Raw genomic sequence first — 57671 nt, forward strand, 5'->3', positions numbered from 1 at the left:
CCCGACGCCGTCATCGGCCACTCCCAGGGCGAGATCGCCGCCGCCACCGTCGCCGGAGCCCTCACCCTCCAGGACGGCGCCCGCACCGTCGCCCTCCGCTCCCAGGCCATCACCGCCATCGCCGGAAACGGCGGCATGGTCTCCGTCGCCCAACCCGCCCAGGACATCGACCTCACCCCCTGGCAGGACCGGATCTCCGTCGCCGCCGTCAACGGCCCCTCCTCGGCGGTCGTCGCCGGGGACGCCGACGCCCTCGACGAACTCGTCGAACGCCTCACCACCGACGGCATCCGCGCCCGCCGCGTCCCCGTCGACTACGCCTCCCACTCCGCCCACGTCGAGCGGATCCAGGACGACCTGCTCACCGCCCTGGCCGACCTGCGCCCCCGGCCCCCGAAGGTCCCGTTCTGGTCCACCCTGGACAGCCGCTGGACCGACACCGCCGCCTTCGACGCCGCGTACTGGTACCGCAACCTGCGCCACCCGGTGCAGCTGGAGGCCGCCGTCCGCGCCCTGCTCGCCGAGGGCTTCACCACCTTCGTCGAGATCAGCCCCCACCCCGTCCTCACCCCCGGACTCCAGGAGACCCTGGACGAGGCGACCGCCCCCACCGTCGCCTGCGGCACGCTCCGCCGCGACCAGGGCGGGCTCGCCCGCTTCCTGGCCTCCGCCGCCGAACTCTGGGTGCGCGGCGTGGCGGTGGACCTCTCCGGCCGCTCGGCCGGCGCCCGCCCGGTCGACCTGCCCACCTACCCCTTCCAGCACGAGCGCTACTGGCTGGAGCCCTCCTCCGGCACCGGGGACGTCACCGCGGCCGGTCTCGGCGCCACCGACCACCCGCTGCTCGGCGCGGCCCTGCCGCTGGCCGAGGGCGACGGGGTGGTGCTCACCGGCCTGCTGTCGCTGCGCGGTCACCCGTGGCTGGCCGACCACGCCGTCTCCGGCACCGTCCTGCTGCCCGGTACGGCCTTCGTGGAGCTGGCCGTCCGCGCCGGTGACGAGGTCGGCTGCGGCCTGGTCGAGGACCTGGCCATCGAGGTCCCGCTGATCCTCCCCGAGCGCGGCGCCGTCGTCCTGCAGGCCGTGGTCGGCGCGGCCGACGAGTCCGGCCTGCGGCCGGTGGCCGTCTACGGCCGCCCCCAGGACGCCCCGCACGGCGAGCCGTGGACCCGGCACGCCGGCGGTCTGCTCGCCGCCGACGACGCCCAGGCCCCCGCGGAGAGCGGGCCCTGGCCGCCGGCCGGTGCCGCCCCCGTCGACCTGGACGGCTTCTACGACCGGCTGGAGCAGGCCGGTTACGGCTACGGCCCGGTGTTCCGGGGCCTGACCCGGGCCTGGCGGCTCGGCGAGCAGGTGCACACCGAGGTCCGGCTGCCGCGGCAGGCGCACGCCGACGCGGACCGCTTCGGCCTGCACCCCGCGCTGATGGACGCCGCCCTGCACGGCATGGGGCTGGCCCGCCGGGAGGGCGCGGCCGAGGGCAACGGCCTGCCGTTCGCCTGGAGCGGCGTCCGCCTGCACGGCACCGGCGCCACGGCGCTGCGGGTGACGGTCTCCCCCACCGGGCCGGACTCGGTGTCGCTGGCCCTGTTCGACGAGACCGGCGCCCCCGTCGCCTCGGTGGCCTCGCTGGCCGTCCGGACGATCTCCGCCGGTCAGCTGCGGGCCGCCCGGCGCGGGCAGCGGGACGCGCTCTTCCGGGTCGAGTGGACCCGGGTCGCGCCGGGCGACGGCGGGCGGGCGGTGCGCTGGGCAGTGCTCGGCGACGACCGGGCCGTCCCCGGGCTCCGGCTGGACGGCCTGGCCGGACTCGACCGCCTGGACTCCCTGGCCGGGGCCGCCTGCGGACCGGAGGTCCTGCTCCTGCCCGCCCCGCCGGCCGACGGCGGGTCCCCGGCGGACGCCCACCGGGTGACCGGTGAAGTCCTCGGCCTGCTCCAGGAGTTCCTCGCCGACGAGCGGTTCGCCGGGACGCGGCTGGCCGTGCTGACCGGGGGCGCGGTCGCCGCCGCCCCCGGCGACCCGGTGCCCGGCCTGGTCCACGCCCCGCTCTGGGGCCTGCTCCGCTCCGCGCAGGCGGAGCACCCCGACCGGTTCGTCCTGGTCGACCTCGACGGCACCGTCGACGCGGCCGCCGTCCTGCCCGCAGCGCTGGCCAGCGGCGAGCCGCAACTGGCCGTCCGAGAGGGCGAGTTGTTCGCCCCCCGGCTGGTCCGGGCCACCCCGACCGCCGACCTCCGTCCGCTCGACCCGGCCGGGACGGTGCTGGTCACCGGCGGCACCGGCACCCTCGGCACCCTGCTCGCCCGCCACCTCGTCACCGACCACGGCGCCCGCCACCTGCTGCTCACCAGCCGCAGCGGCCCCGACGCCCCCGGCGCCGCCGAGCTCACCACCGAACTCACCGCCCTCGGCGCCACCGTCACCGTCACCGCCTGCGACACCGCCGACCGCGACCGACTCGCCGCACTGCTCGCCGACATCCCCACCGACCACCCCCTCACCGCCGTCGTCCACACCGCCGGCGTCCTCGACGACGCCGTGGTCGAGACCCTGACGCCCGAGGCCCTCGCCCGGGTGCTGCGGCCCAAGCTCGACGCCGCCGCGCACCTGGACGAGCTGACCGCGGAGCTGGACCTGGCCGCCTTCGTCCTGTTCTCCTCCGCCGCCGCCACCTTCAGCAGCCCCGGCCAGGGCAACTACGCCGCCGCCAACGCCTACCTGGACTCGCTCGCGGCCCGCCGCCGGGCGGCCGGGCGGCCCGCGCAGTCGCTGGCCTGGGGCCTGTGGGCGCAGCCCAGCGGCATGACCGGCCACCTGGGCGAGGCCGAGCTGGAGCGGATGAGCCGGGGCGGCACGGTGCCGCTGTCCGAGCGGGACGGGCTCGCCCTGTTCGACGAGGCGCTGGCCGTTCCCGCCCCGCTGGTGGTGCCGGCCGCGCTCGACCTCGCGGTGCTGCGCGGGCGGACCCCGGTGCCGCACCTGCTGCGCGCGCTGGTCCGGCCGACCGGACGGCGCGCCGCCCGGTCCCGTACCGGGGAGGACGGCGGCCGGCTGGCCGAACGGCTGGCCGCGCTCTCCGGGGCGGACCGCCGCCGTGCCGCGCTCGACCTGGTCCGGGCCCAGATCGCCGGGGTGCTCGGGCACTCCTCGGCCGAGCAGGTCGATCCCGAACTCCCTTTCAGCAAGCTCGGGTTCGACTCGGTGACGGCCGTGGAGCTGCGCAACCGGCTCTACCAGGCCTCCGGTCTGCGGCTGCCCGCGACGGCGGTCTTCGACTACCCGACGGCCGGCGCGCTGGCCGAGCGGATGCGGGCGCTGCTGCTGCCCGAGGCGGAGGCCGACGGCGACACCGACGGCGGCACCGCCGAGGAGCAGGCCGCCGAGGAGGCCCGGGCGGCCGAGATCGACGGCATGGACATCACGGACCTGGTCGAACTGGCGCTGGGCACCTCGGTGGACCCCGCAGGCGTCTGAGGAAGAGGACAGCATGACTACCCCGCCGGAGCGGATCGTCGAGGCGCTGCGCGCCTCGATCAAGGACAACGAGCGGCTCAGGAAGCAGAACGAGCGGCTGTCGGCGATCGCCGACGAGCCGATCGCCGTCACCGGCATGGCCTGCCGGCTGCCCGGCGGGGTGCGCACGCCCGAGGACTTCTGGCGGCTGCTCACCGAGGGCGGCGACGGCATCGGGCCGTTCCCCGCCGACCGCGGCTGGGACCTCGGCGAGCAGAGCGCCACCGCCCAGGGCGGGTTCCTCTACGACGCCGCCGAGTTCGACCCCGGCTTCTTCGGTATCGGCCCGCGCGAGGCGCTCGCCATGGACCCGCAGCAGCGGCTGCTGCTGGAGACCTCCTGGGAGGCCGTCGAGCGGTCCGGCATCGACCCGCTCACCCTGCGCGGCAGCCGGACCGGCGTGTTCGCCGGCGTGATGTACCACGACTACGCCGCCCGGCTGGACGAGGTGCCCGACGAGGTCGCCGCCTACCTGGGCAACGGCAGCGCGGGCAGCGTCGCCACCGGCCGGGTCTCGTACGCGCTGGGCCTGGAGGGCCCGGCCGTCACCGTGGACACCGCCTGCTCCTCCTCGCTGGTGACGATCCACCTGGCGGTCCAGGAGCTGCGCCGCCGGGGCTGCGACCTGGCCCTGGCGGGCGGCGTCGCGGTGATGTCCACGCCCGGACTGTTCGTGGAGTTCACCCGGCAGAAGGGCCTGGCGGCGGACGGCCGGTGCAAGGCCTTCGCGGACGCGGCGGACGGCACCGGGTTCTCCGAGGGCGTCGGCATGCTGATGCTGGAGCGGCTCTCCGACGCCCGCCGCAACGGGCACCCGGTGCTGGCGGTGCTGCGCGCCAGCGCCGTCAACCAGGACGGCGCCTCCAACGGGCTCACCGCGCCCAACGGCCCGGCGCAGGAGCGGGTGATCCGCCAGGCCCTGCTCTCCGCCGGTCTCACCGCCGCCGACGTGGACGCCGTCGAGGCGCACGGCACCGGCACCACCCTGGGCGACCCGATCGAGGCCCAGGCACTACTCTCCGCCTACGGCCAGGAGCGTGAACTCCCGCTGCTGCTGGGCTCGGTGAAGTCCAACATCGGCCACACCCAGAGCGCGGCCGGGGTGGCCGGGGTGATCAAGACGGTGCTGGCGCTGCGGCACGGCGTCCTGCCCCGCACCCTGCACGTGGACCGGCCGTCCTCGCACGTGGACTGGTCGGCGGGCGCGGTGGAACTGCTCACCGAGGAGCGGGAGTGGCCGGAGACCGGCCGCCCGCGCCGGGCCGGCGTCTCCTCCTTCGGGATCAGCGGCACCAACGCCCACGTCATCGTCGAGCAGGCCCCGGAGGAGCAGCCCACCGAGCAGCCCGCCGAGGAGCAGGCCCCGTCGGCCGGCACCGGCGCCCCGTGGCTGCTGGCCGGCCGCACCGAGGCCGCCGTACGGGCCCAGGCCGGGCGCCTCGCCGAGCACCTGGACGCCCATCCCGCGCTCGCGGCCGTCGACGTCGCCCACTCGCTGGCCACCGGCCGCTCCGCCTTCCCCCACCGCGCGGTGGTGGTCGGCGCCGACCGGGCCGCGCTCGCCGCCTACGCCGCCGGGCAGGACCCGGCCGCCGTGGTGGCCGGCACGGCGGACGTGACCGGCAAGACCGTCTTCGTGTTCCCCGGGCAGGGCTCGCAGTGGGTCGGGATGGCCGTCGAACTCCTCGACAGCGAACCGGTGTTCGCCGCACGGATCACCGAATGCGCCGACGCCCTCGCCGAGTTCACCGACTGGAACCTGATCGACGTCCTGCGCGGCACCGAGGGCGCACCCGGCTACGACCGGGTCGACGTCGTCCAGCCCGCCCTCTGGGCCGTCATGGTCTCCCTCGCCACCCTCTGGCAGGCCCACGGCGTCCAGCCCGACGCCGTCATCGGCCACTCCCAGGGCGAGATCGCCGCCGCCACCGTCGCCGGAGCCCTCACCCTCCAGGACGGCGCCCGCACCGTCGCCCTGCGCTCCCAGGCCATCACCGCCATCGCCGGAAACGGCGGCATGGTCTCCGTCGCCCAACCCGCCCAGGACATCGACCTCACCCCCTGGCAGGACCGGATCTCCGTCGCGGCCGTCAACGGCCCCACCTCCACCGTCGTCGCCGGAGACGCCGACGCCCTCGACGAACTCGTCGAACGCCTCACCACCGACGGCATCCGCGCCCGCCGCGTCCCCGTCGACTACGCCTCCCACTCCGCCCACGTCGAGCGGATCCAGGACGACCTGCTCACCCTGCTCGCCCCCGTCACCCCACGCGGCGCCGACATCCCCTTCCACTCCACCGTCGACAGCCGCTGGCTGGACACCACGACGATGGACGCCGCCTACTGGTACCGCAACCTCCGCCGGACCGTCCGGCTGGAGGAGGCCGTCCGCGCCCTGCTCGCCGAGGGCTTCACCACCTTCGTCGAGATCAGCCCCCACCCCGTCCTCACCCCCGGACTCCAGGAGACCCTGGACGAGGCGACCGCCCCCACCGTCACCTGCGGCACGCTCCGCCGCGACCACGGCGGCCCGACCGCCTTCCTGGCCTCCGCCGCCCGGCTGCACGTCCGGGGCGTCCCGGTCGACTTCTCCCCCGCCCTCGCCGGGGCCCGCCGGGTCGACCTGCCCACCTACCCCTTCCAGCGCGGCCGCTACTGGCTGGAGGGGCCCCGCGAGGACGCCTCGGCCGGCGCCCTGTTCCGGACGGTCTGGCGGCCCGTCGGGGGCGCCTGCACCGGCCGCCCGGACGGCCCGATCGCCGTCCTCAACGCCGGGCCCGGCTCCACCGACGGGCTGGTCCCGTACGCCGACCTGGCCGCCCTCGCCGCCGCCGAGGCCGTCCCCGCCACCGTCCTCTACCACCTGCCCGCCGCGGCGGGCCCGGACGCCGGGCTGCCGACGGCCGTCCGCGCCGCCGTCAACGGGACCCTCGACCTGCTCCGCGCCTGGCTCGCCGAACCCCGGCTGGCCGCCTCCCGCCTCGTCCTGGCCACCCGCCGCGCCGCCGGCCCCGGCCTGGACGACCTCGCCCTGGCCCCGGTGTGGGGACTGGTCCGCTCCGCCCAGGCGGAGTACCCGGGCCAGTTCGCCCTGCTCGACCTGGACGACTCCGCCGCCTCCGCCGCGGCCGTCCCCGCCGCCCTGGCCACCGACGAGCCCCAGCTGGTGATCCGCGACGGCGTTCCGCACGCGGCCCGCCTGCTGCCCGTCCCCCACGAGCCGGCCCGCCCGATCGACCCGGCCGGAACGGTGCTGGTCACCGGCGGCACCGGCACCCTCGGCGCCCTGCTCACCCGCCACCTCGTCACCGACCACGGCGCCCGCCACCTGCTGCTCACCAGCCGCAGCGGACCCGACGCCCCCGGCGCCGCCGAGCTCACCACCGAACTCACCGAACTCGGCGCCACCGTCACCGTCACCGCCTGCGACACCGCCGACCGCGACCAACTCGCCGCACTGCTCGCCGACATCCCCACCGACCACCCCCTCACCGCCGTCATCCACACCGCCGGCGTCCTCGACGACGGCATCCTGGACTCGCTCACCCCCGAGCGGGTGGACACCGTGCTCCGCCCGAAGGTCGACGCCGCCGTCCACCTGCACGACCTGACGGCCGGCCACGACCTGGCCGCCTTCGTGCTGTTCTCCTCCGCCGCCGCCACCCTCGGCAGCGCGGGCCAGACCAGCTACGGCGCGGCCAACGCCTTCCTCGACGCGCTCGCCGAGCGCCGGTGCTCCCGGGGCCTGCCCGCGCAGTCGCTCGCCTGGGGCCTGTGGGCGCAGCCCAGCGGGATGACCGGCGGGCTGGCCGAGGCGGAGCTGTCCCGGATGGTCCGCGGCGGGGTGGCCCCGCTCTCCTCCGCCGAGGGCCTGGCCCTGTTCGACGCCGCGCTGGCGGCCGGGGACGCCACTCTGGTGACCGCCCGCCTTGACCTGCCCGCCATCCGCCGCCGGGCCGCTCCCGGGCCGCTGCCCGCACTGCTGCGCGACCTCGCGGCCGGTACGCCGGCCCGGCGCCAGGAGCCGGCCGGGGAGTTCCCCGAGGACACCGCGGGCCCGTCCGCCGCCGAGCGGCTGGCCGGGCGGCTGGCGGACGCCGGGGAGGTGGAGCGGGAGCGGATCCTGCTCGACCTGGTGCGCGGCGCGGTGGCCGGGGTGCTCGGCCACGCGGGGCCCGAACAGGTCGACCCGGGGCGGCGGTTCCTCGAACTCGGCTTCGACTCGCTGACGGCGCTGGCGCTGCGCAACCAGCTGGGCGCGGCCACCGGGCTCCGGCTGGCAACCAGTCTGATCTACGACCAGCCCTCCCCGGCGCTGCTCGCCGCCCACCTGCGCGAGCGCCTCGCCGAGCGGGCCGACGCCCACGCCGACGGCCGGACCGCCGGAGCGAGCGCCACCACAGGCGCCGAGCCGGACGGCCCGCTGGCGACGCTCTACTGGCAGGCCTGCGAGCAGGGTTCCTCGATGGCCGCGCTGGACCTGCTCAAGGCCGCGGCCGGCTGCCGGCCCTCGTTCCGGACCGCCGAGGAGGCCCCGGCCGCCGAGCCGGTCCGGCTGGCGCAGAGCCCGGACGGCCCGGTGCTGGTCTGCCTGCCGTCCTTCGGCCCGGTCTCCGGCCCGCACGAGTACGCCCGGTTCGCCGCCGCCTGCCGCGGCCGCCGCGAGGTCCTGGTGCTGCCCCAGCCGGGCTTCCTGGCCGGCGAGCTGCCGCCCGCCGACCTGGACGCGCTGGCCGGCCTGCACGCCGGGTCGGTGCTCCGGCACACCGGCGGCCGGCCGTTCGTCCTGGTCGGCCGCTCGGCCGGCGGCTGGATCGCGCACGCGGTCGCCGCCCGGCTGGAGCGGCTCGGGACGGGCCCGGCCGGGCTGGCCCTGGTCGACAGCTACGACCCGGACTACGACCAACTGCCGCTGCTGGAGCCGTCGATGTCCGCCGCGATGAAGGACCGCGAGTCGGCCTTCGCGCTCGCCGACGACACCCGGCTGGCCGCGATGGGCGCGTACCACCGGCTCTTCGCCGGCTGGCGCCCGGAGCGGATCGCCGTACCGACCCTGCTGGTGCGGGCGGCCGACCCGTGGACCGAGGAGATCCGGGAGTCGGCCGGCTGGCAGGCCGTCTGGTCGCTCCCGCACACCGCCCTGGACACCCCCGGCGACCACTTCTCGGTCCTGGAGGACCACTCCGACACCACCGCGCGCACCGTGCTGGCGTGGCTGGCCGACGCCGTCGAGCCCGCCCTCAGATCCCTCTGACGGCCGGCCGCTGATCCACCGTTCGAACCTCCTCAGGAGACAGCTCATGAAGATCGTCATCATCGGTGCAGGGCTCGGCGGCGTCGCCTCCGCCCTGGCGCTCACCCGCTCCGGCCACCAGGTCGAGCTCTACGAGCAGGCGGACGAGCTCCGCAAGGGCGGCTACGGGGTGATCCTGTGGCCGAACGCCACGGGCATCCTGACCCAGCTGGGCATCGACCACACCGACCTCGGCCACCGCCTCGACCGGGTGGACATCACCTCGGAGACCGGCCAGCCGCTGGTCAAGGTCGACCTCGACCGGATCGCGCGCGACTTCGGCTCGCCGAACAAGGTGATCCGCCGCAGCGAGCTGGTCGAGGTGCTGGCCGCCGCGCTGCCGCCGGGCGTGCTGCGGTTCGGCGCCCGCGCCACCGTCATCGACGAGCCCGCGCCGGGGACGGACGGGCCGGTCGCGATCACCTTCGAGGACGGCCGGCGGATCGAGGCCGACGTGCTGATCGGCGCGGACGGCCACCGCTCCTTCGTCCGCAAGCACCTCTTCGGCTTCTCGCCGGCCGAGCACACCGGCTGGGCGACCTGGCACGGCACCACCCCGCTGCCGGTGGAGCTGACCAACAGCAACCGGGTGCAGACCATGGCCGGCGAGCACGGCCTGTGCGTGATGCACCCGCTCGGCGAGTCCATGCTCTACTGGGCCTTCGAGACGCCGTGGGCGGACGGCGACGCGGTCCCGCCCGGCGCGCCCGGCTCCCCCGACGGCACCGGCCCGATCGGCGCCGACGGCCGGCCGCAGTCCGCGGTGGCCAACCTGCGGGCCCGGTTCGCCGGCTTCTCCTCCCCGCTGCCCGAGCTGCTGGAGTCGATCAGCGACGAGGACGTCCAGGTCTTCCCGCACATCCTGCACCAGGTCCCCAAGGTGTGGGGGCGCGGCCCGGTGACGCTGCTCGGCGACTCGGTGCACGCCGTCCCGCCGCGTACCGGCATGGGCGCCAACCAGGCGCTGGAGGACGCCTGGGTGATCGGGCGGGCGCTGTCCGGCCAGGGCTCCCCCGCCGAACTGCTGCGCCGCTACGAGAAGATCCGCCGCCGCCGGGTCAAGATGCTCTACCACTACGCCGCGGCGACCGGGAAGCAGGGCCAGTCGGTGCCCGGCCTCTTCAAGCGCTCCAAGGACGGCATCTCCTTCACCGGGTTCCAGCGCTTCCAGATCAAGGCCTTCAGCAACTACCTCAACGCCAAGCCGCACTGACGGCCCGTCAGTTCAACGCCACCCGTTCCCAGAGAGAGTGACACCCGCCATGAAGATCATCCGTCAGCACGCCTACGGCGGCCCCGAGGTGCTGGAGCTGGAGGACCTCGAACTGCCCGAGCCCGGCCCGGGCCAGGTGCTGCTGCGCACCCACGCCGCGGCCGTCACCTTCTTCGACATCCTCAACCGGCGCGGCGACCTCGCCAAGCGCGACTACTACCGGGCCGACGCCGCGCTCCCGCTGGAGCCCGGCTACCAGGGCTCCGGCTACGTCGAGGCGCTCGGCCCGGACGTGACCGGCGTGCGGGTCGGCGACCGGGTCGCCTGGGCCCTGGCGGCCGGCTCGTACGCGAGCCATGTCATCGCCCCCGCCGCGCAGTTGATCCCGGTGCCGGAGGACATCGACCTCGGCGAGGCGGCCGGCCTGCCGGTGCAGGGCCTGCTCGCGTACAAGCTGACCCACGAGGCGTACCCGCTGGCCGAGGGCGACTGGGCCCTGGTGCAGTCGGCGGCCGGCGGCGTGGGCACGCTGATCACCCAGTTCGCCCGGATGCGCGGCGCGCGGGTCATCGGCGTGGTCTCCGCCGAGGAGAAGGCCGTCGTCGCCAAGGAGGCCGGCGCCGAGGCGGTGATCGTCTCCGGCGGCACCGAGGACGTGGCCGCCGAGGTCAAGCGGATCACCGGCGGCGAGGGCGTCCGGGTGGTCTACGACGCGGTCGGCAAGGACACCTTCGAGGCGAACCTCGACAGCCTGGCCCCGCGCGGCTACCTGATCAACTTCGGCCAGGCGAGCGGCTTCGTCCCGCCGCTGGACCTGATGACGCTGAACGACAAGGGCTCGCTGTTCGTCACCCGCTTCTGCCTGCCGCACTTCTTCGACGAGTCCTGGCCGCCGCTGAACTTCCTGGAGCGCTGCTTCCAGTGGATGCGCGAGGGGAAGCTGACCGTCCGGATCGACTCCCGCTTCCCGCTCGGCCAGGCCGCCGAGGCGCACGCCGCCGTCGAGGAGCGCCGCACCAGCGGCCGCGTCCTGCTCATCCCCTAGCACCCCCCTACACCCCCTGAATTCCCCTCAGAACACGCTTCTCGCACCATATTCGGATCTGCCTCGCAGACCGGGACGGGTAGGCTCCGCACCATGAGTGACACGAGCGCGATTTCGGTCGCGCGCGCCACGATCGACGAATTCACCGGCTCGACCCCCACCGAACTCGACGGCGTATTCCGCCGGCTCGCCGCGGAATTCCAGGCGGACGGTTTCCTCCGCCCGGACGCGCTCGCCGGAATTCCGGCCCTGCTGGACGCGCTGGACACCGTCCCGCCCGCGCACCAGGCCAGGCTCGCCCTGCTGCTCGGGCTGCTGGCCGAGGCCGCCGGCCCGGACGGCGGCTTCCCCGCCCACGAGGCCGTCCGGGCCGGCCTGGACCGCTACCTCCGGCTGCTGTCGGACGGCGGGACGGACGCCGGGCGCGACGCCGCCCTGTTCTTCCTGCTGGGCCACTTCCCCGAGGACGGCGAGCGGATCCTCGCCGCCCTCCCCGGCACCGGGGTGGACCGGGACGACCTGTCCCGGCTGGCCCGCTGCCTCCAGCCCTGGGAGACCGCGGACGCCGCGACCCGGTGGAACCTCGGCCGGGTCTTCCCCTCCCCCGCCGTCTGGGGCCTGACCGAGCAGGAGCGGGCCACCGCCCCCGCGCTCGACCGGTGGCTCGGCCTGCCCGCCGAGCGCACCGCCGAGCTGTGGGCGACCGAGACCCGGGCGCTGCTGGCCTACTCCGGCGCCAAGGCGGTCTGGGCCTGCGAGCACGGCGCCACGGTGTCCCCGTTCGTGCTGCCCGCCCCCGAGGAGGAGCGGACCGCCGAGCCGTCCCCGGCCGCGGACGTCCTTCGGGGCCACGCCCGGGCCGTCCGCTGCCCGCGCTGCCGGCAGCCGCTGACCGGCGGCACCGAGGCCGCCGTCTGTACCGGCTGCGAGGCCGTATTCCCGTCGGTGGACGGGCTGTTGGACTTCCACGACCAGCCGTCCGGCCCGAGCGACCCGCTGCTGGCCGGCCGGTACGAGCGCGGCCTGCGGGCCGGGTTCGTCCGGATCATGGGCGCCAACTGGGGCGGCTGGGTGTCGCTCGACGACGAGGACGCCTACCTCACCGAGCACGTCCGGCCGGTCGACGGCCCGGTGCTCGACCTGGCGGCCGGCGCCGGCCGCTGGACCAGGGTGCTGGCCCGTTCGCTCGGCGAGGAGCGGGTGATCGCGCTGGACCTCTCCGCCGAGATGCTGGCCCAGCTGCGGGCCAAGCTGGACCGGGTCCTCACCGTCCGCGGCAGCGCCCTGGAGCTGCCGTTCGAGGACGCCTCGCTGGGCGGGGTGAACTGCTGGAACGCGCTGCAGGCCATCCCCGACCCGGAGCGGGCGATCCACGAGGTCGGCCGCTGCCTGCGCCCGGGCGGCACCTTCACGGTGATGACCTTCCGTCAGGCCGCCGACCCGCTCTACCGACAGTTCCAGAGCCGGCTGGAGCGCCAGGCGCACCGCGGCTCCTTCGACCCGGAGCAGCTCACCGGCTGGCTGGCCGACGCCGGGATGACCGTGCGCGACCTGTCCGGCCCCGGAAACTTCCTGTTCGTCACCGCCGTCAAGGCATAGTCCCGCACGAGGAGAGGCCATGCCCGTCAGCCCCGACCCTTCCCAGACGTACCTTCCGGGAATGGACAACAAGGTGGTGTTCCTGAAGAACCTGATCAGCTCGCCGCTGATCGAGGTGGGGGAATTCACCTACTACGCCGACATCGACGACCCGGCGGCGTTCGAGACCCGGAACGTGCTCTACAACTTCGGGCCCGAGAAGCTGGTGATCGGCAAGTACTGCGCCATCGGCACCGGCACCCAGTTCATCATGCCGGCCGCCAACCACCCGATGATCGGCTCCACCACCTACCCGTTCTTCATGTTCGGCGGGGACTGGACCGCGCGGACGGTGGACGCGCTGGCTACCGTCGCCAGCCGCGGCGACACCGTCATCGGCAACGACGTGTGGATCGGCCGGGAGGCCGTGATCATGCCGGGCGTGACGATCGGCGACGGCGCGATCATCGGCACCCGGGCCATGGTCACCTCCGACGTGCCGGCCTACGGCGTGGTCGGCGGCAACCCCGGCAAGCTGATCAAGAAGCGCTTCGAGGACGCGGACATCGACCGGCTCGCCCGGATCGCCTGGTGGGACTGGCCGGTCGAGGCCGTCACCGAGCACGTCCGCACCATCTTCACCGGCACCCCCGCCGAGCTCGAACTGGCGGCCAAGGAAGCCGGTCTGATCAACTGATGTTTTCCCCGGTCCCCGGCCGCCCTCGGCCGGGGACCGGCGTACGTTCGGCCCGATCACCTGTGAATGGAGTAGCACCATGGACGCCGCAGTCCTCCACACGCTCGGCAAGCCGCCCCGCTTCGAGCGGTTCCCCGAGCCGACCGCGGGCGAGGGCGAGGTGCTCGTCCAGGTCCTGGCGGCCGCGCTCAACCCCTCCACCAAGGCGGTGGCCGGCGGCGGCCACTTCGCCAGCTCCGACAACCTGCCCGCGGTGGTCGGCCTGGACGGCGTCGGCCGACTGGAGGACGGCAGCCGGGTGTTCTTCGGCGGGGCCCGCAAGCCGTACGGCTCGATGGCGCAACTGACCGTCGCCCGCGCCCCGTTCACCTGGCCGGTGCCGGACGGCGTGGACGACCTCACCGCCGCCGCGCTGCCCAACCCGGCGCTCTCCTCGTGGATACCGCTGGAGCACGCCGCCAAGCTGCAGCCCGGCGAGACCGTCCTGGTGCTGGGCGCCACCGGCGCCGCCGGCAAGCTCGCCATCCAGATCGCCAAGCACCTGGGCGCCGGACGGGTCGTCGCCGCCGGCCGCAACCAGGAGGTCCTGGACACCCTGGGCGAGTACGGCGCGGACGCCACCGTCCCGCTGAACGGCACCCAGGAGGAGATGGCCGAGGCCTTCGCCGCCGCGGCCGGCGACACCGGGTACGACGTGATCCTGGACTACCTGTGGGGCAAGCCGACCGAGGCGCTGCTGACCGCGATGACCCGCAAGGACTTCCACCTGAAGAGCTCCGGCCCCCGGCTGGTGCAGATCGGCGAGTCGGCGGGCGCCACCATCGAGCTGTCGGCCGGCACGATCCGCAGCGCGGGCCTGACCATCGTGGGCGGCGGCTTCCCGCCGCCGCAGGCGTTCCTGGACATGTTCAACCGCCTGATGGCGGGCGCCGCCGCCGGTGAGATCCGGATCGACACCCGGGCGGTGCCGCTGGCGGAGATCGAGCAGGCCTGGCAGGCCGAGGACACCGGGCACAAGCGCCTGGTCGTCGTCCCGTAGTCGACGCGGTCACCGCACGACGACCGAGGCCGCCGCCGGATTCCCGGCGGCGGCCTCGTCGTTGCCGTCACTGTCGCGTCAGGTGCCGGTCCACTCCGGTTCGCGCTTCTCCAGGAAGGCCAGCGGGCCCTCCTCGGCGTCCCGGCTGTGCATCCGGCGCTCCTCCCAGACGTAGCGGGTGGCGAAGGACTGCTCCAGCGGCGTGGTGAGGGCCTTGGCCGCCGCCTCCTTGACCGCGCGGACGGACAGCGGGGCGCAGCGCAGGATGTCGCGCACCCAGCCGTCCACGCAGTCGTCCAGCTCCCCGGCCGGCACCACGTCGTTGACCAGCCCGTACTCCAGCGCGCGCCGGGCGCTCAGCCGGCGGCCCGTCATCAGGTGGCCCAGCGCGGCCCGGTAGGGCAGCTGCTGGGCCAGCCGGAACACCCCGCCGGCGCCGGCGATCAGGCCGAGCTTCGCCTCGGGCAGCGCGAAGACGGCGTCCTCGGCGGCGACGATGATGTCGCAGGCCAGCGCCAGCTCGAAGCCGCCGCCCATGGCGAAGCCCTGGACCCGGGCGACGACCGGCTTGGAGAGCGCGAACCGCTCGGTGAGCCGGGGGTAGCCCGGCTTGCCCCGGCTGCCGAAGGTGGAGGTGGCGGTGCCGGCCCTGACCCGTTCGGCCAGCTCCTTGAGGTCCTGGCCGACCGAGAAGGCCCGGTCCCCGGCGCCGGCCAGCACCACCACCCAGACCTCGGGGTCGGCCTCGACCTCGTCCCAGATCCCGCACAGCTCCTCGTGCATGCGCAGGTCCATCGCGTTCAGCACCTCGGGCCGGTCGAGGGTGACGTACCCGACCCGGCCCTTCCTCTCGTACCGCACCCGTGTCGGCTCGGCCATCAGAACGGGTACCTCGCCGGGGTCTCGCGGACGGTCAGCCACTGCCACTGGGTGTACTCGTCCCAGCTGTGCTCGGAGCCGTGCCGGGTGCCGTTGCCGGAGGCGCCGCGGCCGCCGTGCGGCACGTGGGCCTCGTCGTTGATGGTCTGGTCGTTGACGTGGACCATGCCGGTGCGCAGCCGGTCGGCGATCGCCCGGCCGCGCCGCACCGAGCCGGTCTGGACGGCGGCGGTGAGCCCGTACGCGGTCCGGTTGGCCAGTTCGACGGCCTCGTCGTCGTCGGCGACCACGGTGACCGGGGCGACCGGCCCGAACACCTCCTCGGTGAAGGCGGGCATGTCGGGGGTGACGCCGGCCAGCACCGTCGGCTCGAAGAACGGGCCGCGCCGGGCGCCGCCGGCCAGCACCACGGCGCCGGCCGCCACCGACTCGCGGACGATCCGCTCGACCCGGTCGAGCTGCCGCTCGCCGATGACCGGGCCGAGGTCGACCTCCTCGCGGAAGGGGTCGCCGAGGCGCAGCTTGCGGGCGCGGTCGGCGAGCAGCTCCAGGTACCGGTCGGCGACGGCGCGGTGCACCAGGTGGCGCCCGGCGGCCATGCAGATCTGGCCCTGGTGGAAGAAGGAGCCCCAGGCCCCGGACGAGGCCGCGGCGTCGAGGTCGGCGTCGTCGAGGACGATCAGGGCGTTGTTGCCGCCGAGTTCGAGCGAGACGCGCTTGAGCATGCCGCCGGCGACCGCGCCGATCCTGGCCCCGACCTCGCTGGAGCCGGTGAAGGCGATCATCGGCACGTCGGGGTGGCGGACCAGGGCCTCGCCGACCTCGGCGTCGCCGGGCAGCACCTGGAGCAGCCCGGCGGGCAGGCCCGCCTCCTCGAAGAGCCGGGTGATCACCCGGCCGCCGGAGACCGGGGTGTACACGTCGGGCTTGACCACCACGGCGTTGCCGAGGGCCAGCGCGGGGGCGACCGCGCGCATCGCCAGCACCAGCGGGACGTTCCACGGGCTGATCACGCCGACCACCCCGAGCGGCACCCGGCGGGCGAAGCTCTCCCGGCCCGGCTCGGAGGCCAGCAGGTGGCCGTTGGGGCGGGTGGGCAGCGCCGCGGCGGACCACAGCTCGTCCAGGACGGCGCCGACCTCGAAGTCGGCCTTGCCGCGCACCGATCCGCCCTCGCGGACCAGCAGGTCGACGATCTCCTGGCGGTGGCGCTCCAGCACGGCGGCGGCGCGGCGCATGACGGCGGCGCGCCCGGTCGGCGGGGTCGCCGCCCAGCCGGGCTGGGCCTGCGCGGCGGCGGCCACGGCGGGGTCCACGTCCGCGGCCGCCGCCAGCGAGACCACGGCGATCGGGCGCCCGGTGGCGGGCTCCCGTACCTGGAGCTCGCCACCGGAGAGTGCCGGGTCGAGCCCGGCGTCCAGCTGAATGAGACCGCTCATCGCGGCCACCTCCCTTGTCAGTGGTTCGGCCCCGACGAACGGCGTACCGGGGCGTGTCCGTCGGGCACGCCCCCGGTTCAACGAGGCGGGGTGTGCCCGGTGATGGGCACGTCGACCAGGAGCGGCGCGGTCGCGGACGCCGACTTGGCGACGATCTCGGTGAGTTCGGCGGGGTGGGAGACCCGGACGGCCTCGATGCCGAAGAACTCGGCGGCGGCCCGGAAGTCCAGCCGGTGGCGGCCGCTGTCCGGGCCGAAGGCCAGGTCCAGGCCGAGGTAGCGCCCGCCCCGGGTGGAGCGGCTGTCCCAGGTGTCCAGGGTCTCCTTGAGGGTGCGGTACTCGCCGTTGTTCATCACCACGAAGGTCACCGGGACGCGGTAGTGGCCGGCCGCCCACAGGCCCTGGAGGCCGAACATCGCGCAGCCGTCGCCGAGCACGGCGACCACCGGGCGGCTGTCGTCGCCCATCCGGCGGCCGACGGCGGCGCCGATGCCGTGGCCGAGGCCGCCGCCGACGGTGTGCAGGTACGAGCCCGGGCGGTCCTGGCGGAGCACCTGGCGCAGCCGCAGGCCGGTGGTGATGGCCTCCTCGACCACCACGGCGTCCTCGGGCAGTCCGGCGGCCACCGCGTGGGCGGCGGCCAGCGGGTCGAGCGGGCCCGGTCCGTACGCGGCGAGCGCGGCGCGGTCAGTGGCGGCCCACCCGGCCGCCGCCCGCCGGCCGGCGGCGGCGGTCCGCTCGGCGGCCCGCGGGACGCGTCCGGCGAGCTGCTCCGCGAGGGCGGCCAGAGAGGGCCGCAGCGCGCCGTGCAGGCCCAGTCGGACGCCGAAGTTGCGGCCCAGTTCGGCGGCGTCGGCGTCCAGTTGGAGGACGGTGGTGGTCTCCGGGATCGGCGAGCCGGGGGTGTAGTGGTGGGCCATGAAGGCGTGGGTGCCGACGATCAGGACGGTGTCGTGGGCCGCCAGGGTCTCCCGGATCGCGGCGTGGGTGGCGCCCAGCATGCCGCCGTACAGCGGGTGCGAGGTGGGGAAGTCCAGGTTGTCGTTCATCGGCTGGTGGTACGTCACCGCGCCGAGCGCCTCGGCGAGCGCGGTCAGTTCGGCCACCGCGCCGTCGCGGCCGACGGCGTCCCCGGCCACCAGGGCGGGCCGCTCGGCGGCGGCCAGCAGCCCGGCGGCGGCGGCGAGTTCGGTGGCCGGGCCCTGCGGGGCGAGGGTGGAGCGGCCGGGCACCTCGACGTCGACGTCCTCGGTGAGCAGGTCCATCGGGATGGACAGGAACACCGGCCCGGCGGGGGCCCGCCGGGCGGCGGCGAAGGCCCGGGTGAGCATCAGCGGCAGGTCGTGGGCGTGCTGGACGTCGAAGGTCTGCTTGACCGCCGCCGAGGCCAGGCCGATCAGGTCGCCCGAGAGCATCGGGTCGCAGGCCAGGTGGCGGCGGTCCTGCTGGCCCGCGGTGACCACCATCGGGGTGCGCGAGCGGCTGGCGTTGAGCAGCCCGACCAGGCCGTTGGCGAGGCCGGCCGCGATGTGCAGGCTGACGAAGGCGGTGCGGCCGGTGGCCCGGGCGTAGCCGTCCGCCATGGCGACCACCGAGCCCTCGTGGGCGCCGAGCACGTAGTCGATGTCCCCGGCCGCGCTGAGCGCGTCGGTGAAGGGCAGTTCGCTGGTGCCGGGGTTGCCGAAGACGGTGGTGACGCCCTCGGCCCGGAGGATCTCCAGCATCGCCTCGACCGGGCGCATCAGGCGTCCTTCGCCGGGCGGCGGGTCCACGACGCGCCGACCTTGGCGATCACGTCCAGCCCGTACAGCCGCAGGGCCTGCTGGAGGGCGAACTCGGCGAGGTAGTGGCGGAAGGTCTCGACGGGCTCCTCGGCGTGGTGGAGCATGTGCCGGTTGGCGACCACCGCGGGGCTGGCCAGCCGGGCGGCGGCGGCCTCCACGGCCGCGTCCATCGCCCTGGGCTCGACCACCTCGTCGAACAGCGCGGCGGCGTCGGGCTCGCGGGCCCAGATCTTGCGCCCGCCGAGGATGACCTGGCGGGAGACCCGGCCGCCGGCGAGCCGGGTGAGGCGCAGGTTGCCGAGGCCGGGGACGATGCCCTCCTGGGCGGCCGGCAGGCTGAAGTAGCTGTCGGCGGCGGCGATCACGTGGTCGAAGACCATCAGCAGCTGCGCCCCGCCGCCGATCGCGAAGGTGTCCACGGCGGCCACCCAGGGCTTCTCCAGCGTGCGCTGCGGCCACGCGCGGTCGTCGTCGACCAGCAGGCCGCGGTAGATCTTGCTGATGTAGCCGATCTCGCGGCGCATCAGGAAGTCCGCGTACGAGATGGTGCCCTCGTGCAGCTCGGTGAGGTTGATCCCGGCGCTGAACACCCGGCGGCCGAGGTAGCGCCGGTGGGTCATCTCGCCGCCGCGCAGGACGCCGACCTCGGTGGCCGGGTCGAGCAGGACGAGGTCCACCGCGGTCTCCATGTCCTCGACATGGGCGTTGGTCTCGGCGTTCAGGCAGTGGTCGTTGTGGACGGTCACGTGGGCGGTGCCGTCGCGGCGCTCGATCCGGACCACGCCGAGGTCGGCGCTGCCGGTGCGGCTGAACTCCGGGAGCAGGGCCAGCGCCCGCTCGGTGGGGCGCAGCATCGCGTCGATCAGGTGCCGGCCGCACTCGGGGTGGGCGAGGACGGCCTGGAGGAAGATGCCCTGGTCGATCTCCAGGCCCTCCTTGTCGGCCTGCCGCAGCCCGTGCTCGGCGGCCAGCTGCGCCTCGCCGGGCACCAGGCCGGGGTGGCGCTCCCCGGCCCGGCGCAGCAGCTCGTCCAGTCGCAGGTGGACGGTGCGCTCCTCGGTGAGCGCACCGTAGACCTCTGCGACGTGCTCCCGCAGGAAGCGCTGCCGGGACAGCCTGGCCTCCGGGGCGGTGTCCACGCTGCGCGCGGTGTCCAGGGTGAAGACTGGGACGGTCATGACAGCTGTTTCCCTCGGTGGGTCGGGTACGGGTCGGGTCGGGCGCCGGCCGGCCCGGGCACGGGACGGTCGGGCGCCGGACGGGTCAGGCCCGGTCGGCGGACTGGTTGCGGAGCGTCCGGTCGCAGGCCGCCAGGTGGGCGCCGAGCGACTCCTCGAAGCTGGTGGTGGTGGCGTCCAGCAGCAGCCGGCGGCGGATCGCCAGCTCGCCGCCGACCAGCCCGCCGAGCAGCGCGCCGGCGCTCTCGACGGCGGCGGCGACGCCCGCGCGGTCCTCGACGACCCGGTCGAACAGGCCCAGCTCGGCGCCCTCGACCGCGGTGACCTCGGTGCCGAACAGCACCAGGCGGCGGGCGCGGGCGACGCCCAGCTGCTGGACCAGGCGGTGGACGGCCATGCCGGGCCACAGCCGGCCGGCGGTGACCGCCGGGCTCAGCCGGGTGTCCGCCGTGGCGATCCGGTGGTCGGCGGCCAGCAGCAGGTCCAACGCCGGGCCCGCGCACTCGCCGGCCGCGACGGCGAGGACGCCGGCCGGGACGCGCTCCAGGCGGCGCAGCGCGCGCTCCCACTTGTTGACCAGGTGGATGCCGACCTCGCCGGGCCAGGCCTGCTCGCGGACGCCGGCCGTCCCCTCGACGTGCAGCACGGCGAAGGTCGCCCGGTCGGCGTCCTCCAGCTCGTCGCAGACCTCGACGACCTGGCCGATCAGCTGCTCGGTCAGCGGCGCGGAGCAGTCGATCAGGACGTGGCGCCCGGCCGACCCGGTGCGTTCGGGAAGCAGTTCGCTGACGGACATGGGAATTCCTCTTTCGGAAGGTGCGGGCTGTGTCTGGTGCATTCCGGTCAGTACCGGACGAGGGCCGTCTCGATGGTCGATCCGGGGCCCATCGTCATGAAGACCCCGAGGTCGCCGGGCCGGACCTGACCCTCGGCCATCAGCCGCTCGTAGGAGAACAGGAACGAGCCGCTGGAGAGGTTCCCGTAGTCCCGCAGCACCCCGGTGGTGTGCCGGACGTCGTGCCGGGTCAGTCCGAGGTTGATCTGGACCGAGTCGATGACCTTCTTGCCGCCGGAGTGGACGATCCAGTGGGCGATGTCGCTGCGCCGCAGGCCGGTGTCCTCCAGCAGCCTGTCGACGACGAGTTCGGCGTGCGCGCCGACCACGTACGGCACGTCGCGGTCCAGGAAGAAGCTGAACTTGCCCTGGTCGTCGTCCCAGTCGTAGCGCATCGCGTCGACGGCCTCGGGGATGATGCGGCTGGAGAACTTGAGGACGGTCGGGCCCTCGGCCCGCACGCCGCTCTCCGGGCGGTCCAGCTGGCCGTCCGGGTCGGCCATCAGGATCACCGCCGCGGCGCCGTCGCCGAACAGGCTGTTGACCACCGCGGTGCGCATGGTGCCGTCGAAGACGTAGGCCGCCGAGCAGGTCTCGACGCAGACCATCAGGGCCGGCCGCCCGGGGTTGGCGGCGGCCCAACCGGCCACCGCGGTCAGGCCGTTGAGCCCGGCGTTGCAGCCCATGCCGACCACGTCGAGCCGGCTGGTCCGGACGTCGAGGCCCAGTTCCTTGATCAGGTGGGCGGAGAGCCCGGGGGTGAGCAGACCGGTGGTGGTGACGCAGCAGATGTAGCCGATCTCGGAGAGGTCGAGGCCGGTGCGGGCCACGCACTCGCGCACCGCCCGCGCGCCCGTCTCCACGCCCGACGCCCGGTGCTTGCGGAGCAGTTCACCCTGGGTCTCCATCCGGCGCCCGCCGTCCGGCCCCTCCGGCGGGAGAATGAGGAAACGGCGGTCGATCGCGCTGTTCATGAAAAGCGACCGAATGCGCTGGTCGGTTATCCCGAATATGTCGAGGATATCGCTCTGCGCATAGGAGTCCGGCGGGTTCGCGGTGGCGATGCCGATGATCCGGGGCAATGCCCCGTCCTGTTCCGCGAGCGGTGGCACGTCCTTCTCTGACAAGGTCAGCGCCATGTCGCCCCCCTTTCTGGAAAATTCCGGCCATGGACGACTGACAGACGCATTCCAGCAGGGGCGGACCCGCTCGAACACCCCGGTCCGCCCCTTAGGGCCCCCTGTCCCGGCGGGGCCCCCTGCCCGGCCCCGCCGGGGCTCGACCAGGGGCCCGCCGGGGGCTCGGCCGGGGCTCAGCCGGCCCGGGTCAGCGCGCCCATCGCCGTGGGCAGGTCGACCCGGGAGCTGACCCGCAGCTTCCGGTAGGCGCGGGTCAGGTGCTGCTCCACGGTGCTGACCGTCACGTACAGCCGCTTGGCGATCTCCCGGTTGGTGTAGCCGTGCGCGGCCAGCTCGGCGACCCGGCACTCGGCGTCGCTGAGCACCGCGTCGGACACCGCCGGGGCGCTTTCCCGGGCCGACTGGTCGCCGCCGCTGCTCCAGCCGAACTCCACGCCCAGCAGCCGGGTGAGCGGCTGGGCCTGGCACTCCTCGGCCAGCATCCAGGCGCGGCGGGCGGTGAGCCTGGCCCGGCGCAGCTCACCCAGGTCGTGGTAGGTCCTGGCCAGGTCGGCGAGCGCCCGGGCCAGCTCGTACCGGTCGCCGGCCTCCTGGAGCACGTCCGCGGCCTTGCGCAGCAGGGCCGGGCGCTGGCGCAGGTCGCCGGTGGCGGCGAGCTGGCGCATCGCCACGCCCCGCGCCCGCGGCGCGCACTGGTCGACCATCGCGAGCTGCTCCTCCAGCAGGCGCCGGGCCCCGTCGCGGTCGCCCAGCTGGAGCATCGCCTCGGCGGCCTCGCCGCGCCAGGCGACCAGGCCGGGCACGTCCAGCCCCCACTGGCGCATCAGCTCGCCGCAGGCGAGGAAGTCGCCGAGCGCGGCGTTCAGGTGGCCGGTGGCCAGCTGGTACCGGCCGCGGGCCTGGAGGTAGTGGAGGCCGTAGCGGCTCTGCAGCATCGCCTCCGGGACGGGCAGGTTGAGCTGGTCGGCGGCCTCGTCGTGGCGGCCCATCGCGGTCAGCGCGGTCAGCAGGCTGGCCAGCGCGCCGCCGACCGCCACCCCCCAGCTGCCGGCCGGGATGATCTCCAGCGCCTGCCGGGCGTACCGCTCGGCGCCGGGCAGGTCGCCCTGCCGGACGGCGATCTCGGCCCGGATGGTCGCCAACCGGGCCTGGCGCCCCGGGGACTGGCGGGCGGCCGCCTCCGCGATCAGGCCGTCGCACCAGGGCGCGGCCCGGTCGGCCCGGTCGCCGTAGGTCAGCGCGAGCAGCGCCGACTCGACGGTGTCCATGCCCGTCTCGTCCAGCCGGGAGGTGCGCAGGATCCGCTCGGCCTCGGCGACCGCCTGCTCGGACGGGCCGCGGCTGAGCACCGAGTCCAGCGCGGTCGCCGCCTCCAGCCGCCAGCTGACCGCGGTGGACGGCGCCGGGCGCGGGTCCGGCTCCTCCTCGGCGGACGGCACGTGCGCCAGCAGCGGCGCGTACCAGCAGCGCAGCCACGGCCGGGTGGTCCGCAGCTCGGCCGCGGTCTCCGGGTCGTGCGGGCCGCTCTCCAGGCCGAGCCGGGACAGCACGTCCCTGGCCTCCTCGAAACGGCCGTGCCACAGCAGGGCCTTGGCGAGCACCAGGCCGTCGCTGGGGCGCAGGTGGCCGCGGTGCAGGGCGGTGGTGAGCTCGGTGAGGTGCGGGGTCGGGGCGCCCGGGTTGATCCGCCACTCGGCGCGGACCAGGGCGGTCCTGATCCGGGCCAGCCGGGGCCCGTCCGCGCAGACCCGGCAGGCCAGCCGCAGGTACTCGACGGCCTGGCCGACCCGGCCCTCGGCCAGCGCCAGCGTGGCGGCCTCCTCCAGTACGGGGACCGTCCAGGCCTCCTCGACCCGCCCGGAGGCGAGCAGGTGCTCGGCCGTCGCGGCCGCGGCGCCCCCGCCCGCGTGCAGCAGTCCGGCGGCCCTGCCGTGCAGTTCGGCCCTGCGCTCGGAGCCGGTGTCGAGCAGCACGGCGGCCCGGGCGGCCGGGTGGCGGAAGCCGTCGGGGGCCAGCAGGCCGCAGTCCGCCAGCTCGCGCAGGCCGCGCGCCGCCTCCGCGCCGTCCACGCCGAGCAGCCGGCCGACCCCGTCCGGGGCGCCGAGCACGGCGAGGGCCTGGACGAGCGGGAGCAGCCCGGGGGCGCTCCGGTGCAGCAGGTCGCGCACCGCCTGCCCGTAGCCGTCGGCGACGGCCAGCCCGCCGTCGTCGGTGCCGGCCCGCACCGCCGCGAGCTGGCCGTCGAGCAGGGCGGTGAGCAGCAGCGGGTTGCCGCCGCTGATCCGGTGGCAGTCGGCGGCGAGCCGGTCGGCGGCCTCCCGGCCCAGGCGCTCGGCGACCAGCCGCTCCACGCCGTCGGGGGTGAGCAGGGGCAGGACCAGGCTGTGGCAGCCGGGGCGGCGCAGCAGCTCCTGGTGGAACTCGGCGGTGCGGTGGGCGGCCCGGCCGGTCCGGCCGAGGACGGCCATGATCCGGGAGCGGCCGAGCCGGCGGGTCAGGTGGGAGAGGCAGGCCAGCGAGTCCGGGTCGGCGTGCTGGACGTCGTCCACCACCAGGGCGAGCGGCTGCCGTTCGGCCAGGTCGAGCAGCAGCGCGCTCAGTTCCCGGGCGGCCGGCTCCCGCCGGTCCGGGCCGGCCGCGAGCAGTTCGCGGACGGCGGCCCGCTGCTCGGCCGGCACCGGGGCGCCGCGCAGCAACTGGCCCAGCACGCCGAGCGGCAGGCCGGTCTCGGCGGCCGACCCCACCGCCGTCAGCGGCAGGACGCCCGCCCCGGCCGCCTGCTCGACGAACTCGTCCAGCAGGGCGCTCGTTCCGGTGGCCGCCGGGCCGCTCACCACGGCGATCCGTCCCCTGCCCCCGACCGCCTCGGTCAGCAGACCGGCCAGGAAGGCCAGGTGCTCATCGCGTTCGACCAGCATCATTGCTCAGACTTTCTCTCGTGCGTACGTGCGGGTGTGGGTGGGGGAACCGGCTGCGTGGGACTCAGCGGTGCTCGGGTGGTGCTGGGTGGTGCTCGGTGCTGCTCCGGGGCTCCCGGTGGTGCCCCGTCGGTGGGTCTGTGGTGGGCCCAGCTGGTGTTCGGGCTCAGCGGTGCTCAGCGGTGCTCGGCGGGGAGCGGGGCGGCGCCCTGGGCCCGGGCCCGCTCCGGTGCGGGCGGGTCCGGTTCGGCCGGGCCCTGGCCGGCCCGGGCGGCGGCGGCCCGGATCGCGGAGAAGGCGGCGGCGTGCAGGCCCGGGCCCCGGCCGAAGCCCCAGGCCGGCCCGTCCGGGAAGGCGCAGCGGGCGTAGACGGCGGCCTCCCGCCCCGGGTCCGCGGACTTGCCCTCGGGGCCGGTGTGCCGGACGTCCCGGACCTCGACGCCCCAGGGCGCCAGGGTCGCGCCGAGGCTGCGCACCTCCTCCGCGCGGACCGTGCCGTCCGCGCTGGCGGGGCCGGCCCCGTCGACGAACAGCTCGGTGGGGACCGGCGCGTGGCGTACGGCCAGCGGCTTGGTCTCGTCCGCGGTGGACCGGTACTCCCGCTCGAAGAGCCGGCCGATCCGGTCCGGCGCGACCTCGGCGCCGGTGGCCTCGGCGACCGCCTGCACGGTGCGGGCGAACTCGATCTGCAGCCCGCGCGGCAGGTCCAGGCCGTGCCGGGCGCTCATGACGTGGGCGACGCCGCCCTTGCCGGACTGGCTGTTCACCCGGACCACCGCCTCGTAGCCGAGGCCGAGGTCCCGCGGGTCGATCGGCAGGTACGGCATCCGCCAGGCGCGGTCGCGCGGGCTCTCGCCGGCGGCGGCGGCCTCGGCCTCCAGCGCGGCGAAGCCCTTCCTGATGGCGTCCTGGTGCGTGCCGGAGAAGGCGGTGTGGACCAGTTCGCCGCCGTAGGGGTGGCGGGGGGAGACCGGCAGTCCGGAGCAGTGCTCGACGGTGCGGCGCACCCGGTCGATGTCGGAGAAGTCGATGCCCGGGTCGACGCCCTGGGTCAGCAGGTTGAGGCCGAGGGTGACCAGGCAGACGTTGCCGGCCCGCTCCCCGCCGCCGAACAGGCAGCCCTCGACCCGCTTCGCCCCGGCCAGCAGGGCCAGTTCGGTGGCGGCCACCCCGGTGCCCCGGTCGTTGTGCGGGTGGATCGACAGGCAGCGGTACTCGGGGCGGGAGAGGGTGCGGTCCAGCCACTCGATCTGGTCGGCGAACACGTGCGGCATCGAACGCTCGACCGTGGCCGGGAAGTTCAGCACGATCTCGCGGCCCGGGCCGGGCCCCCAGAGGTCCATCACCGCCTCGCAGACCTCGACGGCGAACTCCGGCTCGGTCTCGTTGAACAGCTCCGGGGAGTACTGGTAGCCGACCTCGCAGTCGCCCAGCAGCCGCTCGGTGTGCCGCATCATCGACCGGGTGCCGCGCAGGGCGAGGTCGACGCACTCCGGCCGGCCGATCCCGAGGACGAGGTCGCGGAAGAGCGGCGCGGTCGCGTTGTACACGTGGACGGTGGCGGCGCGGGCGCCGCGCAGGCTCTCCACGGTCCGTTCGATCAGCTCGTCGCGGGCCGGCACCAGCACCGAGACGCGGACGTCCTCGGGTATCCGGTCCTGCTCGATCAGCATCCTGACGAAGTCGTACTCGTCCTGGCTGGCGACCGGGAAGCCGACCTCGATCTCCCGGTAGCCCATCGCCACCAGGAGGTCGAACATGGCGAGCTTGCGGGCCGGCGTCATCGGGCGGGCCAGCGCCTGGTTCCCGTCCCGCAGGTCCGTGGAGAGCCAGCGCGGCGCCGCCGTGGGGGTCCGGTCCGGCCAGGTGCGGTCGGGCAGGGTCATCGGGACGAACGCCTGGTAGCGCCGGGGCAGCCGGTCAGCCTTCACGGTCTGGTTCCTCACAACTGTTTCTTGTTGCGAACATGCGGGAAGTACTGGTCTTGTTGCGGACATGCACGGAGTGATGCTCTTGTTGCGGACATGCAGGAAGTACCGGTCGATTGCGGACGTCCTGTGAACGTCACGCTAGAGAGCCGCCGTAGTCCCGGACAACGGTCTCGCCAGCGCTGTCGGCCCATCCGCGCCGGAGGGATGAGCGGGGGGTATCGAAGGGAGTAGTGGCCACTCCACCCCCGGGCCACCTCGCTCCGGCCCCGGTACCACCGGCGGTCCCTCCGCCCGCGCCCGGCCGGGTGGCGGCCGGCACGACGGGACGACTTCCGGCCACTCCGCCGTCCACTTCTTCACGGCGCGGCCGACCCCCCCTTTGTCACCGGTCCCGGCATTCCGGCCACGCCTTTGAACTAGTTGAAGATTCGAACACGCTCGACCGGCGAGGGGTGCTCCCGGAGGCCATCTTCACGCCCTCGAATTCGCACGGCGTTCTGGTATCTTGACCCCGCTTGGCCAAGGCGACACGGGGGCCGGCACGTGACCGGTTTGGAGAAGGCAGCCTTGACGACTCGCCAACAGGTGGCGGACCTGATCGAACAACGCACGCCCGAGATAGTCGAGGCCTACGAGGCCTCGCTCCGGGCGGCCGGCAACGCCATCGCGCAGAGCCCGGCCTCGCTGGACCAGGCCCTGGCCACCGCCCGTCAGATCGTCGCCGACGTGGTCACCAGCCTGCGCGTGGGGCAGGTCGAGGTCGACCAGACATGCAAGCTGCTGGCCTGGGACGTCGGCGCGACACGCGCGGCGGACGGGGTCCACCCCCGGGAATCCGTCCAGGCCTCCTCGGCCTTCTTCCACGCGGCGCTGTCGACGATATTCAGCCACCTTCCGCCCGGATCGAGACAAGTCGACACCCTCACCCTGATCACCCTCGCGCTGGAGCGCGGCGTCGCCCTGCGGATCCGCGAGTCGGTGGCCGCGTACACCGGGTTACTCGTCGACAAGATCCACGAGGCGCAGCTCGACGAGCGGCGCCGGATCGCCCGCGAGCTCCACGACCGGATCGGGCACGGCATGAGCGTGACCCACCGCCAGCTGGAGCTCTACACCCTCTACCTGGACAAGCAGCCGGACCGGGCGAGCGTCAAGCTGGCCACCGCCCAGCAGGCCATCCAGGAGTCGATGCACCACCTGCGCGCGGTCACCTCCGACCTGCACACCCGCCAGCCGTTGAAGAGCCTGGAGAAGGCCCTGCTCAACGACCTGGAGTCGCTGGGCCCCGACGGCGTGGCCGCCCGGCTCCGGGTGAACGGGGACGAGGCCTGGGCTCCGCCGGAGGTGCTCGACGAGGTGTTCCTGATCCTCCGCGAGGGCGTCCGCAACTCCCTGCGCCACGCCCGGGCCACGGTGCTGCTGGTGAACGTCGAGATCACCCCCAACGAGCTCCGCGCCACCGTCGAGGACGACGGCTGCGGGCTGCCGCAGGAGCGGCCGGCCGACGCCGGCGTCGGCCTGTCCTCGATGCGCGAGCGGGCCGAACTGCTCGGCGGCCGACTGCTGGTCAACGGCCGTCCGGACAACGGCACCAGGGTGGATCTCTCGGTACCTCTCAAAGGACGGCTCCTCGATGAACCCGCGCGACGCCGTAGCTGCTGACCCCGCGTCCGCCACCACCCGCGTCGCCCTGGTCGACGACCACGCGCTGGTCCGCGAGGGGGTGCGCGAGATCCTGGAGTCGCAGGACGACATGGTGGTGGTGAGCGAGGCCGCCAACAGCGGCGACGCCATCGCCCAGGTCGCCCGGCACCGGCCGGACGTCGTCCTGCTGGACGTCGAACTCCCCGACGGCGAGCCCACCGACACCGTCACCAGGATGCGGGCGCTCTCGCCGTCCTCGCAGATCATCATGCTGTCCATGTACGACGGCCCCCAGTTGCTCCGACGGCTCATCAACGCCGGCATCCGGGGCTACCTGCTGAAGAGCGTGTGCGGCGACGAGCTGCTCGCGGCGGTCCGCAGCGTCCACCGCGGCTCGGACCGGATGGTCCTGGCCGTCTCCCGGGACAGCCTGGCCCGGATGCAGGGCATCACCGAGAACGTGCTGTCCGCCCGGGAGCTGGAGATCCTGGAGCTGGTCGCGCAGGCGCTGAGCAACGGCCAGATCTCCACCCGGCTGACGATCACCGAAGCCACCGTCAAACGCCATCTGCGCAACGTCTTCGCCAAGCTGGGCGCGGTCTCCCGGATCGACGCCGTGAACAAGGCGATCGCCGCCTCCCTGATCGCGCCCCCGCACGACCAGTCCTGCCACCGCCACCGGGCGGGCTGAGACCTCCTCCGCACGCTCCTTCCCGACTCCCCCGCGCGGCCGGCCGGCACCCCGCCCGGCGCGCCGCCCCGCGCACCCGGTCGGCCCGGGCGCACCGGTCGGCCCGGTCGGCCCGGTTCCAAGCCTCGCCGCGGCCGGCCGGGGCCTCAACCCCTGCCGACCACCTACCGCCCCTGCACCCCGACGGCCGGACCCGCGCCCCACCCCACCGGTGCTCCCGCCCTTCGCCGCCGAAGCGCCGGTCCGTACCGGCATGCGGAGGCCGGGGAACCGGGGGGGGAATTCAGGGCCGGAGCGGATTCGGCGGCCATGAGGGACTTCTCCCCGCACCCGCCGCCGGCGGTGGTCACCACCCGCCCGTGCGACGGCAGATGACGACGCCTCAAGGTCAAGGACAGCCCTTCGGGGGCCAAAGCCGGCACCAAGGTACGGAACTTCCGCCCGCCCGGCAATGTCGACGGCCACCACACCGCCGGGCGGGCAGATGGTGCCGGCCCCCGGGGGCGGGACGGCCGGGGCCGTCCCGCCGTTCCCACGGCCCCCGCTACAGGCCGCGCAGGGCATGGCGCACCGTCCTCACGTCGAAGCAGTCGTCGCGGACGACGTGGGCCTCGTGGAAGATCCGGCCGGCGAGGAACTCGAGGTCCCCGTCGCCCGTCGGCACGCCCAGCAGGCGGCGCACGTCCTGGCCGATCAGCCGGTCGGCCAGTTCGTTCACCAGGGAGTTGGCCTCGTGCAGCGGGGTGGTCGCGGTGATCCGCGTCCGCGTCCGCGCGATCCTGGCCAGGACGTCCCGCACGGCGGCCCCGGTCGGGTCCGGCAGGGCGGAGACGGCGTCCCGCAGGCCGTCCAGGGACCGCTCGACCGCGGCCGGGTCCGGTGCGGGGTCGCGCAGCGGCTCCAGCAGGTCCAGCAGGGCGGCGGCCAGCTCGGCCCGGGCCTGCTCCGCCGCGGCGGCCTCCTCCCCCGGGTCCGCCGAGGAGCCGTGGAGGACGTACCCGGCCCGGAGCAGCAGTCGGGCGTCCTCCTCGTGCGGGAGTTCGGCGAACAGCTCCGACGGCAGGGCCGCCACCAGCGCGTCCGCCTCGGCCAGCAGGTCCGCCGCCACGTGCTCGGGGGCGAGCCACTCCCGCAGCATCGGCAGCAGCCGGCCGCGCTCCTGGCGGTAGGCGCGGTTGAGCAGTGCGCGGACGGTGTCCCAGGGGATCCGGGACTCCCGCGGGTCCGACGGCGAACCGGCCCGGACGGCCGAACTCGCGTACGGGGGGCGGCCGGTGAGGCCGGTCCCGTCGAACCGCAGGCCCCCCAGCGCGGGCAGCGGCGGCGGCCCGGCGGGGACCACCGGCGGCGGGGTCGCGGACGCCGGGGCGGAGCCGGTGGTGGCCGGGGAGGCCAGGACGGCCGGGGCCGCACCGAAGGCCGCCGGCGGCCGCACCGGCGGCGCCGCGTCCGGGGTGACCGGGGCGACCGGGGCCGCCTCCACGACGGTCGGCTGCTCCTGCTCCGGCTCGACGGCCTCGTGCGGCCTGTCGTCCCCGGCCCCCTGGAGCTGCCGCCCGGTGGCCGGGCGCAGCGCCATGAGTGCCGGCGGCTGCTGCCCGGCGGGGCGCGGTCGGCGCTGGTTCTCGAAGGTCTGGCCCGGCGTGCCCGCGAAGCGGACGATCCGGCCGTCCTCCAGCGTCACCCGGAGTACCACCCCGGCGAACCGCCCGGTGACCGTGCCCGTCCGCCCGTCCCCGAGCTCGGCCAGGTGCTCCCGCGCGACCATGCGCGCCGCGTGCCCGCCCTCGGCGGCCGTCCACGCGGTGGGCAGTCCCCCGGGCCTCTCGGCTCCCTCGGCCCGCTCGTCCGCGAGGGCGAGCGCGCGAGCGAGGGCCGGGTCGAGGGCCGGCGCGTCGATGCCCGCCGCCTCCAGGTCCTGGAGGCGGGTACGGGTAGCCGGGCGCTCGCCCGTGCCCGGGGTCACCGGGGTGAGCAGCGGCGGCTCCGGCGCCGGCGTGCCGTGCAGTCCGGCGACCAGTTCCTCGGCCTCCTCCAGCCGCGACCGCAGCTGCCGCACGAAGGCGCTCGGGAAGGACGAGACCGGCGGCATCGCCTCCGGGCCGTCCGCCTCGGGGACGAACCGGAGCCGGATGCGGACCGGCCGGCCGCCGGGCTGAGCCGTGGCCGGGAACAGCTCCGCGGCCTGCTCGTCGGCGAGCCGCTGGAGCCCGGCCCGCTCCTCGGCGGTCAGGTCGCCGTGGTCCCGCACCTGGACGACCAGTTCGGTGTCCGGCAGGCCGGCCCCGCCCGGCCGTACGCGGCGGTAGCCGATGGAGTAGTCGACGTCGTCCCGCACCAGGGGACGCTCCCAGACCGGGACCGCCCCGGCCCCGGTCTCCCGACGGGACCGCTGCCAGTCGGTGGGCCGGTGGACGAGGTGCCGCCCGTCCCGGGTGACGCCCTCGATCCACACGTCGTGGGCCACCCCGACCCAGCGCACGGCGCCGTCCGGCAGCACCTCCTCGAACAGCCTTTCCTGGTAGGCCCGGTCGACCCGCTCCAGGACGTCCTCGGACACCCAGGACTCGGGGTAGAAGGTCCGGGCCTCCTGGTTCTCGGGGCGGCGCCACCGGGACGGGAACTCGCTCAGCGGCGCGCCCGGCGCGATCCCCGGGTCCAGGAAGTACACCGGCGCCCGGTAGGTGCCGTTGGCCCGCGGCGGCCGGACCGGCCCGAGGTGCAGGCCGTGGTCCGCCGGGTCCACCGCGAGGGCCCCGCGGAGCCGGGCGCGGTGGTGGAAGCCGGTGAGGGTGTGCCGGTCGCCGTAGCGGTTGAGGTCCTCGACCCGGTGGCCGAAGGGCAGCGTGGCGGGCTCGGGCGCGGGGGCCGTCGCGGTGAGCCCGGACTGGTCCTCGGCGGGGCGGAAGGAGATGAACTCCCCCGACCGGATCCGGCCTTCGATGCGCACGCCGTCGTACTCGCCGACCCAGCGCTGCGCGAGGTCTCCGCGCCCGCTGATCCCGCCGGTGCGGCGGGCGTGCAGGTAGGCCTGCCGCGCCGCGTACACCGCGTCCTCGGCCGTCCAGTGCGCGGGGAACATCGTCCGGTACCGGTCCAGCGCCGCTTCGCCCGCGTCGGCGCGGTACGTGCCGTTGGGGTTCTCCGCGCCGACCCGGGGCAGCCTGCGCCGCCCCGACTCCGCCGGCGGGGTCAGGTACCCGCCCGTCCGGTCCGGCCCGTCGAAGAGCGCGGTCCGCAGCGCGTCCTCGCCGAAGGCGGCCCGCACCGGGAACTCCCCGGCCGGCACCGGCCGGAGGTCCGTTCCGAAGACCCGGTCGAGGACCGCGCCCAGCTCGTTCAGGTTGTGCGGCCGGAGCGAGACCACCGGGTTCGTGACGCCCAGCTCCACCGGGTGCCCGGCGTCGTACCAGACCCGGCCGTAGATGTCGCTCCCGGGCGCGGTCATCAGACCGAACTCCGGGTGGACGGGCCGCGGGCCGGCCCCTTGGCGCCGGTACTCGTCGGCCAGGCCGAGCAGGTGGCCGACCTCGTGGCCGATCACCCTCGGCGGGGAGTCCACGCCCCAGTGCTGGGCGTGCTCCTGGGAGGTGTAGGAGCGCACCTCGACGACGTGGTGGGCGCTCTCCCGGTCGACGAACCGGATCGCGACCTCCAGCAGGCTGCCGTCGGGCAGCCGCAGCCCCTGGCCGAAGACGTCCCGGACGCCCGCCTCGGCGTTGAGCCGCACCCGGTCGAGGCCCCGCTCGGTCTCGGCGCGGCTGCCCACCAGGCCGTCGTCCTCCAGGTGGACCCTCACTGTCAGGACGGTCCTGGTGTCCCCGTCGGAGTCCACCACCCGCCGGACCTCGTACGACTGGATGAACTGGGCCTGGAGCGAGCGCAGGAACCGACGGACCGGCGGACGCACCTCCGCCGTGGCCAGCACCCGTACCGGCTCGGCCGGTTCGGTCGCGTCGAAGCGCTGCCCCGGCTCGGCCCAGTAGTCGATGATCTGCCGGTTGCGGACCAGCAGCCTGATCCGGACGTCACCGTACGCGCCGGTGACGATCTCGTCCCCGTTGCGTCCCCTCGCCGCGCCGTTCTGCTGCTCGTACACCCACAGGGCCGCGTGGCGGGTCTGCTCCCGGGTCCATTCCGGGGGCAGCCCGGTGCCGCCCTCCCGCCTGGCCTGCTCGCCGAACACGCGCAGCTGGTCCGGGGTGAGCACCGGGGCCCCGTCGAGCGACGGGACGTCGACCGCGCCGGCGCCCGGCGCGTGGGCGGGCGCCACCAGGCCGCGCTGGTCGGCGGCCGGGCGGAAGGCGGTGACCGTCCCGTCCTCGTCCGACCTGCCCTCGATCCGGACGCCCTCGTACACGCCCTGCCAGAAGATCCCGTTCTCGGTCACCTGGAAGGTCTCGTTGCGGACCGCGTCGACGGCCGCCTGCTCGACGGCGTACCGGGCCTCGGCGGCGGTCCAGTGCTCGGGGAACAGGGTGCGCCGGCCCGCGCCGGTCTCCACCAGCAGGGTGCCGTTGGCGTGACGGCGCACCAGCTCCAGCTGTTCGGCCCCCTCCTCGCCGATGGCCGACGGCAGGTGGCCGCCCCGCGTCCCGACGGCCGGGCCGAGTTCGGCCTCCAGGACGCCGTCGGCGAACTCCGTCCGGGGCGACTCGCCGTCCTCGGTGTCGTGCCCGAGGCGGCCCAGCCGGTCGTCCGCGAGCTCGCCGAGTTCGCGCAGGACGCGCACCGACGGTGCCGGGACGACGTGGGTCGTGCCGCCGCCCGCGTACTCCGTGACGGAGATGCCGAAGGCCCGGCCCAGCTGGTGGACCAGCGCGTCCCGGGAGATCTCCAGGTGCCAGTTCCCGGCGTCCTGGGCGACGCTCCGCTCGTGCAGGAGCACCGTCCGGTGCGGATCGCCGGTGGCGTCCACGAACTCCACCCGCACCAGCAGCGGGGTGCCGTCCGGGAGCCTGGTGCGGTTGTCGAACCGCGCGGCGGCGTCCCGGATCCGCGCGCCCAGCGCGGCGACCCTGGCCCGGGCGTCCTCCCCGGTCAGGCCGGAGCCGTCCAGGTGGACGCGCAGGACGAGGACGGTGACGTCCTCGCCGCCCGGTACGAGCGGGCCGCGCCGGAGCTCGAACGGCTGCGCCGCCGGGTCGTCCGGTACGGCCTCGGCCGAGGCGTGGCCCGGCAGCAGCGCCGTCGCCGGGTCCTGCGCCGGCTGCGGGATCGCGCCGGCGGGCGCGGAGGACGAGGACGACGACGAGGAGGAGGACTCGGGGGCGTGGCGCGGGCCGGTCGGGAAGACCAGGCCCTGGCCGGACGGCTCGGGGACGGCCTTGGTGAACTGGGCCGGGACACTCCGGTCCGGCAGGCCGCGGAAGTCCACGATCCGCCCGTTCTCGGTCCGGACCTCGATCGGGACGCCGTTGAAGCGGCCCTTCACGAGCTCGCGCCGCCGGCCGCGCCAGCCGGCGAGCACCTGGAGCGCCGCGTACCTGCCCTCGCCCGGCGTCCAGCCGGTCGGCAGTCCCCGCCCGGCGTTCCCCGCGAGCGTCGGGGCGAAGGCCCCGTCGATCATCCACTGCTGCCCCGCCATCTCGGTGACGGTGGCCGGGCGGGTGCCCGTTCCGGGCTCCGCGGGCTCGGTCAGCTCCGGTTCGACGAGCGCCCGCTGTCCGTACCCGGCCTGCGCCCTGGCGGTGGCCGTGGCCGGGCCCGCGCTGCCCGCGACCGTCGCGGAGAACCCGGGCGTCAACGCCCCGGCCACACCGGGCAGGAGCACGTCCAGCCCGGCGCCGTCGGGGAGGGAGTCCGCCCCGGCCACCGCGCCCGGAAGGGCGTCCGCCTCCGTGTCGACGAAGTCGAGGGTCAGCAGGACCGGCGGGTCGCCGGCGGCGCGGTGCTGCCGGACGAAGTCGTCGGCGGCCCGCTGGAGCCGCTTGCGGGCGTCCGCGACCGCCGCGGGCGTGGCGCCCGCCGCGACCCGCAGGTGCACCGGTGCCGAGACCTCGATGCCCAGCTGTCCGTCCACCGTCCGGACGCGGCGGCCGCGCAGGCCGGGCCCGGTGGACCCGTCCGCCGCCGGGGGCGCGTACCAGTCGGTGAGCGGCTGCCGGGCGGTCGGACGGTGCGTCAGGTGCCGGCCGTCCCGGGTGATCCCCTCGATCCGCACGCCGTCGGCCTCGCCCACCCATCGCACGGCGCCGGAGTCCAGCGGCTCGGAGGTGTGCCGGGCCGCGTACGCCCGCTCCACGGCGGACAGGACGCGCGACGGCGTCCACGCCTTCGGGTAGAGGGTGTGGGTCTCCCCGTCCGCGTGCTGGTGCCACCGCGACGGGAACTTCGCCATCGGGGCGCCGGGGGTCACGGCCGCGTCGAGGAACCAGACGTCGGCCCGGTAGGTGCCGTTGTCGTTCTCCGCGAGCACCGAGCCCACCTTGACGCCGTGCGCCGTGGCGGCCGCCCTCTCCGGCTCGGCGTGGACGCCGGTGAGGGTCTGCCGGTCGCCGTACCGGACGAGGTCCTCGACCCGGGCGCCGAAGGCCCCACCGGTCGGGCGCCACGGCATGTACGCCGGGGTGTCCAGCCCGCTCTGGTCGTCGGAGGGACGGAAGGAGACGAACTCCCCCGCCCGGATCCGGCCCTCGATCCGCACCCCGCCGTACTCGCCGACCCAGTGGTGGGAGTGCAGGCCGGTCGCGGTGACCCCGCCGGTGCGCAGGGCGTGCTGGTACGCCTGCTCGGCGGCGTACACCGCGTCGTCCGCCGTCCAGTGCTCGGGGAACACCGTCCGGTTCCGGCGCGGGCCGGGCAGGTCGCCGGCCAGGGCGCCGACCTGCGTGGCCGCCGCGTCGGCGGGCCCGCCGACCACCTTGAACGTCCCGTTGCGCTCCTGCGACCCCGGCACCCGCTCCGGCCGGGGGCGCGTCGACCCCCGCGGCGGCACCAGGTGGCCGTCCCGCCCGCCCGGACCGCCGTACAGGGCGCGCCGCAGCACCTCCTCGCGGAACCGGGCCCGGGTCGGCGCGTCGCCGACCGGCGTCGGGCCGCGGTCCTCGCCGAAGGCCTCGTCCACCACCCCGCCGAGCTGCCGCAGGTTGCGGGCGGCCGGCGGCGCGAAGGGGGCGAGGATCTCCAGCGGGCCCTCGTGGAGGTGGTTCATGTCCAGCCAGGGGCGTCCGAACCGGTCGGTCTGGCGGCCGCCCATGATCCCGCTGTCGTCCGGATGGATCGGCCGGGGCGTGGAACCCGCCTCCCGGTACTCGTCGTCCAGGCCGAGCAGGTGGCCGATCTCGTGGGCGATCGTCCGCGCCTCGATGTTCAGGCCCCAGGTCCGGTGGTTGGCCCGGTCCTGGCGCTCCCGGACGGCGACCGTGTGGTGCGCCGTGGACCGGTCGGGGACGAACTCGACCTCGACCCGCAGCAGATCACCGCTGGGCAGCCGCTGCCCGGTGTTGTAGACCTTCTCGACCCCCTCCCGGCCCGCCTCTCGGAGAGCCTCCACGGCCGCGGCCGTCGGCCCGTCCGCGAGGTCCAGCTTCGCTTCGAGGTCCAGGTACAGCCGGACGGTCAGCACCGTCTCGGTGTCCCCGTCCGGCAGCCGGACCCGGCGGGCGTCGAAGGACTCCAGCTCCCGGGCGGTGATGGCCCGGATGAAGGCGTCCTGCGGCGGCCTGACCTCCTGCGCGGGGACCAGCACCGCCTCGCCGCCGGCCACCGGGGCGGTCAGCTGCGGCCGCAGCTTCTGGTGCGGCTCGCCCCAGACGTCGGTGATGACGCCGTCCTCGACCCGGACGTTCAGCCGCACCCCGGCGAACCGGCCGCGGCGGACCTCGGGGGCCGGACGGCCCGCGGCCGCCTCGCCGACGACCTCGGCCGTCCCCGTCCGCAGCACGTGGTGGGCGGCGTACCGGGCCTCGGCGGTGCCCCACTCCGGGGGCAGCCCCCGGCCGGGGCGGTCCCAGGCCGGAGCCGTGAACGACGGGCGCAGCCCGGCCGTCCAGTCCCCGCCGACGTGGACCTCCCGCACCGGCGGGGACTTGCGCAGCTGCGTCCCCGTCACGAACTCCAGGTCGACCGTTCCGGCCGCCTCCCTGAACTGCCGCGGCAGCACCTGCGCCAGGGCCGGCACCGCGCCCGGCGCGACCGGGAGCGTGGTGACGCCGTCGCCCGCCTCCTCGGTGAACTCCACGCCCACGGTCAGCAGCCGGTCGAAGGCCCCGACCTGCTGCCCGGCCGTGAAGGCGGCCATGAGCGTCCGCACCTGCTGCCGCACCGCGTCCAGCTCGGCGGGCGTCATGCCCGCGGACGGCTCCAGGTGCAGCCGGACGGTGAACTCGAAGCCGTCCTGCCCGCTGTCGAACCGCACCCGCTGGAGCAGTACGCCCGGGTACCCGAACAGGTCGACCCGGTCGCCCCGGCCGACCACCGCCTCCTCCTGCCACGCCGCGTACGGCGCGGGGGAGTTGGGGAGCGGGTGGTGGTACAGGATGTAGCCCTGCTGGTCCAGGACCGCCTCGACCCACAGGCTCCCGGACCAGCCGACCGCCCGGTCCAGGCCGTCCGGCCCCGGCGCGACGCTCGGATTGTTCCGCATCGCCGCCTGGACGTGCCGCAGGACCGTGTCGGCGCTCCAGTCCTCCGGGTAGTACGTCCACTCCGGCGCCGCCACCGGCCGCTGCCAGGCGGCCGGGAACCGCGTGATCGGCGCCCCCGGGACCGCCGTCGGCTTCAGCTGCCAGCCGCCGTGGTCCCGCACCACCCCGTTGGGGTCGGTCTGCGGGCCCGGGCCGGGGCGCGGCGTACGGTCGGGGCGGAGCGGCTCGGCCGCCGTCCCCTGGGCGGTCGTGAACGGCTGCCAGCCGGGGAAGTTCGCCGGGTCCGTCGCCGCGGGCGGCTGCGGCGCGGCCTGCTGCTGGGGCATGCCGCGAGTCGGCGCGGTGGTGCCGGCCGTCGTGCCGTCGGTGCCGTCGGTCGGCGCGTGGAACTGCCGGCCGGGTGCCTGACCGGCCTGGCCGTCGGCCGTCTCCTCCTGTCCGGTCGTCTCCTCCTCTTCGGTCACCTGCTGCTGCCCCGCCGGTGCCGCGGTGGGCACCGTCGCGGCGGGCGGCGGCACGTCCTCGGGCCGCAGCATGCGCACCCGTTCGACGCCCGGCCTGGGCTTGGCCTCCTCCACCCTGACCAGCAGGCTGTCGGACCACGGCGGGAGGACGACCGGAGTGCCGACCGGCTTCGTCGCGCCGTCGTACTTCTGGACGGTGCGCCACTGCACCCGCTCCCGCAGCTCGGGATGCCGGGCCAGGAAGCCGATCACCGTGTCCCAGAGCAGGTCGGGCCGCGGGTGCCGGGCGACCCGCGCGGCCACCTCGCTCAGCGCCAGCTTCCCGCTCTGGTAGGAGAGTTCGCGGATCAGCGTGTTGATGATGCGACGGGCCGCCAGCAGCGTGGCCTCGCGGTCGGGCACCTCGGGCAACTGGACGGCCGCCGCCGGCCGCTCCCGCGGCACCCAGGTGTTCCCGGTGCCGATCTCGAAGATCTCCGAGGGGACCAGCGGGAGCGCTTCAGGGCCGTCGAGCCCCAGGCCGTGCGCCAGGTCCGCCCAGATGTTGACACCGGTCCCGCTCAGGTAGAGGACCGCGTTCTTCTCCCCGTCGTCCGTGTGGCGCTGCGCCTCGGCGGGGACCTTCCCCACCCACTCCTCCGCCTCCTCGAACTCCTCGGCGGTGATGTGCGCCCGGTCGCGGGACTGGAAGTACATCCCGCGGACGGTGTTCTCGTGCGAGCTGCGCAGGTAGTTACGGCGCAGCACCTCCAGGTGCTGCTCCACACCCGGGTGCCTGGCCGGGGCGATCAGCACCGCGTTCGCCATGCCCGCGTTGCCGACCTTGGCGACGGCGAAGCTCCGCCGGGCGTTGACGATCCGCTCGACCACCGGGGCGGGGTCGGCCTGGAGCCGGTTGTCGCCGTCGGTGTAGACCCCGCCGAACCGGCGGAGGACCTCCAGTCGCAGGATGTCGCTGGCCGAGGCGTACCCCTGCCCCAGACCCTTGGCGGTCTCCATCTTGTAGGCCGCTTCGAGGCCCATCGGAGCCTCGGCCGAGAACACCTCGTCGACGTTGACCAGCACCACGTTCCCGTGCGGTCGGGTCCCCGCCCACGCCACCATGGCGCGAATGGTGGCGAGTTCGGGCGTGTCCCGGTCCGTCTCCGCGGCCGCCCTGGCCTCGGCGACCCGCGCACGGGTGACGTCCGTCCAGATCACATGGGTGAATCCCTGGCCGAGACCGTCGGCCGAGTCCTGCACGTTGGTCATGAACGGACCGGTGTGCTCGTTGTCCATCGACAGCGGGCCGCCCAGCCAGATCGAGTGCACCAGGCGGGGAATCCGCACCCGCTTCCGCCCGAACGCCGGACCGGTACTCCGCGACATCGTCTGGAACCGTCCGGACTCGACGACCGAACCCTGCTCCAGGCCCAGGGCCTCCGGGGCGAGCCCCTCGGCCGTCGGCGCCGTTCCGCTCGCCAGGTCCAGCGCCCGGAAGAACGCCACCCGGGACTCGGACTTCAACTTCCGGTAGTCGTACCCCTGGAGGAACTCCGGGGCGGCCGGGACGACCCGGTCACCGAACACGTCCGGACCCAGCAGACCCACCGGCGCCACCGACGCCTGCGGAACCCCGGGCATCAGGCCGATCAGCTCGTCGATCAACTCCTGCGCCGTGAACGGCGCCTCCGGCTGGACGACGGTCGACACCTGCGCCTGGGTCGACCCCGATCCCTCGCCCTGGTTCCCGGGGTACTGGGGCTGCCGCGACCGCGCGATCGCCTCCTCCAGATCAAGCCGCTCCAGGTCGTCCAGGTCCTCCTCGGCGGCCTCGTCGACCCTGCCCTTGCCCTTGTCCGTACGGGAGTTCGCGGCCGGGAGCTCGCCCTCCTCCTCGCCCTCGACGTCCGTCTCCTCGACGCCCGTCATCGCGACGTCCGTCGAACTCTGCGACGGCACCAGGGGAACGCTGGCACGCGAAACCGGGCCCGCCTCGGAAGCGCCCATCGACTCGTCCGAGACCTGGACGGTCTCAACGCCGTTCGGGGTGAAGCGGATCCAGACACCCGGCGTGCCGTCGGCCGCCGGGTACATCAGGAAGCCCGCATCAGCGTCCAGGTCGGTCGACAGCGCCGCGATCTTCCCCGTCGGCGCCCACACCACCCGACCGGTAGCGTTCGCCACCTCCTGCGCCAGCGACAACCCGCCGTCCGAAGCGGGCAGCGCCGCATCGCACGCGGCCAGCACGATCTCGTCACCCACCGCCAACTGCTGAATGCTGGGCCTGCGCCGCAACGTCCGGGCCAGACCCGTCGCCGTGACCTTCACCGTACCGACCGGACCGGACAGCGGCAGCACCGCGAAGTCCCGGTTGCCGTGCAGCAGCGCGAGATAGCGCCGCCCACCGCCAGTGCCCCACGGCACCTTCCGGTACCCCGTGACCTCACGCCCCTGCCTGTCGACCTCCAGCAGCCACCGCCGCCCCAGGTCGAAGTTCCTCAACACCTCACGCCGCTGCGCGAGTTCGTCCTCCGTGTGGAACGCCCGACCCTGCGGAAGGCCCGAACCCGGCGCCGCGATCGTCAGACTCCGGACATCACCCAACCGCACACTGCCGCCACCGACCAGCGGCAGCTCCAGGTCCACATCCCACAACTCACCCGGCTCGACCGTGTCCGGCACCTCCGGCACACCGACCACCGGCGTCTCGGAGTCCGACGCCGAGCCCCCGGACTGGTCCGCCATCGGACGGGAACGCCCGAACAGGTTCTTCCAGCGCGACGGAGCCGAGGACTTGACCTTGGACCACAGGGCGTCGAGGCCCCCCTGCACCTCGCGCAGGGCCCCGAGTGCGGCGGCCAACTGCTCCTGCTCCTCCGGCAGCAGTCGCTCCAGCCCGTTCGGCGGCTCGGCCACCTGCGCGGTCGCGACCTTGTCCCGTTCGCCCCCGTACGCCCGGTGCAAGCGCTGCCGCAGGCTCAGGGCCAACTCGTAGGCGTCCACCAGCCTCCGCCCGAGGCTCGGCGACAGCACCTTCCCCTCGATCAGCTCCTGCAACCGATCGCCGGTGCTGAGCCGCCACGGCGTCTCCGGCTTCGCCACCGCCCGGTACGCGGCATAGAGGTGCCGCGTGGCGACCGTCAACTGCCGCATGAAGTCGGCCTTGACGTCCACGCTGGTCACCTGCGCCAGCGCCTCCGGGCGCTGGAGGTCGGCGAACGCCTCCCGCAGGGCGAGCCACTCCACCTCGGGGGCGATGCGGCCGCCGCGCTCCTCCGTGAACCTCCGGAAGAGCTCCCGCTGGCCCTCGCTCGACGTGACGGCGGCGAGGGCCCCGGTGAGCTGCGCCAGCTCGATCAGCCGGGTGTCGTGCATGACACCGTGCTTGGGCCCCGGCTCATCTCCCGGAGCGGCGAGCGAGAACTCCAGGACGGCCTCCGGGTCGAAGACCGCCAGATTGGGGTTGAACCACATGGTGTCGGCCTGGAACGGTGCCGGCACCGTCCCGTTCACCGGCAGGAACGCGCGCGCCAGGTCCAGCCAGCCCGCCGCCAGGTTGGTCAGCGACCCCAGCCACACCGCGTCCGCCTGGGAGCCGAGCAGCCCGAAGTCCAGGTCGGCGGCCGGCGTCAGGTCCGTGCGACCGTAGCCCGCCACCGCCACCACCGCGTACGGCGCCGTCGGAACGCCCCGCATCGACTCACGGGCCCACACGACCGCATCCGTGAGAATCCCGTCGGCGAACGCGGTCAACCGCCGGGCGAGGTCACGCGGAGACTCCCCCGCGACCGTCACCGGCACCTCGTCCCGGATCTGCTGTGCCGCGAGGAGGGCCGTCAGCAACAGCGCCACCATCGGCTGCTCACCCGGCCGCAGACCGTCCCGCAACGCCTGCGCCAGCAACCGGAGCACATCCAGACGCTGCGCCTGCGCCAGGCCGGCGAACGGCTGCTGGAAAGCACCCATCTGCAACGCCCGGCCGACGCCCTGCCGGTCCTCCGCACTCGCACCACTCGCGTCCAGCGCAGCAGCCAGGTCGTCCAGGCGCGCGCCGATCGCGGCCCGCTCCCCCTCACCCTCGCCTGCGGCGACCAACTGCTCGCGGGCCCGGTCCAGGTCGGTCACCGCCGGGACCACGCCGTCGACGGACTGAGTCGGTACCTGGAGCAACCCCGCCACGGCCCCCGTCGCGGCGGGCGGCGGCACCTCCTCGGGCGCCACCATGCGCACCCGCTCGACATCCGACCCGGCGGTGACCCCCGCCACCTGCCCGGACTCGGGCACCAGGAGACCGGCGGACCACGGCGGGAGCGCCACCGGCTGGTCGGCCGGCCCGGTTCCCGCGCCGACCTTCCGGACGGTGCGCCACCGCACCAGGTCCCGCAGCTCGGGGTGCCGGGCCAGGAACCCGATCACCGTGTCCCACAGCAGCTCGGGCCGCGGGTGCCGGGCGACCCTCGCCGCCACCTCGCTCAGCGCCAACTTGCCGTTCTGGTACACCAGTTCACGGATCAGCGTGTTGATGATGCGACGGGCCGCCAGCAGCGTCGCCGCGCGGTCGGGCACCTCGGGCAACTGGACGCCCGCCACAGCCGACGGCCTCGGCGGCACCCAGGTGTTCCCGACCCCGATCTCGAACACGCCCCGCTCGACCACGGGAAGCGCACCGGGGCCGCTGAGCCCCAGGCCGTGCGCCAGGTCCGCCCAGATGTTGACACCGGTCCCGCTCAGGTGGAGGACCGCGTTCTTCTCGTTCTCCTCCGTGTGGTTCTGGACCCAGACCGGGGGCCCCGCCACCACGTCCGCCTGCTGGAAGTTGGCCTCGGTGTTGTCCTCCTGCCCCCGGGGCCGGAAGTACTCCCCGCGGAAGGTGTTCTGGTGCGAGGTGCGCTGGTAGTTGCTTCGCAGCACCCTGAGGTGCTCCTGCACGGCCGTGTTCCCGGCCGGGGCGATCAGCACCGCGTTCGCCAGGCCGCCCCTGGCGGTCGTGCCGTTCCTGGCGCCCGGCGCATCCGCCAGACTGGCCGTGGCGACGGCGAAGTGCCGCTTGGAGTCGGCGATCCTCCTGACCTCGGGAACGGGGTTCTTCAACAGCCGGTTGTCGCCGTCGGTGTAGACCCCGCCGAACCGGTCCAGGACCTCCAGCCGCAGGATGTCGCTCGCCGAGGCGTACCCCTGCCCCAACCCCTTGGCGGTCTCCATCTTGTAGGCCGCTTCGAGGCTCATCGGCGCCTCGGCCGAGAAGACCTCGTCGACGTTGACCAGCACCACGTTCCGGTGCGTCCGGCTCCTCGCCCACGCCACCATGGCGCGTACGGTGGCGAGTTCGGGCGTGTCGCCGTCCGTCCCCAGGGCCGCCGCGGCCTCGGCGACCCGCGCACGGGTGACGTCCGTCCAGATCACATGGGTGAACTCCCGGCCGAGACCGTCGGCCGATTCCTGCACGTTCGCCATGAAGGGGCCGGTGTGCGCGTTGCCCGCCGACAACGGACCGCCCAGCCAGATCGAGTGCACCAGCTGCGGAATGCGCACCCGCTTCGGCAGGTGCATCGACCCCGACCTGCGACGCACCGTCTGGAGCGCCCCGGACTCGATGACGGACTCCGGGTCCTGGCCCAGGGCCTTCGGGGCGAGCCCCTCGGCCGTCGGCGTCGCCGCCTCGCTCGCCAGGTCCAGCGCCCGGAAGAACGCCGTCCGGGACTCCGACTTCAACTGGCCGTAGCCGTACCCCTGGAGGAACTCCGGGGCGGGCGGGACCACCCGGTCGCCGAACAGGTCCGGCCCCAGCATGGCCTCCAGCGGATCCGCGGGCGCCGCCGGCGCCTGCGGGCCGCCGGGCATCAGGCTGACCAGCTCGTCGATCAACTCCTGGGCGGTGAACGGTGGTTCCGGCGCCTGCGCCTGGGTCGACCCTTCTCCCTGATTCTCGGGGAGCTGGGGCTGCTCCTCCACAACGTCCGTCGTCGCGACGCCCGTCGAGCTCTGGGACGGCACCTGGGGAGCCGTGCCACGCGACACCGGGCCCGCCTCGGAAGCGCCCACCGACTCGCCCGAGGCCTGGGCGGACTCAACGCCGTTCGGGGTGAAGCGGATCCAGGCACCCGGTGTACCGTCGGCGGCCGGATACATCAGGAACCCGGCGTCCGCGTCCAGGTCGGTCGACAGCGCCGCGATCTTCCCCGTCGGCGCCCACACCACCCGACCGGTAGCGTTCGCCACCTCCTGCGCCAGCGAGGGCCCGCCGTCCGAGGCCGGCAGCGCCGCGTCGCACGCGGCCAGCACGATCTCGTCACCCGCCGCCAGTTGCTGGACACTCGGCCGGCGCCGCAGCGTCCGGGCCAGCCCCGCCGCAGTGACCTTCACCGTGCCGACCGGACCGGACAGCGGCAGCACCGCGAAGTCCCGGTTCCCGTGCACCAACGCGAGGTAGCGCCGCCCACCCGTTCCCCACGGCACCTTCCGGTACCCGGTGACCTCCTGGCCCTGCCCGTCGACCTCCAGCAGCCACCGCCGCCCCAGGTCGAAACTCCTCAACACCTCACGCCGCTGCGTGAGTTCGTCCTCCGTGTGGAACGCCCGACCCTGCGGCAGACCCGTCCCCGGCGCCACGATGGTCAAGCTCTGGACGTCACCGAGGCGCACACTGCCGCCACCGACCAGCGGCAGCTCCAGATCCGCGTCCCACAACTCGGCCGGCTCGACCGTGTCCGGCACCAGGCCGACGGACTGGTCCGCCACCGGACGGCGCCCGAACAGGTTCTTCCAGCGCGACGGAGCCTGGGCCGGGGGCCTGACCTTGACCCACAGGGCGTCGAGGCTCCCCTCCAGCTCACGCAGGGCCCCGAGCGCGACGGCCAACTGCTCCTGCTCCTGCGGCAGCAGGCGCTCCAGCCCGTTCGGCGGCTCGGCCACCTGTGCCGTCGCGACCTCGTCCCGCTCACCCCCGTACGCCTGGTGCAACCGCTGCCGCAGGCTCAGGCCCAGCACATAGGCGTCCACCAGCTGTCGGCCGAGCGGCCCCGACAGCACCTTCCCCGCGATCAGCTCCTCCAGCCGCTCGCCGGTGCTGAGCCGCCACGGCGTCTCCGGCTTCGCCACCGCCCGGTACGCGGCATACAGGTGCCGTGTGGCGACGGTCAGTTGGCGCATCAAGCCGGTCTTGACGTTGACGCTGTTCACCTGCGCCAGCGCCTCCGGACGCGGGAGGCCGGCGAACGCCTCCCGCAGGGCGGCCCACTCCACCTCGGGGTCGAGGCGCAGGCCCCGCTCCTCCGTGAACGTCCGGAAGAGCTCCCGCTGGCCCTCCCGCGACGTGACGGCCGCGAGGGCACCGGGCAGCGGCGCCAGCTCGATCAGCCGCGTGTCGTGCATGACACCGTGTGTGGGCCCCGGCTCACCTCCCGGACCGGCGAGCGCGAACTCCAGCACGGCCTCCGGGTCGAAGACCACCAGGTTGGGGTTGAACCACAGGATGTCGGCCTGGAACGGCGCCGACACCGTCCCGTTCACCGGCAGGAACTGGCGGGCCAGGTCCAGCCAGCCCGCCGCCAGCTTGGTCAGCGACTCCAGCCACACCGCGTCCTGCTGGGAACCGAGCAGACCGAAGTCCAGGTCGGCGGCCGGCGTCAGATCGGTACGGCCGTAACCGGCCACCGCCACCACCGCGTACGGCGCGGTGGCCTCACCCCGCATCGACTCACGGGCCCAGGCGACCGCGTCCGCCATGATGCCGTCGGCGAACCCGGTCAACCGCCTGGCGAGGTCACGCGGGGACTCCCCCGCGGCCGCCACCGGCACCTCGTCCCGGATCTGCTGAGCCGCGAGGAGCACCGTCACCAGCAGCGCCACCATCGGCTGCGCCCCGGGCCGCAGACCGTCCAGCAGGGCCTGGGCCAGCAGCTGGAGCACGCCCAGACGCTGCGTCTGCCCCAGGTCGGCGAACGCCTGCTGGAAGGGCCCCATCTGCAAGGCCGTGCCGACGCCCTGCCGGTCCTCCGCGCTCGCACCGCTCCCGTCCAAGGCCGCGACCAGCCGGTCCAGGCCCGCACCGATCGCGGCCCGCTCCCCCGCATCCGCACCCACGGCGACCAGCAGTTCACGGGCCCGGTCCAGCTCGGACTGCTCCTGAACGACGGTCTCCACCACCGTGGCGACGCCGTCGACGGACTGGGTGGGAACCTGGAGCAGCCCCGCCGCGGGTACCGTCGAGGCGGGCGGCGCCACAGTCTCGGGCGCCACCATGCGCACCCGCTCGACGCCCGCCCTGGGCTTGGCCTCCTCCACCCTGACCAGCAGGCTGTCGGACCACGGCGGGAGGACGACCGGACTGCCGGTCGGCTTCGTCGCCCCGTCAAGCTTCTGGACGGTGCGCCACTGCACCCGTTCCCGCAGCTCGGGGTGGTGCGCCAGGAAGCCGATCACCGTGTCCCAGAGCAGATCGGGCCGCGGGTGCCGGGCGACCCGCGCGGCCACCTCGCTCAGCGCCAGCTTCCCGCTCTGGTACGAGAGTTCGCGGATCAGCGTGTTGATGATGCGACGGGCCGCCAGCAGCGTCGCCTCGCGGTCGGGCACCTCGGGCAGCTGGACGGCCGCCACCGGCTGCTCCCGCGGCACCCAGGTGTTCCCGGTGCCGATCTCGAAGATCTCCGAGGTGACCAGCGGGAGTGCGTCGGGGCCCTTGAGCCCCAGGCCGTGCGCCAGGTCCGCCCAGATGTTGACACCGGTCCCGCTCAGGTACAGGACCGCGTTCTTCTCCCCGTCGTCCGTGTGGCGCGTCGGCTCGCCAGGGTCCGTCTTCACCCACGTCTTCGCCTCCCGGAAGTCGGCACCGGAAATGTGCGACGGCTTCCGGGACTGGAAGTACACCCCGCGGACGGTGTTCTCGTTCGAGCGGCGCAGGTAGTTGCGGCGCAGCACCTCCAGGTGCTGCCGCACGGCCCGGTGTCCGGCCGGGGAGATCAGCACCGCGTTCGCCAGGCCGCCCTTGGAGGTCCGGGTGCTCTTTGCGAACCCGGTGGTCGTACCGGTCGTGGCGCTCGGCACCGTGGTCGCGGCACTGGCCCTGGCGACGGCGAAGCCCTGCTCGGACTCGACGATCCGCCGGACCTCCCGGTCCAGGTCCTTCAACAGGCGGTTGTCGCCATCGGTGTAGACCCCGCCGAACCGGTTCAGGACCTCCAGCCGCAGGATGTCGCTCGCCGAGGCGTACCCCTGCCCCAGGCCCTTGGCGGTCTCCATCTTGAAGGCTGCTTCGAGGCCCATCGGCGCCTCGGCCGAGAAGACCTCGTCGACGTTGACCAGCACCACGTTCCGGTTCGGCCGGCTCCTCGCCCACTCCACCATGGCCCACACGGTGGCGAGTTCAGCCGGGACGTCGTCCGTCCCCGCGGCCGCTGCGGCCTTGGCCTCGGCGACCCGCGCACGGGTGACGTCCGTCCAGATCACATGCGTGAACCCCTCGCCGAGACCGTCCGCCGAGTGCTGCACATTGGTCATGAAGGGACCGGTGTGCTCGTTGTCCATCGACAGCGGGCCACCCAGCCAGATCGAGTGCACCAGCCGCGGAATGCGCACCGGCTTCGGCAGGTGAATCGGGCCCGACCTGCGCGGCATCGTCTGGGACTGGTCGGACTCGACGACCGACCCCGAGTGCAGGCCCAGGGTATCCGGGGTGAGCTCCTGGGCGGTCGGCGCGGTCTCGCGCGCCAGGTCCAGCGCCCGGAGGTACCCCACCCGGGACCGCGACTTCAACTTCCGGTAGTCGTAACCCCGGAGGAACTCCGGCGCGGCCGGGACGATCCGGTCGCCGAACACGTCCGGACCCAGCAGACCCACCGGCGCCACCGACGCCTGCGGAGCCCCGGGCATCAGGTCGATCAGCTCGTTGATCAACTCCTGTGCCGTGAAGGGCGCCTCCGGTTGCATGACGGTCGACACCTGGGCCTGGACAGACCCCGACCCCTCGCCCTGGTTCCCGGGGTGCTGGGGCTGCTGCGACCACGCGAACCCCTCCGCCGGATCCAGCTCTTCCAGGTCGTCCAGTTCCTCCAGGTCGTCCGCGTCCTCCTCGGACTCGGACTGTTCCTCCTCGGAGTCCTCGACGCCCGTCATCACGACGCCCGTCGAACTCTGCGACGGTGCCAGCGGAGCCGTGCCACGCGGCACCGGGCCCACCTCGGACACGCCCGCCGGGTGCGACTCCTCCGAATCCTGGGAGGGATCGACACCATTGGGCGTGAAGCGGATCCAGGCACCCGGGGTGCCGTCGGCGGCCGGGTACATCAGGAAGCCCGCGTCCGCGTCCAGGTCGGTCGACAGCGCCGCGATCTTCCCCGTCGGCGCCCACACCACCCGGCCCGTCGCGTCCGCAACCTCCTGCGCCAACGACGGCCCGCCATCCGAAGCAGGCAGCGCCGCGTCACAGGCGGCCAGCACGATCTCGTCACCCGCCGCCAACTGCTGGATACTCGGCCTGCGCCGCAAGGTCCGGGCCAGACCCGTCGCCGTGACCTTCACCGTACCGACCGGACCCGACAGCGGCAGCACCGCGAAGTCCCGGTTCCCGTGCAGCAGCGCGAGGTAACGCCGACCGCCCGTCCCCCACGGCACCTTCCGGTACCCCGTGACCACACGTCCCTGCCCGTCGACCTCCAGCAGCCACCGCCGCCCCAGGTCGAAGTTCCGCAACACCTCACGCCGCTGCGCGAGTTCGTCCTCCGTGTGGAACGCCCGACCCTGCGGCAGACCCGTCTCCGGCGCCACGATGGTCAGACTCTGCACATCACCGAGGCGCACACTGCCGCCACCGACCAGCGGCAGCTCCAGATCCGCGTCCCACAACTCACCCGGCTCGACCGTGTCCGGCACCAGGCCGACGGACTGGTCCGCCACCGGACGGCGCCCGAACAGGGTCTTCCAGCGCGACGGCGCCGAGGACTGAACCTTGGACCACAGGGCGCCGAGGCTCCCCTGCACCTCGTGCAGCACCCCGATCGCGGCCGCCAACTGCTCCTGCTCCTGCGGCAGCAGACGCTCCAGCCCGTTCGGCGGCTCGGCCACCTGTGCCGTCGCGACCTCGTCCCGCTCACCCCCGTACGCCTGGTGCAACCGCTGCCGCAGGCTCAGGCCCAGCACATAGGCGTCCACCAGCTGTCGGCCGAGCGGCCCCGACAGCACCTTCCCCGCGATCAGCTCCTCCAGCCGCTCGCCGGTGCTGAGCCGCCACGGCGTCTCCGGCTTCGCCACCGCCCGGTACGCGGCATACAGGTGCCGTGTGGCGACGGTCAGTTGGCGCATCAAGCCGGTCTTGACGTTGACGCTGTTCACCTGCGCCAGCGCCTCCGGACGCGGGAGGCCGGCGAACGCCTCCCGCAGGGCGGCCCACTCCACCTCGGCGTCGCCGCGCCCGCTCCGCTCCTGGGCGAACCTCCGGAAGAGCTCCCGCTGGCCCTCGTGCGACGTGACGGCGGCGAGGGCGCCGGTGAGCGGCGCCAGCTCGATCAGCCGGGTGTCGTGCATGACACCGTGCTTGGGCGTCAGCTCGTCCGCCGAAGCGGCGAGCGCGTGCTCCAGCACGGCCTCCGGGTCGAAGACCGCCAGGTTGGGGTTGAACCACATGATGTCGGCCTGGAACGGCGCCGCCGCCGACCCGTTCACCGGCAGGAACTGGCGGGCCAGGTCCAGCCAGCCGGCCGCCAGGTTGGTCAGCGACCGCAGCCAGGCCGCGTCCGCCTGGACGCCGAGCAGACCGAAGTCCAGGTCGGCGGCCGGCGTCAGATCGGTACGGCCGTAGCCCGCCACCGCCACCACCGCGTACGGCGCGGTCGGAGCCCCCCGCATCGACTCACGGGCCCAGGCGACCGCGCCCGCGAGGATCCCGTCGGCGAACGTGGTCAACCGCCTGGCGAGATCACGCGGGGACTCCCCCTCGGCCGCCACCGGCACCTCGTCCCGGATCTGCTGAGCCGCGAGGAGCACTGTCACCAGCAGCGCCAGCATCGGCTGCGCGCCGGGCTCCAGCCCGTCCCGCAGCGCCTGCGCCAGCAGCCGGAGCACCTCCAGACGCTGCGCCTGGCCCAGCCCGGCGAACGCCTGCTGGAAGGAACCCATCTGCAAGGCCGTGCCGACACCCTGCCGGTCCTCCGCACTCGCACCGATCTCGTCCAGCGCCGCGACCAGGTCGTCCAGGCGCGCACCGGTCGCGGCCTGCTCCTCCGCCCCCGCGCCCACGGCGACCAGCTGTTCGCGGGCCCGGTCCAGGTCGGTCACCGCCGGGACCACACCGTCGACGGCCTGGGTGGGGACCTGGAGCACCCCCGTCGCGGCGGGCGGCGGCACCTCCTCGGGCGCCAGCATGCGCACCCGCTCGACACCCCGCCCGGTCTTGATCCCCTCGACCTCCCCTGGCTCGGGCACCAGGAGGCCGGCGGACCACGGCGGGAGCGGAACCGGGGCGCCGATCGGCCTCGTCCCCGCGTCGTACTTCTGGACGGTGCGCCACTGCACCCGCGTCCGCAGCTCGGGGTGGCCGGCCAGGAAGCCGATCACCGTGTCCCACAGCAACTCGGGCTGCGGGTGCCGGGCGACCCTCGCCGCCACCTCACTCAGAGCCAACTTGCCGTTCTGGTAGGAGAGTTCGCGGATCAGCGTGTTGATGATGTTCCGGGCCGCCAGCAGTGTCGCCGCGCGGTCGGGCGCCTCGGGCTGCTGGTCGCCCTCCGCCGGCTCCGCCTCCGCGGCCGGCTGCTCGCGCGGCACCCAGGTGTTCCCAACCCCGATCTCGAACACACCCGGCTCGACCACCGGGAGCCTGCCGGGGCCCTTGAGCCCCAGGCCGTGCGCCAGGTCCGCCCAGATGTTGATGCCGGTCCCGCTCAGATAGAGGACCGCGTTCTTGTCCCGCTCCTCCGTGTGGCCCTGCACCCAGACGGGGTCCTCCCCCGCCATCTTGTCCGCCTCGCGGAAGTCGGTCTTGGACACGGACATCCGGTCCAGGTACTGGAAGTAGCCTCCGCGGACGGTGTTCTCGTGCGAGCTGCGCAGGTAGTTGCGGCGCAGCACCTCCAGGTGCTGCCGCACGGCGCGGTGCCCGGCCGGGGCGATCAGCACCGCGTTCGCCATGCCGGCGTTGCCGACCTTGGCGACGGCGAAGCCCTGGTCGGATTCGACGATCCGCCGAACCGCCGGGGTGGGGTCGGTCCGGAGGCGGTTGTCGCCGTCGGTGTAGATCCCGCCGAACCGGCCGAGGACCTCCAGTCGCAGGATGTCGCTCGCCGAGGCGTACCCCTGCCCGAGGCGCTTCGCCGTCTCCATCTTGTAGGCCGCTTCGAGGCCCATCGGCGCCTCGGCCGAGAAGACCTCGTCGACGTTGACCAGCACCACGTTCCCGCGCGGCCGGGTCCCCGCCCACGTCACCATCGCCCGTACGGTGGCGAGTTCGGGCGTGTCGTCGCCCGTCCCCTCGGCCGCCCTGGCCTCGGCGACCCGGGCACGGGTGACATCCGTCCAGATCACATGGGTGAACTCCTGGCCCGGACCGTCCGCCGAGTCCTGCACATTGGTCATGAACGGACCCGTGTGCTCGTTGTCCGCCGACAGCGGACCACCCAGCCAGATCGAGTGCACCAGCCGCGGAATGCGCACCCACTTCCGCAGAAACCCCGAACCGGTACTCCGCGACATCGTCCGGATCCCACTGGACTCGACGACCGACTCCGGGTGCTGGCCCAGCGTCTCCGGGGCGAGCCCCTCGGCCGTCGGCGCGGTCGCGCGCGCCAGGTCCAGCGCCCGGAAGAACGCCACCCGGGACTCCGACTTCAACTGCCGGTAGTCGTAGCCCTGGAGGAACTCCGGAGCGGGCGGAACGACCCGGTCACCGAACACGTCCGGACCCAGCAGACCCGCCGGCGCCTGGGGAACCCCGGGCATCAGGCCGACCAGCTCGTCGATCAACTCCTGCGCCGTGAACGGCGCCTCCGGCTGCGCGACGACGGGCACCTCCGGCTGAGTCGACGCCGACCCCTCCGCCGGGGAGACCTCGTCGAGGGCCTGCGTGGGGACCTGGAGGAGCTTCGCCTTGGCCTCGGGCGTCAGCGCCGCCCCGGTCCGGCTCCCGGACGCGGCCGACGCCGAGGTGATCGGACCCCCGCCCCCGCTCGGCTCCTGCCGGAGCCGCGTCGACAGCTCGATCGCCGCCGCCAGCTCGCGGGCCTCCCGGGCCTCCATCTGCGCCCAGGTCTCGTCCGGGTTCGGAGCCCGCAGAACCGTGATCTCCTCCTCGGGCTCCTTCACGACGGCCTCGACGGGCTTGCCGGGCTTGCCGGCCTCGACAGTCTCAACCGGCTCGACGGCCAGGCCCTTGCCCTTGCCCCCGACCGGTCCGGTCTTCGAGACCGGGGACGCCTCGGCCTCGAAGGCGACCCTCCCGCCGGGCCGCTCCGGAAGGTTCCGGGGGAACCTCGGCATGAGGCCCTGCCGAGCCAACGAGCCCACGTTGATGCCGAGTTCGCGCGCCAGCTCGTGCCAGACCTCGGCCTCGGCGGCCACCAGGTGGGGTGCCAGGTAGCGGTCCATCGCCTCGAAGTCCGCCGGCCCCGTGTACTCGCGCATGGGCTTGCGCAACGCGGCATCGGCCCGCTGGGTGATCCGGGCCCTGGCCTCGGCGAAGGAGATCTCCCCGATCGTCCCGGAGTTCCCACCCGACTTGTCCCGCAGGTCCTGCAACAGCTCCTGCCACCGGGCGTCCTCGGCGGCCGCCGCCTCCGCTCGCCGGCGGTCGGCCCGGGCCTCGGCCTCCGCGACCTGCGCCTTCGTCCGCTCGGACGCCTCCCGCTCGGCAGCGGCCCGCTCCCGCCGCTCCGCGGCCACCTCCGCCCGCCGCTCCGCCTGCTTCTCCGCCGCCTGGCGCGCCTCCTCGGCACGCTGCTCCGCCAGCTTCCGGGTCTCCGGATCCTGCCGCTTGTGCTCCAGCCAGCGGTCCATGACCTCCGCGTGCTTCTGCGCCGTCAGCCGGGCCTCCTCGCCCCGCACCTCCGGCGAAGGCTTCTCCGGCACCCGGGGCCGGGCAGCCGATCCGGCGCCGGGCTTCTCCACCGCCGCCGCATCGGCCTCGGCCTTGGGCGTCACCCAAGCCTTCCCCGCGGCCTCCCGCTTCGCCGCGGCCTCCCGCATCTCCGACGACGCCGCCGACTCCGACGGCGACTTGACCCGCTCCGACGAAGCCGAACCCCCCACCGCCGCACCGGACTTCTCGGACGCCCCAGCAGGCTCCTCGCCCTTGGGCGTCACCCAAGCCTTCCCCGCGGCCTCCCGCTTCGCCGCGGCCTCCCGCATCTCCGAAGACGCCGCCGACTCCGACGGCGACTTGACCCGCTCCGACGAACCCGAACCCCCCACCGCCGCACCGGACTTCTCGGACGCCCCAGCAGGCTCCTCACCCTTGGGCGTCACCCAAGCCTTCCCCGCAGCCTCCCGCTTCGCCGCGGCCTCCCGCTTGTCCGTCAACTCCGCCGACGACTTGACCCGCTCCGACGAAGCCGAACCCCCCACCGCCGCACCGGACTTCTCGGACGCCCCAGCAGGCTCCTCACCCTTGGGCGTCACCCAAGCCTTCCCCGCAGCCTCCCGCTTCGCCGCGGCCTCCCGCTTGTCCGTCAACTCCGCCGACGACTTGACCCGCTCCGACGAACCCGAACCCTCAACCCCCGCACCGGACTTCGCCTTCGCCCCCGCGTTGCCGGCCTCGGGCCCCGCACCCGCCTTCGCCGCTGCCGCCGCATCGACCTCGGCCTTGGCCTTGGCGATCCGGGCGTTCGCCGCGGTCTCCTGCTTCGCCGCCAGCTCCGACTGCGGACCCCGGCTGTTCGTCGATGTCTCCGCGTTCGGGAACTCCTGCTGGGATCCGCTCCGCGGGCCGGTTCGGTTCGACGCTCCGGCGTCCTCGGAGACCCGCGGACCCTCGCCGAGACGATCGCCCCGGCCGGAGAAGGGTTCCGTCTTGCTCACGGGCTTCTCGGTGGACGATCCGACCTTGGTCGAGCCGCCCGCCCCCGATTCGGTCGGCTTGGCCTCGGTGACGGTCTTCACGTTGGAGCCGCCGGGTCGCATCCCCGACTCCGAGGTGCTGCTCCTCGGCCCCGCCCCGTCCTGGGGGCCATCGGCGAGGGTCCTCACCTTCTCGGGACCGAACGGCCGCACGGTGGGCTTCTTCGGCGCCGAGCCCTCGGACTTCGTCGTCGTCCCCTCCTGCCGGCCGTTCTGCCGCGTCTGGTCCGGGGTGGGCCGGTCCCCCTTGCCCGGGGCCGTGCTCTCGGAGGGCGTCTGCTTCGACCCGTCGGTGCCGCCCTCGTGCTCCCTCGGCGAGGGGGTGTCCGCGTCCCCCGACTTCTTGAGGTCGTCCATGGTCGTCGACCTGCGGTCGCCCGAGTCCCGGGACACCCACTTCTCACCGGGCTTGCCGTCCAACCTGGACCCGGTGCCCCGGTCGACCAGCGGCTTCTCCTTCGGCGACCCACCCTTCACCGGACCATCCGCCGGCAGGTCGTTCACGGTCATCGACCTGCGATCGCCCGAGTCCCGGGACACCCACTTCTCACCGGGCTTCCCGTCCAACGTGGACCCGGTGCCCCGGTCGACCAGCGGCTTCTCCTTCGGCGACCCGCCCTTCACCGGACCATCCGCCGGCAGGTCGTTCACGGTCATCGACCTGCGATCAGCCGAATCCCGAGACACCCACTTCTCACCGGGCTTGCCGTCCAACGTGGACCCGGTGCCCCGGTCGACCAGCGGCTTCTCCTTCGGCGACCCGCCCTTCACCGGACCATCCGCCGGCAGGTCGTCCATGGTCATCGACCTGCGATCAGCCGAATCCCGAGACACCCACTTCTCACCGGGCTTCCCGTCCAACGTGGACCCGGTGCCCCGGTCGACCAGCGGCTTCTCCCCCGACGATCCGCCCTTCGCCGAGCCGCCCGCCCCGTGTTCGCTCGGGAGGTCGTTGAGGGTCCTCACGTTGGAACTGCCGGGTCGCATCCCCGGTTCCGGGGCGCCACTCTTCGGCCCCGCCCCCTCCGGGGGGAGGTCGGCGATGGTCATCACCTTCCTGGCACCGAACGGCCGCGTCGAGGGCTTCTTCGACGCCACACCCTCCGACTTCCCGGTCGTCCCCTCCTGCTGGCCGTTCTGCCGGGTCTGCTCCGAGGTCGGCCGGTCCCCCTTGCCCGGGGCCGTGCTCTCGGAGGTGGTCTGCTTCGTCCCGTTGGTGCCGCCCTCGTGCTCCCGCGCCGAGGAGGCGGTCGACTGCCGGTTGCTGTTCTCCGGTGCCTGGGGCTCCAGTTCCCTCGGCAGGGGCTTCTGCCCCCCGGTCGACTGGTTGGTCCGCTCGTTGCCCTTGGGCGCGGAACCGGAGGAGCCGCCGGACTTTCCGTTGTCCCGCATCGGCTCCAGCGGGGTGTCGCGGGGGGTGGTGCCGCCTCCGGTGGCGGTCCGCTGGTTGTTCGTGGGCGCCTCCGCGCCCTCCTTGAGGGGCTGCTTCACGCCCTCGGGCCGGTTGTTGTTGCCGCCGGGGAGGCCGTCGTGGTTTCCGGGGGTCTTCGCGGAGAGCGAGTTGCGGTCCGTGGCCACAACGGCGTTGTCGCCCTCGACGCGGGCGGAGGCCGAGGACGGCCGGCCATTGGCGCCGACGTCGCTGCCGGGCCGCGTTCCGCCGGGCTGCCGGTCGAAGGAGGCCTTGTAGGTCTGGTTGTCGACGGGCGTCTCGGACTGCGAGTGGCCGGGGGTCTGCTCGTTCGGGCCGGGCCGGGTGACGTTGCCGGTGCCGTTGCCGTTGACGGTGCCGCGCGAACCGCCGTTCCCGCCCGTCTCGTTGACGGAGCGCGAGGTGGCGTCGGGCAGCGAGCCGTCCTTGCCGCCCAGCGGCCCGTGCGTCTCCTGGCCGCCGATCTGGCCGCCGGTGCTCTTCGGCGGGGCGACGTTGCCGATCCCGCCCGCCCCGGGCTCGTGCACTCCGGTCCCGGGCTTCACCTGACCGCCGGGGGTCGGCTGGTGGGTTCCCGACGGGTCGAGCTGGCCGGGCTCCCGGGTCACCGGCTCGGGGCCCCGGCCGGGCGTCGTGGTCCTGGGCGGGCCGGGCGGGGTGCTGCCGGGGGCCTCGTGGGGGATCCCGGTCTTGGGGGGCTCCACCCCGCCGGGGGCGACGGGCGAGCGTCCCGGCGGCACGCTGCCCGGTTCGGCGCCCAGCGGCTTGCCGCCGCCCGGGAACAGCTCCGGCGGCGGGACCTTGCCGATGCCGCCCGGGGTGACTCCGCCGATGTGCCCCGGCCCTTCCGGAAGCGGCACGGAGCCGCGCCCCGGCAGCGGGACGTGCTCGGTGACCGGGGGCTTCACACCCGGCGGGTCGACCTTCGGCGGGGTCACGCCCTTGCCCCCGACCCCCTTGGGGCCGCCGCCGATCCCGACCTCCTTGGGGCCGCGCAGACCGGCCAGGCCCCCGAGGCCGCCGAAGACGGCCCCGAAGCCCATGCTCATGCCCTCGGCGGCCCAGTCGATCTCGAACGGGACGTCGTAGATCTTGTCGGCGATCAGCTGGGCCAGCAGGTCGGTGCCCAGCTGGAGCAGGCCGCCGGCCACGGCGCCGCCGATGAAGGCGCCGATGTTGAGGATGGTCTGCAGGCTCTCGCCGATCGTCCTCAGGATGTTGGTGATGAGGGTGATGAGGCCTTCGAGGAGCGGCGCGATCAGCCTGGCCAGCAGGCCCAGGCCGAAGGGGAGGACGAACCCGAGGATGGTGGCGATGATGCTGGCCAGCCCGGCCGCGTTGGCGGCCTTCTGCTCGGCGGCCATGATCTTCTCCAGTGCCCGGCCGTAGTCGTTGATGGCGTCGCCGATCTTCCAGCAGGTGGTGACCGCCGGGTCGAGCACGCTGTTGCCGACGAGGTTCCAGGCGTCGTGCGCGGCCACCATGCCGTCACCGGTCCACTGGAACTTGTCCATGGCCATGCTGGTGCCGTACCGGGCCGCGTACACCGTGTTGCCCAGCTCGATCCACTGGTTGCCCAGGGCGTAGATGTCGCTGATGCTGAAGCCGTTGTCGGCCATCGGGGATCCACCTCGAAGCAACTGCCGCGGAGAGCGCGGGCGGGAAGGTACGAACGGGCCGGGGGCTGCGAGAGCCCCCGGCCCGGTGGGAGGAGCCCGGCTGGTCAGGCCGGCTCCTCCTCGCGGAGCGCGACCTGGAGCAGCCTGGCCGGTCCGGAGCGCCGGACGAGGACGCCGCGGCCCGGGGGGCGCTGGGCCGCGCGCTGGTCGCCCAGCAGGACGCCCTCGCGCGGGTCGCCGGAGAGGATCAGGCCGCCGGTGCCGAGGTCCTTGAGCCGGGAGAGCAGCGGGTCGGACATCAGCGGGCGTCCGACCCCGGCCACCCGGCGGGCCAGCACCACGTGCAGGCCGATCTCACGGGCCTGGGTGACGTAGTCGGCGAGCCTGGCCAGCGGGGACTGGTGGCCGACCGCGACCAGGTCGTAGTCGTCCACCACCACATACAGCTCGGGACCGTCCCACCAGTCCCGGGCGCGGAGCTGGGCGGCCGTGATGCCGGGCGGCGGCATCCGCTCGGCCAGCTTGGCGACCAGCTGGTCGACGTAGGCCTCGGCGGCGGCCGCGTCGCCCGCGTAGGCGCCGATGTAGTCCTCCGGCACCGCGTCCAGCAGGCTGCGCCGGTAGTCGATCACCATGAACCGGGACTCCCAGGCGGTGCTCCGGGCGGCCGTGGCGGCCATCCAGGTGCGCAGGAAGGCGGACTTGCCGCTGCCGGCGTCGCCGAAC

Annotated in this window: 19 protein-coding genes (1 of these 19 running past the window's edge); 9 read left to right on the forward strand and 10 right to left on the reverse strand. The window is 74.5% G+C overall.

Going from position 1 to position 57671, the window contains the following annotated elements; all coding sequences use genetic code 11:
* From ACWDD9_RS19795 to ACWDD9_RS19825, 7 genes are all read left to right on the forward strand, one after another.
* Positions 1–3477 (forward strand): SDR family NAD(P)-dependent oxidoreductase (locus tag ACWDD9_RS19795; protein ID WP_449812165.1); only part of this gene is annotated, 3477 nt, incomplete at its 5' end.
* A gap of 13 nt (positions 3478–3490) precedes the next feature.
* Positions 3491–8770 carry an SDR family NAD(P)-dependent oxidoreductase gene (locus ACWDD9_RS19800; RefSeq protein WP_449812166.1) on the forward strand — a complete coding sequence of 1760 codons (5280 nt, stop codon included), beginning with the start codon at positions 3491–3493 and terminating at the stop codon, positions 8768–8770.
* Between the two features lie 46 nt (positions 8771–8816).
* A complete protein-coding gene (locus tag ACWDD9_RS19805; protein ID WP_449812167.1) occupies positions 8817–10022 on the forward strand; it encodes an FAD-dependent oxidoreductase in 1206 nt (401 codons plus the stop codon).
* Between the two features lie 49 nt (positions 10023–10071).
* Positions 10072–11067 carry a quinone oxidoreductase family protein gene (locus tag ACWDD9_RS19810; RefSeq protein ID WP_049652986.1) on the forward strand — a complete coding sequence of 332 codons (996 nt, stop codon included), beginning with the start codon at positions 10072–10074 and terminating at the stop codon, positions 11065–11067.
* Positions 11068–11160: 93 nt separating this feature from the next.
* On the forward strand, positions 11161–12666 hold the full coding sequence (locus ACWDD9_RS19815) for a class I SAM-dependent methyltransferase (RefSeq protein WP_449812168.1): 1506 nt from the start codon (positions 11161–11163) through the stop codon (positions 12664–12666).
* A 19-nt stretch (positions 12667–12685) separates the two neighbouring features.
* Positions 12686–13342 carry a CatB-related O-acetyltransferase gene (locus tag ACWDD9_RS19820; RefSeq protein ID WP_449812169.1) on the forward strand — a complete coding sequence of 219 codons (657 nt, stop codon included), beginning with the start codon at positions 12686–12688 and terminating at the stop codon, positions 13340–13342.
* 79 nt (positions 13343–13421) lie between these two features.
* Entirely contained in the window at positions 13422–14381 is a 960-nt protein-coding gene (locus ACWDD9_RS19825) for a quinone oxidoreductase family protein (protein ID WP_049652980.1), read from the forward strand.
* Between the two features lie 78 nt (positions 14382–14459).
* Here the strand turns inward: ACWDD9_RS19825 and dpgD are convergent, their stop codons facing one another.
* The 8 genes from dpgD to ACWDD9_RS19865 all read right to left on the reverse strand — a co-directional run bounded on the left by dpgD (position 14460) and on the right by ACWDD9_RS19865 (position 26499).
* Complete coding sequence (gene dpgD, locus ACWDD9_RS19830) at positions 14460–15260, reverse strand: enoyl-CoA-hydratase DpgD (RefSeq protein WP_049652977.1); 801 nt, start codon at positions 15258–15260, stop codon at positions 14460–14462.
* A complete protein-coding gene (locus ACWDD9_RS19835) occupies positions 15260–16699 on the reverse strand; it encodes a benzaldehyde dehydrogenase (protein WP_449812170.1) in 1440 nt (479 codons plus the stop codon). Before ACWDD9_RS19835 ends, dpgD begins: the two co-directional genes overlap by 1 nt.
* A 77-nt stretch (positions 16700–16776) precedes the next feature.
* A complete protein-coding gene (locus ACWDD9_RS19840; RefSeq protein ID WP_387967009.1) occupies positions 16777–18441 on the reverse strand; it encodes a thiamine pyrophosphate-binding protein in 1665 nt (554 codons plus the stop codon).
* Positions 18441–19661: a (3,5-dihydroxyphenyl)acetyl-CoA 1,2-dioxygenase DpgC gene (gene dpgC / locus ACWDD9_RS19845; RefSeq protein WP_053112401.1), complete on the reverse strand. Its 1221-nt coding sequence runs from the start codon at positions 19659–19661 to the stop codon at positions 18441–18443. Before dpgC ends, ACWDD9_RS19840 begins: the two co-directional genes overlap by 1 nt.
* Positions 19662–19746: 85 nt before the next feature.
* Complete coding sequence (dpgB, locus tag ACWDD9_RS19850) at positions 19747–20457, reverse strand: enoyl-CoA-hydratase DpgB (RefSeq protein ID WP_449812171.1); 711 nt, start codon at positions 20455–20457, stop codon at positions 19747–19749.
* Between the two features lie 47 nt (positions 20458–20504).
* A complete protein-coding gene (dpgA, locus tag ACWDD9_RS19855) occupies positions 20505–21635 on the reverse strand; it encodes a 3,5-dihydroxyphenylacetyl-CoA synthase DpgA (RefSeq protein WP_380739811.1) in 1131 nt (376 codons plus the stop codon).
* 173 nt (positions 21636–21808) lie between these two features.
* Positions 21809–24556, reverse strand: coding sequence for a helix-turn-helix transcriptional regulator (locus ACWDD9_RS19860; protein WP_387826821.1), 2748 nt, complete (start codon positions 24554–24556; stop codon positions 21809–21811).
* A gap of 173 nt (positions 24557–24729) precedes the next feature.
* The gene (locus ACWDD9_RS19865) at positions 24730–26499 is read right to left on the reverse strand and encodes a 2-isopropylmalate synthase (RefSeq protein WP_449812172.1); all 1770 of its coding nucleotides are present in this window, start codon (positions 26497–26499) and stop codon (positions 24730–24732) included.
* Positions 26500–27051: 552 nt separating this feature from the next.
* Between ACWDD9_RS19865 and ACWDD9_RS19870 the strand changes: the two genes are divergently transcribed.
* Together ACWDD9_RS19870 and ACWDD9_RS19875 are read left to right on the forward strand one after the other, a co-directional pair.
* Positions 27052–28146, forward strand: coding sequence for a sensor histidine kinase (locus ACWDD9_RS19870; RefSeq protein WP_158077755.1), 1095 nt, complete (start codon positions 27052–27054; stop codon positions 28144–28146).
* Positions 28118–28819: a response regulator gene (locus tag ACWDD9_RS19875; RefSeq protein ID WP_049659142.1), complete on the forward strand. Its 702-nt coding sequence runs from the start codon at positions 28118–28120 to the stop codon at positions 28817–28819. The genes ACWDD9_RS19870 and ACWDD9_RS19875 overlap by 29 nt, the downstream gene beginning before the upstream one ends.
* A gap of 544 nt (positions 28820–29363) precedes the next feature.
* On the opposite strand, the gene ACWDD9_RS19880 is transcribed toward ACWDD9_RS19875, so the two are convergent.
* Positions 29364–56945 (reverse strand): EndoU domain-containing protein, encoded by a 27582-nt coding sequence (locus ACWDD9_RS19880; RefSeq protein WP_449812173.1) that lies wholly within the window; start codon positions 56943–56945, stop codon positions 29364–29366.
* 104 nt (positions 56946–57049) lie between these two features.
* A protein-coding gene (gene eccCa, locus ACWDD9_RS19885; RefSeq protein WP_449812174.1) for a type VII secretion protein EccCa crosses the window boundary here: on the reverse strand, positions 57050–57671 show its 3' portion. 3407 nt of this gene lie beyond the right edge of the window; only the last 622 of its 4029 coding nucleotides appear in the window; the start codon falls outside the window, past its right edge — the gene reads right to left on this strand; the stop codon is at positions 57050–57052.

This window comes from Kitasatospora sp. NPDC001119 (genome assembly GCF_053598475.1).

Excerpts from the sequence above, each read along its gene's own strand:
- dpgD (WP_049652977.1), bottom strand. The coding sequence starts at position 15,260 with ATGGCCGAGCCGACACGGGTGCGGTACGAGAGGAAGGGCCGGGTCGGG.
- ACWDD9_RS19875 (WP_049659142.1), top strand. The coding sequence starts at position 28,118 with ATGAACCCGCGCGACGCCGTAGCTGCTGACCCCGCGTCCGCCACCACC.
- dpgC (WP_053112401.1), bottom strand. The coding sequence starts at position 19,661 with ATGACCGTCCCAGTCTTCACCCTGGACACCGCGCGCAGCGTGGACACC.
- ACWDD9_RS19860 (WP_387826821.1), bottom strand. The coding sequence starts at position 24,556 with ATGATGCTGGTCGAACGCGATGAGCACCTGGCCTTCCTGGCCGGTCTG.
- ACWDD9_RS19825 (WP_049652980.1), top strand. The coding sequence starts at position 13,422 with ATGGACGCCGCAGTCCTCCACACGCTCGGCAAGCCGCCCCGCTTCGAG.
- dpgB (WP_449812171.1), bottom strand. The coding sequence starts at position 20,457 with ATGTCCGTCAGCGAACTGCTTCCCGAACGCACCGGGTCGGCCGGGCGC.
- ACWDD9_RS19810 (WP_049652986.1), top strand. The coding sequence starts at position 10,072 with ATGAAGATCATCCGTCAGCACGCCTACGGCGGCCCCGAGGTGCTGGAG.
- ACWDD9_RS19820 (WP_449812169.1), top strand. The coding sequence starts at position 12,686 with ATGCCCGTCAGCCCCGACCCTTCCCAGACGTACCTTCCGGGAATGGAC.
- ACWDD9_RS19840 (WP_387967009.1), bottom strand. The coding sequence starts at position 18,441 with ATGCGCCCGGTCGAGGCGATGCTGGAGATCCTCCGGGCCGAGGGCGTC.
- ACWDD9_RS19815 (WP_449812168.1), top strand. The coding sequence starts at position 11,161 with ATGAGTGACACGAGCGCGATTTCGGTCGCGCGCGCCACGATCGACGAA.
- ACWDD9_RS19835 (WP_449812170.1), bottom strand. The coding sequence starts at position 16,699 with ATGAGCGGTCTCATTCAGCTGGACGCCGGGCTCGACCCGGCACTCTCC.
- ACWDD9_RS19880 (WP_449812173.1), bottom strand. The coding sequence starts at position 56,945 with ATGGCCGACAACGGCTTCAGCATCAGCGACATCTACGCCCTGGGCAAC.
- ACWDD9_RS19800 (WP_449812166.1), top strand. The coding sequence starts at position 3,491 with ATGACTACCCCGCCGGAGCGGATCGTCGAGGCGCTGCGCGCCTCGATC.
- dpgA (WP_380739811.1), bottom strand. The coding sequence starts at position 21,635 with ATGGCGCTGACCTTGTCAGAGAAGGACGTGCCACCGCTCGCGGAACAG.
- ACWDD9_RS19805 (WP_449812167.1), top strand. The coding sequence starts at position 8,817 with ATGAAGATCGTCATCATCGGTGCAGGGCTCGGCGGCGTCGCCTCCGCC.